64 protein-coding genes (2 of these 64 running past the window's edge) are annotated in these 55,609 nt (G+C 62.4%); 55 read left to right on the forward strand and 9 right to left on the reverse strand.

Annotated elements, in window-relative coordinates:
* The 31 genes from rplC to truA form a co-directional block, all read left to right on the forward strand.
* Nucleotides 1–590, forward strand: partial view of a 50S ribosomal protein L3 gene (gene rplC / locus RG2_RS04695; protein WP_033231381.1) — the 3' portion only. 67 nt of this gene lie to the left of the window's left edge; the window shows 590 of its 657 coding nt (coding positions 68–657); its start codon lies off the left edge, out of view; its stop codon occupies nt 588–590.
* Nucleotides 587–1,267, forward strand: a complete 681-nt coding sequence (gene rplD / locus RG2_RS04700) for a 50S ribosomal protein L4 (protein ID WP_033231380.1) — start codon at nt 587–589, stop codon at nt 1,265–1,267. Before rplC ends, rplD begins: the two co-directional genes overlap by 4 nt.
* On the forward strand, nt 1,264–1,569 hold the full coding sequence (gene rplW / locus RG2_RS04705) for a 50S ribosomal protein L23 (protein WP_033231379.1): 306 nt from the start codon (nt 1,264–1,266) through the stop codon (nt 1,567–1,569). The genes rplD and rplW overlap by 4 nt, the downstream gene beginning before the upstream one ends.
* Nucleotides 1,570–1,608: 39 nt before the next feature.
* Entirely contained in the window at nt 1,609–2,445 is an 837-nt protein-coding gene (rplB, locus tag RG2_RS04710) for a 50S ribosomal protein L2 (RefSeq protein WP_033231378.1), read from the forward strand.
* A gap of 13 nt (nt 2,446–2,458) precedes the next feature.
* Complete coding sequence (gene rpsS / locus RG2_RS04715; RefSeq protein WP_003940820.1) at nt 2,459–2,740, forward strand: 30S ribosomal protein S19; 282 nt, start codon at nt 2,459–2,461, stop codon at nt 2,738–2,740.
* Entirely contained in the window at nt 2,737–3,141 is a 405-nt protein-coding gene (rplV, locus tag RG2_RS04720) for a 50S ribosomal protein L22 (protein WP_033231377.1), read from the forward strand. Before rpsS ends, rplV begins: the two co-directional genes overlap by 4 nt.
* Nucleotides 3,141–3,947, forward strand: a complete 807-nt coding sequence (gene rpsC, locus RG2_RS04725) for a 30S ribosomal protein S3 (RefSeq protein ID WP_033231376.1) — start codon at nt 3,141–3,143, stop codon at nt 3,945–3,947. Before rplV ends, rpsC begins: the two co-directional genes overlap by 1 nt.
* Nucleotides 3,948–3,950: 3 nt before the next feature.
* The gene (gene rplP / locus RG2_RS04730; RefSeq protein WP_003940899.1) at nt 3,951–4,367 is read left to right on the forward strand and encodes a 50S ribosomal protein L16; all 417 of its coding nucleotides are present in this window, start codon (nt 3,951–3,953) and stop codon (nt 4,365–4,367) included.
* Entirely contained in the window at nt 4,367–4,603 is a 237-nt protein-coding gene (gene rpmC / locus RG2_RS04735; protein ID WP_033231375.1) for a 50S ribosomal protein L29, read from the forward strand. The genes rplP and rpmC overlap by 1 nt, the downstream gene beginning before the upstream one ends.
* Nucleotides 4,600–4,881, forward strand: a complete 282-nt coding sequence (gene rpsQ / locus RG2_RS04740) for a 30S ribosomal protein S17 (RefSeq protein ID WP_003941020.1) — start codon at nt 4,600–4,602, stop codon at nt 4,879–4,881. Before rpmC ends, rpsQ begins: the two co-directional genes overlap by 4 nt.
* Nucleotides 4,882–5,208: 327 nt before the next feature.
* Nucleotides 5,209–5,577, forward strand: coding sequence for a 50S ribosomal protein L14 (gene rplN, locus RG2_RS04745; RefSeq protein WP_003940951.1), 369 nt, complete (start codon nt 5,209–5,211; stop codon nt 5,575–5,577).
* Complete coding sequence (gene rplX / locus RG2_RS04750; protein WP_033231374.1) at nt 5,577–5,894, forward strand: 50S ribosomal protein L24; 318 nt, start codon at nt 5,577–5,579, stop codon at nt 5,892–5,894. The genes rplN and rplX overlap by 1 nt, the downstream gene beginning before the upstream one ends.
* A 1-nt stretch (nt 5,895) precedes the next feature.
* Nucleotides 5,896–6,462, forward strand: coding sequence for a 50S ribosomal protein L5 (gene rplE, locus RG2_RS04755; protein WP_033231373.1), 567 nt, complete (start codon nt 5,896–5,898; stop codon nt 6,460–6,462).
* A gap of 4 nt (nt 6,463–6,466) precedes the next feature.
* Nucleotides 6,467–6,652 (forward strand): type Z 30S ribosomal protein S14, encoded by a 186-nt coding sequence (locus tag RG2_RS04760; RefSeq protein WP_033231372.1) that lies wholly within the window; start codon nt 6,467–6,469, stop codon nt 6,650–6,652.
* Nucleotides 6,653–6,954: 302 nt separating this feature from the next.
* Nucleotides 6,955–7,353, forward strand: coding sequence for a 30S ribosomal protein S8 (rpsH, locus tag RG2_RS04765; protein ID WP_033231371.1), 399 nt, complete (start codon nt 6,955–6,957; stop codon nt 7,351–7,353).
* Nucleotides 7,354–7,368: 15 nt separating this feature from the next.
* A complete protein-coding gene (rplF, locus tag RG2_RS04770; protein WP_033231370.1) occupies nt 7,369–7,908 on the forward strand; it encodes a 50S ribosomal protein L6 in 540 nt (179 codons plus the stop codon).
* 1 nt (nt 7,909) lies between these two features.
* A complete protein-coding gene (gene rplR / locus RG2_RS04775) occupies nt 7,910–8,317 on the forward strand; it encodes a 50S ribosomal protein L18 (RefSeq protein ID WP_033231369.1) in 408 nt (135 codons plus the stop codon).
* 31 nt (nt 8,318–8,348) lie between these two features.
* Complete coding sequence (gene rpsE, locus RG2_RS04780) at nt 8,349–9,020, forward strand: 30S ribosomal protein S5 (RefSeq protein ID WP_033231368.1); 672 nt, start codon at nt 8,349–8,351, stop codon at nt 9,018–9,020.
* Complete coding sequence (gene rpmD, locus RG2_RS04785) at nt 9,020–9,199, forward strand: 50S ribosomal protein L30 (protein ID WP_003940751.1); 180 nt, start codon at nt 9,020–9,022, stop codon at nt 9,197–9,199. The genes rpsE and rpmD overlap by 1 nt, the downstream gene beginning before the upstream one ends.
* A 2-nt stretch (nt 9,200–9,201) precedes the next feature.
* Nucleotides 9,202–9,645 (forward strand): 50S ribosomal protein L15, encoded by a 444-nt coding sequence (gene rplO, locus RG2_RS04790; RefSeq protein WP_033231367.1) that lies wholly within the window; start codon nt 9,202–9,204, stop codon nt 9,643–9,645.
* A 239-nt stretch (nt 9,646–9,884) separates the two neighbouring features.
* Nucleotides 9,885–11,204, forward strand: a complete 1,320-nt coding sequence (secY, locus tag RG2_RS04795) for a preprotein translocase subunit SecY (protein WP_033231366.1) — start codon at nt 9,885–9,887, stop codon at nt 11,202–11,204.
* Nucleotides 11,201–11,746 (forward strand): adenylate kinase, encoded by a 546-nt coding sequence (locus RG2_RS04800; RefSeq protein WP_033231365.1) that lies wholly within the window; start codon nt 11,201–11,203, stop codon nt 11,744–11,746. Before secY ends, RG2_RS04800 begins: the two co-directional genes overlap by 4 nt.
* Entirely contained in the window at nt 11,746–12,543 is a 798-nt protein-coding gene (gene map / locus RG2_RS04805) for a type I methionyl aminopeptidase (protein WP_033231364.1), read from the forward strand. Before RG2_RS04800 ends, map begins: the two co-directional genes overlap by 1 nt.
* A gap of 355 nt (nt 12,544–12,898) precedes the next feature.
* A complete protein-coding gene (gene infA / locus RG2_RS04810) occupies nt 12,899–13,120 on the forward strand; it encodes a translation initiation factor IF-1 (protein WP_003418601.1) in 222 nt (73 codons plus the stop codon).
* A 90-nt stretch (nt 13,121–13,210) separates the two neighbouring features.
* Nucleotides 13,211–13,324, forward strand: coding sequence for a 50S ribosomal protein L36 (rpmJ, locus tag RG2_RS04815; RefSeq protein ID WP_003938068.1), 114 nt, complete (start codon nt 13,211–13,213; stop codon nt 13,322–13,324).
* A gap of 249 nt (nt 13,325–13,573) precedes the next feature.
* Nucleotides 13,574–13,948 (forward strand): 30S ribosomal protein S13, encoded by a 375-nt coding sequence (gene rpsM, locus RG2_RS04820; RefSeq protein WP_033231363.1) that lies wholly within the window; start codon nt 13,574–13,576, stop codon nt 13,946–13,948.
* A complete protein-coding gene (gene rpsK / locus RG2_RS04825; protein WP_003940683.1) occupies nt 13,948–14,361 on the forward strand; it encodes a 30S ribosomal protein S11 in 414 nt (137 codons plus the stop codon). The genes rpsM and rpsK overlap by 1 nt, the downstream gene beginning before the upstream one ends.
* 24 nt (nt 14,362–14,385) lie before the next feature.
* Nucleotides 14,386–14,991 carry a 30S ribosomal protein S4 gene (rpsD, locus tag RG2_RS04830; RefSeq protein ID WP_033231362.1) on the forward strand — a complete coding sequence of 202 codons (606 nt, stop codon included), beginning with the start codon at nt 14,386–14,388 and terminating at the stop codon, nt 14,989–14,991.
* 119 nt (nt 14,992–15,110) lie between these two features.
* Nucleotides 15,111–16,172: a DNA-directed RNA polymerase subunit alpha gene (locus RG2_RS04835; RefSeq protein ID WP_033231361.1), complete on the forward strand. Its 1,062-nt coding sequence runs from the start codon at nt 15,111–15,113 to the stop codon at nt 16,170–16,172.
* A gap of 29 nt (nt 16,173–16,201) precedes the next feature.
* The gene (gene rplQ, locus RG2_RS04840) at nt 16,202–16,750 is read left to right on the forward strand and encodes a 50S ribosomal protein L17 (RefSeq protein ID WP_033231360.1); all 549 of its coding nucleotides are present in this window, start codon (nt 16,202–16,204) and stop codon (nt 16,748–16,750) included.
* Nucleotides 16,751–16,755: 5 nt separating this feature from the next.
* A complete protein-coding gene (gene truA, locus RG2_RS04845) occupies nt 16,756–17,640 on the forward strand; it encodes a tRNA pseudouridine(38-40) synthase TruA (protein WP_033231359.1) in 885 nt (294 codons plus the stop codon).
* A gap of 70 nt (nt 17,641–17,710) precedes the next feature.
* Here the strand turns inward: truA and RG2_RS04850 are convergent, their stop codons facing one another.
* The gene (locus tag RG2_RS04850) at nt 17,711–18,853 is read right to left on the reverse strand and encodes an acyl-CoA dehydrogenase family protein (protein ID WP_033231358.1); all 1,143 of its coding nucleotides are present in this window, start codon (nt 18,851–18,853) and stop codon (nt 17,711–17,713) included.
* Between the two features lie 57 nt (nt 18,854–18,910).
* On the opposite strand from RG2_RS04850, the gene RG2_RS04855 reads away from it, so the two are divergent.
* The gene (locus RG2_RS04855; RefSeq protein WP_033231357.1) at nt 18,911–19,504 is read left to right on the forward strand and encodes a TetR/AcrR family transcriptional regulator; all 594 of its coding nucleotides are present in this window, start codon (nt 18,911–18,913) and stop codon (nt 19,502–19,504) included.
* The gene (locus RG2_RS04860; RefSeq protein ID WP_033231356.1) at nt 19,501–20,058 is read left to right on the forward strand and encodes an NADPH-dependent FMN reductase; all 558 of its coding nucleotides are present in this window, start codon (nt 19,501–19,503) and stop codon (nt 20,056–20,058) included. The genes RG2_RS04855 and RG2_RS04860 overlap by 4 nt, the downstream gene beginning before the upstream one ends.
* 5 nt (nt 20,059–20,063) lie before the next feature.
* On the opposite strand, the gene eccE is transcribed toward RG2_RS04860, so the two are convergent.
* Entirely contained in the window at nt 20,064–21,707 is a 1,644-nt protein-coding gene (eccE, locus tag RG2_RS04865) for a type VII secretion protein EccE (protein ID WP_033231355.1), read from the reverse strand.
* 62 nt (nt 21,708–21,769) lie between these two features.
* Here eccE and eccB point away from each other — a divergent pair, with 62 nt between their 5' ends.
* Complete coding sequence (gene eccB / locus RG2_RS04870) at nt 21,770–23,233, forward strand: type VII secretion protein EccB (protein WP_033231354.1); 1,464 nt, start codon at nt 21,770–21,772, stop codon at nt 23,231–23,233.
* Here eccB and RG2_RS04875 read toward each other — a convergent pair.
* Nucleotides 23,226–23,876, reverse strand: coding sequence for a TetR/AcrR family transcriptional regulator (locus RG2_RS04875; RefSeq protein WP_033231353.1), 651 nt, complete (start codon nt 23,874–23,876; stop codon nt 23,226–23,228). The two genes, eccB and RG2_RS04875, sit on opposite strands and share 8 nt — an antisense overlap.
* A gap of 153 nt (nt 23,877–24,029) precedes the next feature.
* Between RG2_RS04875 and RG2_RS04880 the strand changes: the two genes are divergently transcribed.
* The gene (locus RG2_RS04880; RefSeq protein WP_051730220.1) at nt 24,030–26,153 is read left to right on the forward strand and encodes an ABC transporter permease; all 2,124 of its coding nucleotides are present in this window, start codon (nt 24,030–24,032) and stop codon (nt 26,151–26,153) included.
* Here RG2_RS04880 and mycP read toward each other — a convergent pair.
* Both mycP and eccD read right to left on the reverse strand, forming a co-directional pair.
* Entirely contained in the window at nt 26,150–27,553 is a 1,404-nt protein-coding gene (gene mycP, locus RG2_RS04885) for a type VII secretion-associated serine protease mycosin (protein WP_051730219.1), read from the reverse strand. The genes RG2_RS04880 and mycP overlap by 4 nt on opposite strands.
* A 17-nt stretch (nt 27,554–27,570) precedes the next feature.
* Nucleotides 27,571–29,037, reverse strand: coding sequence for a type VII secretion integral membrane protein EccD (eccD, locus tag RG2_RS04890; RefSeq protein WP_033231352.1), 1,467 nt, complete (start codon nt 29,035–29,037; stop codon nt 27,571–27,573).
* Nucleotides 29,038–29,280: 243 nt separating this feature from the next.
* Between eccD and RG2_RS04895 the strand changes: the two genes are divergently transcribed.
* The 9 genes from RG2_RS04895 (at nt 29,281) to RG2_RS04935 (ending at nt 40,119) form a co-directional block, all read left to right on the forward strand.
* A complete protein-coding gene (locus RG2_RS04895; protein WP_033231351.1) occupies nt 29,281–33,291 on the forward strand; it encodes a type VII secretion protein EccC in 4,011 nt (1,336 codons plus the stop codon).
* The gene (locus RG2_RS04900; RefSeq protein ID WP_033231350.1) at nt 33,273–34,775 is read left to right on the forward strand and encodes a type VII secretion-associated protein; all 1,503 of its coding nucleotides are present in this window, start codon (nt 33,273–33,275) and stop codon (nt 34,773–34,775) included. The genes RG2_RS04895 and RG2_RS04900 overlap by 19 nt, the downstream gene beginning before the upstream one ends.
* 154 nt (nt 34,776–34,929) lie before the next feature.
* Entirely contained in the window at nt 34,930–35,235 is a 306-nt protein-coding gene (locus RG2_RS04905; RefSeq protein ID WP_033231349.1) for a WXG100 family type VII secretion target, read from the forward strand.
* Between the two features lie 117 nt (nt 35,236–35,352).
* Nucleotides 35,353–35,649, forward strand: a complete 297-nt coding sequence (locus tag RG2_RS04910; protein WP_033231348.1) for a WXG100 family type VII secretion target — start codon at nt 35,353–35,355, stop codon at nt 35,647–35,649.
* A gap of 322 nt (nt 35,650–35,971) precedes the next feature.
* Nucleotides 35,972–36,415, forward strand: coding sequence for a 50S ribosomal protein L13 (gene rplM / locus RG2_RS04915; RefSeq protein ID WP_033231347.1), 444 nt, complete (start codon nt 35,972–35,974; stop codon nt 36,413–36,415).
* Nucleotides 36,412–36,921: a 30S ribosomal protein S9 gene (gene rpsI, locus RG2_RS04920; protein ID WP_033231346.1), complete on the forward strand. Its 510-nt coding sequence runs from the start codon at nt 36,412–36,414 to the stop codon at nt 36,919–36,921. Before rplM ends, rpsI begins: the two co-directional genes overlap by 4 nt.
* A 144-nt stretch (nt 36,922–37,065) precedes the next feature.
* Nucleotides 37,066–38,412, forward strand: coding sequence for a phosphoglucosamine mutase (gene glmM, locus RG2_RS04925; RefSeq protein WP_033231345.1), 1,347 nt, complete (start codon nt 37,066–37,068; stop codon nt 38,410–38,412).
* A gap of 124 nt (nt 38,413–38,536) precedes the next feature.
* On the forward strand, nt 38,537–38,854 hold the full coding sequence (locus RG2_RS04930) for a hypothetical protein (protein ID WP_051730218.1): 318 nt from the start codon (nt 38,537–38,539) through the stop codon (nt 38,852–38,854).
* Nucleotides 38,854–40,119 carry a hypothetical protein gene (locus RG2_RS04935; RefSeq protein WP_037279945.1) on the forward strand — a complete coding sequence of 422 codons (1,266 nt, stop codon included), beginning with the start codon at nt 38,854–38,856 and terminating at the stop codon, nt 40,117–40,119. The genes RG2_RS04930 and RG2_RS04935 overlap by 1 nt, the downstream gene beginning before the upstream one ends.
* Nucleotides 40,120–40,363: 244 nt before the next feature.
* On the opposite strand, the gene RG2_RS04945 is transcribed toward RG2_RS04935, so the two are convergent.
* Entirely contained in the window at nt 40,364–41,221 is an 858-nt protein-coding gene (locus RG2_RS04945) for a poly(ethylene terephthalate) hydrolase family protein (RefSeq protein WP_051730217.1), read from the reverse strand.
* An 89-nt stretch (nt 41,222–41,310) separates the two neighbouring features.
* On the opposite strand from RG2_RS04945, the gene glmS reads away from it, so the two are divergent.
* The gene (gene glmS / locus RG2_RS04950; RefSeq protein ID WP_033231343.1) at nt 41,311–43,173 is read left to right on the forward strand and encodes a glutamine--fructose-6-phosphate transaminase (isomerizing); all 1,863 of its coding nucleotides are present in this window, start codon (nt 41,311–41,313) and stop codon (nt 43,171–43,173) included.
* A 61-nt stretch (nt 43,174–43,234) separates the two neighbouring features.
* On the opposite strand, the gene RG2_RS04955 is transcribed toward glmS, so the two are convergent.
* Entirely contained in the window at nt 43,235–43,600 is a 366-nt protein-coding gene (locus RG2_RS04955; protein WP_033231342.1) for a plastocyanin/azurin family copper-binding protein, read from the reverse strand.
* 39 nt (nt 43,601–43,639) lie between these two features.
* Here RG2_RS04955 and RG2_RS04960 point away from each other — a divergent pair, with 39 nt between their 5' ends.
* Genes RG2_RS04960 through tsaD form a run of 7 tightly spaced genes read left to right on the forward strand, consistent with a single transcriptional unit; the run spans nt 43,640 to nt 50,087 of the window.
* Nucleotides 43,640–45,079, forward strand: coding sequence for an NAD(P)H-hydrate dehydratase (locus RG2_RS04960; RefSeq protein WP_033231341.1), 1,440 nt, complete (start codon nt 43,640–43,642; stop codon nt 45,077–45,079).
* 55 nt (nt 45,080–45,134) lie between these two features.
* Nucleotides 45,135–46,340, forward strand: coding sequence for an alanine racemase (gene alr / locus RG2_RS04965; protein ID WP_033231340.1), 1,206 nt, complete (start codon nt 45,135–45,137; stop codon nt 46,338–46,340).
* Nucleotides 46,337–47,392: an alpha/beta fold hydrolase gene (locus RG2_RS04970; protein WP_080711578.1), complete on the forward strand. Its 1,056-nt coding sequence runs from the start codon at nt 46,337–46,339 to the stop codon at nt 47,390–47,392. The genes alr and RG2_RS04970 overlap by 4 nt, the downstream gene beginning before the upstream one ends.
* Nucleotides 47,382–47,864, forward strand: a complete 483-nt coding sequence (gene tsaE, locus RG2_RS04975) for a tRNA (adenosine(37)-N6)-threonylcarbamoyltransferase complex ATPase subunit type 1 TsaE (RefSeq protein ID WP_033231339.1) — start codon at nt 47,382–47,384, stop codon at nt 47,862–47,864. Before RG2_RS04970 ends, tsaE begins: the two co-directional genes overlap by 11 nt.
* 53 nt (nt 47,865–47,917) lie before the next feature.
* Entirely contained in the window at nt 47,918–48,565 is a 648-nt protein-coding gene (tsaB, locus tag RG2_RS04980; RefSeq protein WP_033231338.1) for a tRNA (adenosine(37)-N6)-threonylcarbamoyltransferase complex dimerization subunit type 1 TsaB, read from the forward strand.
* Nucleotides 48,562–49,053, forward strand: coding sequence for a ribosomal protein S18-alanine N-acetyltransferase (gene rimI, locus RG2_RS04985; RefSeq protein WP_033231337.1), 492 nt, complete (start codon nt 48,562–48,564; stop codon nt 49,051–49,053). The genes tsaB and rimI overlap by 4 nt, the downstream gene beginning before the upstream one ends.
* Entirely contained in the window at nt 49,050–50,087 is a 1,038-nt protein-coding gene (gene tsaD, locus RG2_RS04990) for a tRNA (adenosine(37)-N6)-threonylcarbamoyltransferase complex transferase subunit TsaD (protein ID WP_033231336.1), read from the forward strand. Before rimI ends, tsaD begins: the two co-directional genes overlap by 4 nt.
* A 1-nt stretch (nt 50,088) precedes the next feature.
* Here the strand turns inward: tsaD and RG2_RS04995 are convergent, their stop codons facing one another.
* On the reverse strand, nt 50,089–51,618 hold the full coding sequence (locus tag RG2_RS04995; protein WP_051730216.1) for an Hsp70 family protein: 1,530 nt from the start codon (nt 51,616–51,618) through the stop codon (nt 50,089–50,091).
* Nucleotides 51,619–51,777: 159 nt separating this feature from the next.
* On the opposite strand from RG2_RS04995, the gene RG2_RS05000 reads away from it, so the two are divergent.
* The gene (locus RG2_RS05000) at nt 51,778–52,344 is read left to right on the forward strand and encodes a potassium channel family protein (protein ID WP_033231335.1); all 567 of its coding nucleotides are present in this window, start codon (nt 51,778–51,780) and stop codon (nt 52,342–52,344) included.
* Here the strand turns inward: RG2_RS05000 and RG2_RS05005 are convergent.
* The gene (locus tag RG2_RS05005) at nt 52,334–54,052 is read right to left on the reverse strand and encodes a TIGR03767 family metallophosphoesterase (protein WP_033231538.1); all 1,719 of its coding nucleotides are present in this window, start codon (nt 54,050–54,052) and stop codon (nt 52,334–52,336) included. The genes RG2_RS05000 and RG2_RS05005 overlap by 11 nt on opposite strands.
* 227 nt (nt 54,053–54,279) lie before the next feature.
* Here RG2_RS05005 and groES point away from each other — a divergent pair, with 227 nt between their 5' ends.
* Both groES and groL read left to right on the forward strand, forming a co-directional pair.
* Nucleotides 54,280–54,579 (forward strand): co-chaperone GroES, encoded by a 300-nt coding sequence (groES, locus tag RG2_RS05010; RefSeq protein WP_003940763.1) that lies wholly within the window; start codon nt 54,280–54,282, stop codon nt 54,577–54,579.
* Nucleotides 54,580–54,665: 86 nt separating this feature from the next.
* On the forward strand, nt 54,666–55,609 hold the 5' portion of the coding sequence (gene groL, locus RG2_RS05015; protein WP_033231334.1) for a chaperonin GroEL. 667 nt of this gene lie beyond the right edge of the window; the window shows 944 of its 1,611 coding nt (coding positions 1–944); the start codon lies at nt 54,666–54,668; its stop codon lies off the right edge, out of view.

Below are 55,609 nucleotides of genomic sequence, written 5' to 3' on the forward strand. Positions count from 1 at the left end.
ACAACCGGGTTGTCCCGGTCACCGTCGTCAAGGCTGGGCCGAACGTCGTAACCCAGATTCGTACCGAAGAGCGTGACGGCTACACGGCTGTTCAGCTCGCGTTCGGCGCAATCGACCCGCGCAAGGTGAACAAGCCGGTTTCCGGTCAGTTCGCCAAGGCTGGTGTGACCCCGCGTCGCCACGTCGTCGAGTTCCGCGTTGCGGATGCCTCCGACTACGAGGTCGGCCAGGAACTCACCGCTGAGGTCTTCGAGGACGGCGCATTCGTCGACGTCACCGGAACCAGCAAGGGTAAGGGATTCGCCGGAACCATGAAGCGTCACGGCTTCAAGGGACAGGGTGCATCGCACGGTACCCAGGCCGTTCACCGTCGCCCCGGCTCCATCGGCGGCTGTGCAACTCCCGGCCGCGTGTTCAAGGGCATGCGCATGTCCGGACGCATGGGTAGCGACCGCATCACGACGCAGAACCTCTCGGTCCACAAGGTGGATGCCGAGAACGGCCTGCTGCTGATCAAGGGTGCGATCCCCGGCCGCAAGGGCGGCCTCGTGATCGTCAAGAGTGCAGTGAAGGGTGGTGCACGAGCATGACCAGCACCGAGACCAAGTTGACCCTGGACGTCAAGGTCGCCGGCGGCAAGACCAACGGCACCGTCGATCTCCCCGCTGAGATCTTCGACGCTCCGGCCAACATCGCGCTTCTGCATCAGGTTGTCGTCGCGCAGCTCGCCGCTGCTCGTCAGGGAACCCACTCCACCAAGACCCGCGGTGAAGTCCGCGGCGGTGGAAAGAAGCCGTACCGCCAGAAGGGCACCGGCCGCGCACGCCAGGGCTCGACTCGCGCACCTCAGTTCGTCGGTGGCGGAACCGTTCACGGCCCGCAGCCGCGTGACTACAGCCAGCGCACCCCCAAGAAGATGAAGGCAGCCGCTCTCCGCGGAGCCCTCTCTGACCGCGCACGCAACGAGCGCATCCACGTCATCACCGAACTGGTTGCAGGGCAGACGCCTTCGACCAAGAACGCAATCGCGTTCCTCGGCGAGATCTCGGATCGCAAGAAGCTGCTGCTCGTCGTGGGTCGCCAGGATGTAGCCGCTTGGAAGAGCGTGCAGAACCTGGAAGGCGTGCATCCCATTGCACCCGACCAGCTCAACACCTACGACGTGCTCAATGCGGATGACGTCGTGTTCAGCGTCGAGGCGCTCAACGCGTTCATCCACGGGCCCGCCGAGACCGCCCAGGAAGAGAACAAGGAGGAGGCCAAGTGACGACCATCGCTGACCCCCGCGACATCCTGCTGGCACCGGTCATCTCCGAGAAGTCCTACGGACTTATCGAGGAAGGCACCTACACCTTCCTGGTGCACCCGGACTCGAACAAGACGCAGATCAAGATTGCCGTCGAGAAGGTCTTCGGTGTCACTGTGACCAGCGTCAACACCGCCAACCGTCAGGGCAAGCGTAAGCGGACGAAGTTCGGTTACGGAAAGCGCAAGAACACCAAGCGCGCTCTCGTGACTCTCGCCGCCGACAGCAAGCCCATCGAGATCTTCGGAGGACCGGTCGCGTAAGCGCCGGGACTTGACGAGACATAGAGGACGAGAAGACTCATGGCAATCCGTAAGTACAAGCCGACAACACCGGGCCGTCGTGGCTCGAGCGTCTCGGACTTCGCCGAGATCACTCGGTCGACCCCCGAGAAGTCGCTGGTTCGCCCGCTGCACGGCCGTGGTGGCCGTAACGCACACGGTCGTATCACCACCCGTCACAAGGGCGGCGGGCACAAGCGCGCCTACCGACTGATCGATTTCCGTCGCAACGACAAGGACGGAATCCCGGCCAAGGTCGCTCACATCGAGTACGACCCCAACCGCACAGCAAACATCGCACTCCTGCATTACGCAGACGGTGAGAAGCGCTACATCATCGCCCCCAAGGGCCTGGTGCAGGGTTCACCGATCGAGTCCGGTGCAGGCGCCGACATCAAGCCGGGCAACAACCTGCCGCTGCGCAACATCCCGACAGGTACCACCATCCACGGTGTGGAACTGCGTCCCGGCGGCGGAGCCAAGATGGCCCGTTCCGCAGGTGCCAGCATCCAGCTCCTCGGTAAGGAAGGCTCCTACGCCACGCTGCGTATGCCGTCCGGTGAAATCCGTCGCGTCGACGTGCGCTGCCGCGCATCCGTCGGCGAGGTCGGCAACGCCGAGCAGTCGAACATCAACTGGGGCAAGGCCGGCCGTATGCGTTGGAAGGGCAAGCGCCCGACCGTTCGTGGTGTCGTGATGAACCCGGTCGACCACCCGCATGGTGGCGGCGAGGGCAAGACCTCCGGTGGTCGCCACCCGGTCAGCCCGTGGGGTAAGCCGGAAGGCCGTACCCGCAAGAACAAGGCAAGCGACAAGATGATTGTTCGTCGCCGCCGTACCGGCAAGAACAAGCGCTAGGAGGGAGTGAAGGATGCCACGCAGCCTTAAGAAGGGCCCGTTCGTCGATGACCACCTCCTCGCGAAGGTGGATGTACAGAACGAAAAGGGAACCAAGCAGGTCATCAAGACCTGGTCCCGTCGTTCGACCATCATCCCGGACTTCATCGGCCACACGTTTGCGGTTCACGACGGCCGTAAGCATGTCCCCGTGTTCGTTTCCGACTCCATGGTCGGACACAAGCTCGGAGAGTTTGCACCGACCCGTACGTTCAAGGGTCACATCAAGGATGATCGGAAGGCGAAGAGGCGATGAGCAACACCGAAACCGCCAACCCGACTGCCAAGGCAGTAGCGCGCCACGTGCGCGTTACACCGATGAAGGCACGTCGTGTTGTGGACCTGGTCCGCGGGCGCTCGGTTGAAGACGCCCTGAACATTCTGAAGTTCGCGCCGCAGGCAGCGAGCGAGCCGGTCGCCAAGGTGATCGCCTCCGCAGCAGCCAACGCCGAGAACAACCTCGACCTCGACCCGAGCACGCTTGTCGTTGCGACGGCGTTCGTGGACGAGGGCGCGACCCTCAAGCGGTTCCAGCCGCGTGCACAGGGACGTGCGTTCCGTATTCGCAAGCGCACCAGTCACATCACCGTGATCGTGGAGAGCCTGCCGAAGTCCGGAACATCGACCCGTAATCGCCGGAAGGGAAGTGCTCAGTAGTGGGCCAGAAAATCAACCCGCACGGCTTCCGTCTCGGCATCACCACCGACTGGAAGTCTCGCTGGTACGCAGACAAGCAGTACGCGGAGTACGTCAAGGAAGACGTCGCGATCCGTAAGCTCCTCGCCACCGGCATGGAGCGCGCGGGAATCGCGAAGGTCGAGATCGAGCGCACCCGTGACCGTGTTCGCGTGGACATCCACACGGCACGTCCGGGCATCGTCATCGGCCGCCGCGGCGCCGAAGCCGATCGCATCCGTTCCGAGCTCGAGAAGCTGACCGGCAAGCAGGTTCAGCTGAACATCCTCGAGGTCAAGAACGCAGAAGCTGAAGCACAGCTCGTCGCACAGGGTGTGGCCGAGCAGCTCTCGAACCGCGTTGCTTTCCGTCGTGCAATGCGCAAGGCCATTCAGTCGGCCATGCGTCAGCCGAACGTCAAGGGAATTCGCGTTCAGTGCTCCGGTCGTCTCGGCGGCGCCGAGATGTCCCGGTCGGAGTTCTACCGCGAAGGCCGTGTGCCGCTGCACACGCTTCGTGCGGACATCGACTACGGCCTCTACGAGGCCAAGACCACCTTCGGTCGCATCGGCGTCAAGGTCTGGATCTACAAGGGCGACATCGTTGGCGGCAAGCGTGAGCTCGCAGCCACCGCCGCCGCTCCGGCCGGGGATCGCCCGCGCCGCGAGCGTCCGAGCCGTCCCCGTCGTTCCGGCGCAACCGGCACCACCGCGACTAGCACCGAGGCCGGCCGCGCAGCGACCGCAACCGCCGATGCTCCCGCAACTGATCAGAATCAGGAGGGCTGACGCATGTTGATCCCTAGGCGGGTCAAGCACCGCAAGCAGCACCACCCGAGCCGTTCGGGTGCCGCCAAGGGCGGTACCCAGGTGACATTCGGTGACTACGGCATCCAGGCTCTCGAGCCTGCCTACATCACCAACCGGCAGATCGAGTCCGCTCGTATCGCCATGACTCGGCACATCAAGCGTGGCGGCAAGATCTGGATCAACATCTTCCCGGATCGCCCCCTCACGAAGAAGCCGGCCGAAACCCGAATGGGTTCCGGTAAGGGTTCGCCCGAGTGGTGGATTGCCAACGTCAAGCCCGGACGCGTTCTGTTCGAGATGACATACCCCAACGAGGAGATCGCTCGTGAGGCCCTGCGCCGCGCGATGCACAAGCTCCCGTGCAAGTGCCGGATCGTGACCAGAGAGGAGCAGTTCTGATGGCTACTGGAACCCCAGCAGCAGAGCTCCGCGAGCTCAGTGAAGACGAGCTGGTCACCCGGCTCCGCGAAGCGAAGGAAGAACTTTTCAACCTTCGTTTCCAGATGGCCACAGGCCAGATGGACAACAACCGACGACTGCGCACCGTTCGTCACGAGATCGCGCGCATCTACACCGTCCTGCGTGAGCGTGAGCTCGGACTCGCTGTGGGTCCGGATGCAGGTGACGCGGCATGAGTGAGGAAAAAGCAGTGAGCACAGAAGAGCGCGCGAGCCGTAAGGTCCGTGTCGGATACGTAGTTTCCGACAAGATGGAAAAGACGATCGTGGTCGAGCTCGAAGACCGCGTCAAGCACAAGCTCTACGGCAAGATCATCCGCCGTACGACCAAGGTGAAGGCGCATGACGAGAACGGCGTTGCCGGCGTCGGCGACCGCGTTCAGCTGATGGAAACCCGTCCGCTGTCCGCGACGAAGCACTGGCGTCTGGTCGAGGTCCTCGAAAAGGCCAAGTAAGCCTGATCGTGATCTCGAGCTGATCGAGCACAACCGAATGGCCCGCTTCCCGTTGGGGGAGTGGGCCATTCGGCTTTCGGTCAGGAATGCAGATGGTGGGCAAGGTGCGCTGATTTGGTAATCGGTGAACCCTTCCCTACAATAGAACGGTTGCCTGTGGCAGAGGTGTGTCTTCACGTGCGCAGCTCGACCGGTGCTTGCAGTGATCGCCTTCATCGATGAACTTCGGTGGGGCAGCAGCTCAGACACGACGCAGGTGGCAACAATGACCGCGCGCACCGGGTCGGTAATCCGTTGCGCACGAAATTCCAGGTCTAGGGAGATCAAGTGATTCAGCAGGAGTCGCGAGTTCGCGTCGCTGATAACACGGGTGCCAAGGAAATCCTTTGCATCCGCGTTCTCGGCGGTTCGTCACGTCGCTACGCCGGGATCGGTGACGTCATCGTCGCCACCGTCAAGGACGCAATCCCCGGTGGAAACATCAAGAAGGGTGAGGTCGTCAAGGCCGTCATCGTTCGCACGACCAAGGAGCGCCGTCGTCCGGACGGTTCCTACATCAAGTTCGACGAGAACGCAGCAGTGCTCATCAAGGCTGACAGCGATCCCCGTGGAACCCGCATCTTCGGACCCGTCGGCCGTGAGCTGCGCGAGAAGAAGTTCATGAAGATCGTTTCGCTCGCCCCGGAGGTGCTGTGATGAAGGTGCACAAGGGTGACACCGTTCTGGTCATCGCCGGTAAGGACAAGGGCGCGAAGGGCAAGGTCATTCAGGCTTTCCCCGCGACCGACAAGGTCCTCGTCGAAGGCGTGAACCGAATCAAGAAGCACACCGCGGTTTCCGCGAACGAGCGCGGAGCATCCTCCGGCGGCATCGTCACGCAGGAAGCTCCGATCCACGTATCCAACGTTGCAGTCGTCGACTCGGACGGAAACCCCACTCGCGTGGGCTACCGCACCGATGAAGAGACCGGCAAGCGCGTTCGGGTTTCCCGGAAGAACGGGAAGGACATCTGACATGACCTCCACCGAAAACAAGGTCCAGCCGCGCCTCAAGGCACGCTACCGCGCTGAGATCAAGGACGCGCTCAACAGCGAGTTCGACTACGCCAACGTCATGCAGATCCCCGGTGTTGTCAAGGTTGTCGTCAACATGGGCGTCGGCGACGCTGCCCGTGACGCCAAGCTGATCAACGGCGCTGTCCACGACTTGTCTCTCATCACGGGCCAGAAGCCCGAGATCCGTAAGGCACGTAAGTCCATCGCGCAGTTCAAGCTTCGCGAAGGCATGCCCATCGGCGCACGCGTCACCCTCCGTGGAGACCGTATGTGGGAGTTCCTGGACCGCCTCGTGTCTGTCGCGCTGCCCCGTATCCGCGACTTCCGCGGTCTCTCGGGCAACCAGTTCGACGGCAACGGCAACTACACGTTCGGCCTCAACGAGCAGTCGATGTTCCATGAGATCGACGTGGACAAGATCGATCGCCCCCGCGGTATGGACATCACCGTCGTGACCACCGCAACCAACAACGAAGAAGGCCGTGCACTGCTCAAGCACCTCGGCTTCCCGTTCAAGGAGAACTGAGCGCATGGCTAAGAAGGCATTGGTCAACAAGGCCAACAAGAAGCCCAAGTTCGCGGTTCGCGCCTACACCCGCTGCCAGCGCTGCGGTCGCCCGCACGCTGTGTTCCGCAAGTTCGGCCTGTGCCGAATCTGCTTGCGCGAGATGGCACACGCCGGCGAGCTTCCCGGAGTTCGCAAGAGCTCCTGGTGATCTGAGACCTTTTCGGTCTTGTCACTTCACGCTTGTGAATGGGCGTGGGTTCCTTCGGGAATCCACGTCCATTCGGCATTTATCGGGTATTTCCCAGATGTGGGGACGCGCTGTTTGGACAGGACGGCCAAAGTTCCCTACACTAGAGCGGTTGCCGTGGCTGACGCATGCGTTCAGCTCGGTGCGGTAACTTACGCCGTCTGACATAAGTCGGACGGCCCAGCCGAATTGCTGGAGGCCCACGACCGGACTCGTCCGGTGTTGCATGGGAACCACAGCGAGAAAGGTGTCGAGGTCGACCTATGACCATGACTGACCCCATCGCAGACTTCTTGACGCGTCTGCGCAACGCCAACACGGCGTACCACGATGAGGTGAAGCTTCCCCACTCGAAGATCAAGGCGAACATTGCCGAGATCCTCAAGCGCGAGGGCTACATCTCCGACTTCCGTACCGAAGACGCCGAGGTCGGCAAGACCCTCGTCGTCGATCTGAAGTACGGCCCCAGCCGCGAGCGTAGCCTCGCCGGCGTGCGTCGCGTTTCCAAGCCCGGTCTCCGGGTTTACGCGAAGTCCACCAACCTGCCCAAGGTCCTCGGAGGCCTCGGCGTGGCGATCATCTCCACGTCGTCCGGTCTGCTCACCGATCGCCAGGCGGCCAATCAAGGAGTAGGCGGGGAAGTCCTCGCCTACGTCTGGTAGAGGGAGGCCACCACAATGTCGCGTATTGGAAAGATTCCGGTCAACGTCCCCGCGGGCGTCGACGTTACGATCGCCGGCCAGGACGTCACGGTCAAGGGGCCCAAGGGCACCCTGGCACTGACCATCGCCGAGCCCATCGAGATCGCCAAGGCTGAGGACGGCTCCCTGAGCGTCACTCGCCCCGACGACGAGCGTCGCAGCCGTGCGCTGCACGGTCTGTCGCGGACCTTGGTTGCGAACATCATCACCGGTGTCACCGAGGGTTACACCAAGAAGATGGAAATCCACGGTGTCGGTTACCGCGTGGCGCTGAAGGGCAAGGACCTCGAGTTCGCGCTCGGCTTCAGCCACCCGGTCCCGATCGAGGCTCCCGAAGGCATCACCTTCGTCGTCGAGTCGCCCACCCGGTTCTCGGTGTCAGGCATCGACAAGCAGAAGGTCGGGCAGATCTCGGCCAACATCCGTCGTCTCCGTCGTCCGGACCCGTACAAGGGTAAGGGCGTGCGTTACGAGGGTGAGCAGATCCGCCGCAAGGTCGGAAAGACGGGTAAGTGATATGAGCCAGACTGCAAACCAGAAAGCCAAGCGGATTCCGCTCGGCAAGGATGCGTCCACGAAGCGTCGTCTCTCGAAGACACGTCGTCACTTCCGTCTCCGCAAGAAGGTCTCCGGCACGCCCGAGCGTCCCCGCTTGGTCGTCAACCGGTCCTCACGCCACATCCACGTCCAGCTCGTGGACGACCTGGCAGGCCACACTCTGGCTGCTGCGTCGACCATCGAAGCCGACGTGCGCGTGGCCGAAGGCGACAAGAAGGCTGCGAGCGCGAAGGTCGGTCAGCTGATCGCCGAGCGCGCAAAGGCTGCCGGCGTGGAAGCAGTGGTCTTCGACCACGGCGGACACGGCTACCACGGTCGCATCGCGGCCTTGGCAGACGCAGCTCGCGAAGGCGGGTTGAAGTTCTGATGACCAACATTTTCAACGGAAGGACAGCCTGATGCCGGGACGTCAAAGGCGTGACGGCGGAAGCGGACCCGCCGGACAGAATGGCCCCAACAGCGGCGACAACAGCAACGCTCGTGGGGACAACCGTGGTGGCGGCCGTGACCGTCGCGACGGTGGCCGTGGCGGAAACGCTGCGGAGAAGTCACAGTTCATCGAGCGCGTTGTCACGATCAACCGCGTCTCCAAGGTCGTCAAGGGTGGTCGTCGCTTCAGCTTCACCGCTCTCGTGATCGTCGGAGACGGCAACGGACTGGTCGGCGTCGGCTACGGCAAGGCCAAGGAAGTTCCCGCGGCCATCCAGAAGGGTGTCGAGGAGGCTCGCAAGAGCTTCTTCCGCGTCCCGATGATCGGCAACACCATCACTCACCCCGTTCAGGGTGAGGCTGCTGCCGGCATCGTCATGCTTCGCCCGGCAAGCCCCGGTACCGGTGTTATCGCCGGTGGCGCGGTGCGTGCCGTGCTGGAGTGCGCTGGTATCGCGGACATCCTGTCGAAGTCGCTCGGTAGCGACAACGCCATCAACGTCGTGCACGCGACCGTTGCCGCGCTCAAGGGTCTGCAGCGTCCCGAGGAAGTTGCGGCTCGCCGCGGCCTCACCCTCGAAGAGGTTGCACCCGCCGGTATGCTGCGCGCACGCGCACAGGCTGCTGGGAGTGTGAAGTAATGGCAGATCTCAAGGTCACTCAGATCAAGAGCATCATCGGGACCAAGCAGAACCAGAAGGATTCTCTGCGCACGCTCGGTCTCAAGGGCATCCGTCAGACCGTTGTTCGTGAGGACAACGCACAGAACCGCGGTCTGATCAACGTGGTGCGCCACCTCGTAACAGTTGAGGAGGTCTAACCATGACCATCAAACTGCACCACCTGCGCCCCGCTCCCGGATCCAAGTCCAACAAGATTCGTGTTGGACGCGGCGAGGGCGGCAAGCGTGGTAAGACCGCAGGTCGCGGTACCAAGGGCACCAAGGCACGTAACACCGTGCGCGTGGGCTTCGAGGGTGGACAGATGCCGCTTCACATGCGTCTGCCCAAGCTCAAGGGCTTCAAGAACCCCTTCCGCACCGAGTACCAGGTCGTCAATGTCGGCGACATCGCCCGTCTGTTCCCCGAAGGTGGAGCAATCTCGGTCGAGGATCTCGTTGCCAAGGGCGCAGTCCGCAAGAACCAGCTCGTCAAGGTTCTGGGCGACGGCGAACTGACTGTTGCCGTTCAGGTGACCGTCGACAAGTTCACCGGTTCCGCCAAGGAAAAGATTGCTGCTGCCGGTGGTTCCGCCACCGAGCTGTGAGTAATCACGCGTAGCTAGTCCGATGGCCGCAGCGCAGCATTTGCTGTGCTGCGGCCATCGGCGTCTGTGCTGTTCGTCCCGAAAGTGTGGCCCCGTCGACCGGGTCAGGCACACTGGTTGTATCTTCGGCTTACCCGAGTTTCGTGGTCGGCTCGTTTAGTTCCCATAAATTGACTGTTAGAGTTCTGAAGTTCGGCAGGTCAAAAGATCTGCCCCCAACCGTCGTGCCAGGAGGATCTTTGCTTTCCGCCTTCGTTTCGGCCCTCAGGACACCCGACCTGAGGCGGAAGATCCTATTCACTCTCGGCCTGGTAGCCCTCTACCGGGTCGGCGCAGTGCTTCCGTCACCTGGTGTCGACTACGCCAGAGTGCGTGAGTGCATCGACATAGCTAACTCTGGTGACTCGGCGGGCATCTACTCGCTGATCAACTTGTTCTCCGGTGGTGCGCTACTCCAGTTGTCGGTGTTTGCGATCGGCATCATGCCGTACATCACCGCCAGCATTATCGTTCAGCTTCTGACCGTGGTCATCCCGAAGTTCGAGGAACTTCGCAAGGAGGGCCAGTCGGGTCAGGCCAAGATGACGCAGTACACGCGCTATCTCTCCATCGCTTTGGCTGTGCTTCAGTCGACGGGCATCGTTGCGCTCGCAGCTAGGGGACAGCTACTGCAAGGCTGTGACGACATCATCGCCGACAAGTCGATCTTCGGCTTGATCATTCTTGTCCTGGTCATGACGGCCGGCGCCGCACTCGTCATGTGGTTCGGTGAGCTCATCACCGAACGGGGCGTCGGTAACGGCATGTCGCTCCTCATCTTCGCCGGTATCGCCTCGCGTATCCCGTCCGAAGGCAAGGCCATTCTGGACAGCCGTGGTGGCCTCGTCTTTGCACTCGTCTGCTTTGCAGCGCTCTTGATCATTGCCGGCGTCGTCTTCGTCGAGCAGGGCCAGCGTCGAATTCCCGTCCAGTACGCCAAGCGCATGGTGGGACGCAAGATGTACGGCGGCTCGTCGACGTACCTGCCGCTCAAGGTCAACCAGGCCGGTGTCATCCCGGTGATCTTCGCGTCGTCGCTGCTGTACCTGCCCAACCTGATTGCGCAGCTCACGTCGGCCAGCACTGCGGTCGACCCCAGTTGGTGGCAGCGAATCATCAACACCTACTTGGTCAATCCCGCCAACCCGGTGTACATCCTGATCTACTTCGGTCTTATCGTGTTCTTCACGTACTTCTACGTCGCGATCACCTTCAATCCAGAAGAGCGCGCCGACGAGATGAAGAAGTTCGGTGGATTCATTCCAGGTATCCGTCCCGGTCAGCCGACCGCGGACTATCTCAACTACGTGCTGAGTCGCATCACCCTTCCGGGTGCGATCTACCTTGGCACCATTGCTGTTCTGCCCAATCTGTTCCTCGACATCGGGAATGGCGGCGGCGCGCAGAACCTGCCGTTCGGTGGCACCGCGGTGCTGATCATGGTCAGCGTCGGTCTGGACACCGTGAAGCAGATCGAGAGTCAGCTAATGCAGCGCAACTATGAAGGGTTCCTCAAGTGAGACTTGTCCTCCTTGGTCCTCCCGGTGCCGGCAAGGGCACCCAGGCCGCGATCCTGTCCGAGAAGTTCGGTGTTCCCCATATCTCGACGGGTGACCTCTTCCGAGCCAACATCGGTCAGTCCACCCCGCTCGGCGTGGAAGCGAAGAAGTTCATCGACGCCGGTGAGCTTGTTCCCAGCTCGATCACCAATGACATGGTGAAGGCACGCGTTGCCGAGCCGGACGCCGCCAACGGATTCCTGCTCGACGGATTCCCGCGCTCGGTCGATCAGGCGGAAGCCCTCGAAGGCATCCTGAAGGATCTCGATACGAAGCTCGACGGTGTGCTTTCCTTCGTCGTCGACGAGGACATCGTGGTGGAGCGAATGCTCGCCCGTGGCCGTGCAGACGACACCGAGGACGTGATTCGCAACCGCCTCCGGGTCTACCGCGACGAGACGTCGCCGCTGTTCGACTACTACAAGGACAGCATCGTCTCCGTCGACGCGATCGGCGAGGTCGAAGAAGTCAACGCTCGCGCACTGGCAGCGCTGGGTAAGTAATGGTTTTCGGGCGTAAACGCAAGGTTGTTCCGTTCCGCTCCGCGGGCGAACTCGACGCAATGGCTGCGGCCGGCGCAATCGTGGGTTCGGCGTTGGTGGCGGTACGCGCTGCGGCAAAGCCCGGTGTCAGCACCCTGGAATTGGATGCGGTCGCCGAATCTGTCATCCGCGATGCGGGTGCGGTGCCGTCCTTCCTCGGCTACAACGGTTTCACCGGTTCGATCTGTTCTTCGGTCAACGACCGGGTTGTTCACGGAATCCCGTCGGCGCAGGACGTCCTCGCCGAGGGTGACCTGGTGTCCATCGACTGCGGCGCGATCCTCGAGGGTTGGCACGGAGACTCCGCGTGGACGTTCGGTGTCGGTGAGATAAGTGCAGCCGATCAGGATCTGAGCGAAGCAACTCGATTGTCCATGGAAGCCGGCATTGCGGCGATGATCGCAGGCAACCGTCTGACAGACGTTTCGCACGCCATCGAGCTCGGCACCCAGGCCGCCGAGAAGCTACACGGCCGTTCATACGGAATCGTCGACGGCTACGGCGGTCACGGTATCGGCCGTGAGATGCACATGGATCCGTTCCTGGCTAACGAAGGTGCCCCGGGCAAGGGGCCCGAGTTGGTGATCGGATCTTGCCTGGCAATCGAGCCGATGTTGACGCTCGGGACCACGGATACCGTGATTCTCGATGACGACTGGACTGTGGTGACCACCGACGGTTCGCGTGCTGCTCACTGGGAGCACACTGTTGCTGTCACGGCGGACGGCCCGCGAATTCTGACGCTGCGACCGGAGTAGTTTTCGGCTCCAACGCTCGACAAGTGTTGACAGCAAGAGTGATTCGCTCTTCGAGAAGTCCCGGTCCCGCAAGGGGTCGGGACTTTTTCGGTTGCTGGTTCGGTGGCCGCGGAGGCATGGATTGCCGCCCAGATGCGCTGCCGTAGGGGAGGCGCATTTGGCCTGGTCGTTCTCTTCGCGTAACATAGCTAGGCGGTGCGCCATGCGTGTCGACAGCTTGTGTGTGTAGGACTGCCGCTACGGGGAACAACGCACCGAGTCGATGTAAAAATCATGTCGATGAAGAAACCATTGCGTGCCAATGTAACGGAAGCCGATGCACGAAGCATGCCAAACCAAACGGATCGCGGAGGATATGGCTAAGAAAGACGGGGCCATCGAGGTCGAAGGACGAGTAGTCGAGCCGCTGCCCAATGCGATGTTCCGCATTGAGCTCGAGAATGGCCACAAGGTCCTCGCCCACATCAGCGGAAAGATGCGTCAGCACTACATTCGCATCCTCCCGGAAGATCGCGTTGTCGTAGAGCTCTCGCCCTACGATTTGTCGCGCGGACGCATCGTTTACCGCTACAAGTAACGAACTTCCCGGATCTGACCTGGGTCAGGGAGAAGTACGTCTGCCGGGGTTCGCTTTGGCAGGCTGCGACAAAACAGGAGATCAGAAGACGTGAAGGTTCAGCCGAGCGTCAAGAAGATCTGCGAAAAGTGCAAAGTGATCCGCCGTAACGGTCGGGTCATGGTGATCTGCGAGAACCTGCGTCACAAGCAGCGTCAGGGCTAGATCTAGCTTTTCGAAGATCTGCTTGGCAACAAGCAAAGAAGACCTTCCAGTACCAGCCATTGTTGACGAGACCCCACGCGATCGTTTACCGATCGACAGGGTCGGACAATGGTTCACCCCCGGCACGGAGGCCGGGGCCCCACTGAGTTAGTTGATGAGACCAGCCACGTTCTCGGACGTGGTTACTCGGCAAGAGGCACAGGGGATGGGCTGGGAGCAGACCTCCGCACACCGATAGGAAATGCCAACATGGCACGTCTCTCTGGTGTTGATCTTCCTCGCGAAAAGCGCATGGAGATCGCACTGACATACATCTACGGCATCGGCCGTACCCGCTCCAAGGAAATCCTTGACGCCACCGGCGTCAACCCGGATCTCCGGAGCAAGGACCTCTCGGACGAGGACCTGGCAAAGCTCCGCGAGTACATCGAGGAGTCGCTCAAGGTTGAGGGTGACCTTCGCCGCGAGGTTCAGGCCGACATCCGTCGCAAGATCGAGATCGGCTGCTACCAGGGCCTGCGCCACCGTCGTGGTCTGCCCGTGCGTGGTCAGCGCACCAAGACCAACGCCCGTACCCGTAAGGGTCCGAAGCGCACCATTGCCGGCAAGAAGAAGGCGAAGTAATGCCCCCGAAGTCACGTAGCACCGGTCCGAAGAAGACCCAGAAGACGCGTCGCAGGGATAAGAAGAACATCCCGCACGGCGCCGCTCACATCAAGAGCACCTTCAACAACACCATCGTGTCCATCACGGACCCCGCCGGAAATGTCATTTCCTGGGCGTCTTCGGGACACGTCGGCTTCAAGGGTTCGCGTAAGTCGACTCCCTTCGCCGCTCAGCTTGCTGCTGAGAGCGCTGCCCGCAAGGCGCAGGAGCATGGTGTCAAGAAGGTTGACGTCTTCGTCAAGGGACCGGGTTCGGGTCGCGAGACCGCGATTCGTTCGCTCCAGGCCGCAGGCCTCGAGGTCGGCACCATTTCCGATGTAACTCCCCAGCCGCACAACGGCTGCCGTCCGCCCAAGCGGCGTCGGGTATAAGCGGGAAGGAATAGGTAGAAAATCATGGCACGTTATACCGGACCCATCACCCGCAAGTCGCGTCGTCTGCGCGTCGACCTCGTTGGAGGCGACCAGGCATTCGAGCGTCGCCCGTACCCGCCCGGACAGCACGGCCGCGCGCGTATCAAGGAGAGCGAGTACCTGCTCCAGCTGCAGGAGAAGCAGAAGGCTCGCTTCACCTACGGCGTCATGGAGAAGCAGTTCCGTCTGTACTACAAGGAGGCGAACAACCGCCCCGGTAAGACCGGCGAGAACCTGCTCACCATCCTGGAGTCGCGTCTCGACAACGTCGTGTACCGCGCAGGCCTCGCTCGCACGCGCCGCCAGGCACGTCAGCTGGTCACGCACGGTCACCTTCTCGTGAACAACAAGAAGGTCGACATCCCGAGCTACCGCGTCTCGCAGTACGACATCATCGATGTCAAGGAGAAGTCGCTCGCAACGCTTCCGTTCCAGGTTGCCCGTGAGACCGTCGGCGATCGCCCGGTTCCCGCGTGGCTGCAGGTTGTCGGCTCGCGTCTGCGGATCCTGGTTCACCAGCTTCCCGAGCGTGCGCAGATCGACATTGCTCTGCAGGAACAGCTCATCGTCGAGTACTACTCGAAGTAAGGTGCTCCGCGCCCTGTGCGCCTTTCCGGTAGTTCCGACTACCGGAAAGGCGCACGGGGCCGCAGGCCCTTTCCCATCGTGGGCGTCAAATAGTGGACGTCCGTACAGGAGGAAATACCATGCTCATTTCTCAGCGACCCACGTTGACCGAAGAGGTCATCGCTGATAACCGCTCGAAGTTCGTCATCGAGCCCCTGGAGCCAGGTTTCGGGTACACGCTCGGCAATTCGCTGCGCCGCACGCTGCTCTCGTCGATCCCCGGCGCTGCTGTCACCAGCATCCGCATCGACGGCGTTCTCCACGAGTTCACCACGGTCCCCGGAGTGAAGGAAGACGTCACTGACATCATCCTGAACCTCAAGGGCCTCGTCGTGAGCTCCGAAGAGGACGAGCCGGTCACCATGTACGTCCGCAAGCAGGGCCCCGGCGCTGTTACCGCAGGCGACATCGTGCCCCCGGCCGGCGTCATCGTGAACAACCCTGATCTGCACATCGCCACCCTGAACGACAAGGGCAAGCTGGAGATCGAGCTCGTAGTCGAGCGCGGTCGTGGCTATGTCCCCGCCGTCCAGAACAAGGCGTCCGGCGCAGAGATCGGCCGCATTCCGGTCGACTCGATCTACTCGCCGGTGCTCAAGGTCACCTACAAGGTGGAGGCCACTCGCGTCGAACAGCGCACCGACTTCGATCGGCTCGTTCTCGACGTGGAAACGAAGAACTCCATCACCGCACGGGACGCGCTCGCTTCTGCGGGCAAGACCCTGGTTGAGCTCTTCGGCCTGGCCCGTGAGCTGAACGTCGAAGCAGAAGGCATCGAGATCGGACCCTCGCCCGCCGAGGCCGATCACATCGCTTCCTTCGGACTCCCCATCGAGGATCTGGACCTCACGGTCCGTTCCTACAACTGCCTCAAGCGCGAAGGTGTTCACACCGTCGGTGAGCTTGTCGGCCGTACCGAGTCCGATCTGCTCGACATCCGCAACTTCGGACAGAAGTCCATCGACGAGGTCAAGGTCAAGCTGCATTCGCTCGGCCTGTCCCTCAAGGACAGCCCCGCATCCTTCGATCCCACGACCGTTGCAGGCTACGACGCCGCCACCGGAACGTGGAGTGACACCGATGCCGGTTCCTTCGGCGATGCCGACGGTACCGAGGACTACGCCGAGACCGAACAGCTGTAGCAGCTCAGGTCCTTTACTAGGAGATCATCATGCCCAAGCCCAAGAAGGGTGCCCGCTTCGGCGGGTCGGCTTCCCACCAGAAGGCGATTTTCGCCAATCTGGCTACCGCGCTCTTCGAGCACGGTCGTATCACCACCACCGAGTCCAAGGCCAAGGCACTGCGCCCGTACGCCGAGAAGCTCGTCACGCACGCGAAGGCCGGCACGCTGGCTCACCGTCGTGAGGTGCTGAAGGTCATCCGTAACAAGGATGTCGTTCACACCCTGTTCGCCGAGATCGGCCCGTTCTACGCGGACCGTAACGGTGGATACACCCGCATCATCAAGACGATCCCCCGCAAGGGCGACAACGCGCCGATGGCAATCATCGAGCTCGTCAAGGAAAAGACCGTCACCTCCGAGGCTGACCGCGCACGTCGCGTCAAGGCTTCGCAGGATGCTCCCGCCGCAGAGAACGTCGTCGAGGCCGTAGAGGCCGACGCGACCGAGGCTGAGGTCGAGAACGCTGATGCAGTTGTCGAAGCTATCGAGGACGAGACCGCAACTGCGGCCGACGCCCCCGAGGCCAAGAAGGACTAGTTCCCTTGGTTTCAGCACACGCTGAATCGAACGAGCCCGCCGCCCCCCTCGGGGACGGCGGGCTCGTTCGATTGCGGCTCGATATCTCTTATGACGGCACCGACTTCTCTGGTTGGGCCAGGCAGACCGATCTACGCACGGTGTGCGGTGAGATCGAAGACAAACTGGGAACTGTTCTACGGCAACCCGTTCAGTTGACCGTCGCCGGTCGGACGGATGCCGGCGTCCATGCGAGTGGTCAGGTTGCGCACGTCGACGTGCCGGCTGATCTCCTGCCGGACGATCCGTCGCGATTGGTTCGGCGGCTCGCTCGGTTCCTGCCGAAAGATGTTCGAGTCAAGAGTATTTCCGTCGTCCCGGCTGATTTCGACGCGCGTTTCTCTGCGATGCGACGCTATTACGAGTACCGGGTGTCCAACGCGATGTTCGGTGTCGAACCGCTCCGTGTGCGTGACATGGTTTCCTACCCGAAGGCTCTTGATCTGGCCGCGATGCAGGAAGCGTCGCAGCGACTCTTGGGACTTCATGACTTTGCCGCGTTTTGCAAGCGCCGCGAAGGAGCGACGACCGTACGCGAACTTCAGCGGTTCGACTGGACACAAGAGGGCACAGTGTTCACGGCCTACGTGAATGCCGACGCGTTTTGTTGGTCGATGGTGCGGAGTCTTGTCGGCGCCGTGCTGTCCGTCGGTGAGGGGCGTCGTACGTCGGATTGGCTTGCCGGGTTGCTCGACGAATCCTCACGGTCGAGTTCCATCCTGGTGGCACCGGCCCATGGTTTGTCGTTGGTGCGAGTCGATTACCCGGATTATTCGGAGTTGGCGGCCCGCAACGCGATTACCCGTGAGACCCGCGAATTGCCGTCGGCCGGCGGTTGCTGCGGCGACTGAAGGCGCTCATGCGACATTGCCCTCCCACCATTGCCCTCCCACCACTGTGGGAGGGCAATGTCGTATCCGGCTATCCCGCCAATTGGCGCGCGATGACCAGACGCTGAATCTGGTTGGTGCCCTCGAAGATCTGAGTGATTTTGGCTTCACGCATGTACCGCTCGACCGGGAAGTCCTGGGTGTACCCGTAGCCGCCGAATACCTGCACGGCGTCGGTCGTGACCTTCATCGCGGCGTCTGTGGCAATGAGCTTGGCGACGCTGGCGTTGCGGGAGTACGGCACTCCGGCGTCGCGGCGACGGGCCGCATCGAGGTACGTGGCACGAGCGGAGTCGACGGCTGCGGCCATGTCGGCGAGCACAAAGCCGAGGCCCTGATGGTCGATGATCCGCTTGCCGAAAGCCTTGCGTTCCTTGGCGTAGGCAACCGCGTCGTCGAGTGCGCCCTGGGCGATGCCGACGGCAACGGCCGCAATTCCCAACCGACCGGAGTCGAGGGCGCTGAATGCGATGGGAAGTCCCTGACCGCGCTGGCCGATGAGGCGCTCGTCCGGGATGAAGGCGTCGTCGTAGTTCGCAGAGGCGGTGGGAACAGCGCGCAGTCCCATCTTTTCCTCGGGCTTACCGAAGCTGAGGCCCTCGGTGTCCTTGTCCACCAGGAGGCAGGAGATGCCGCGTGAGCCGTCGTCGCTGGTGCGGGCGAAGAGGTTGTAGAAGTCTGCCTTGCCGCCGTTCGTGATCCAGGCTTTGCTGCCGTTGATGCGGTATCCACCGTCGACGGGTGCAGCCTTGCAGGACAACGCTGCTGCGTCGGATCCCGCCTGGGATTCGGAGAGGCTGTAGGCGCCGATGGTGTTGCCGCCCAGCATGTCCGGCAGCCACTTGTTCTTCTGTTCGTCGGTGCCGAAGGTGAAGAGTGGGAAGCAGGAGAGGCTGTGAACGCTCACTGCGACGGCAACTGCAGCCCACCGTGAGGCGATCTCTTCGAGAACTTGCAAGTAGACCTCGTACGGCTGATCGCCGCCGCCGAACTCCTCGGGGTACGGCAAGCTCAGGAGCCCGGCTTGTCCGAGAGCGGGGAAGACTCCATCCGGGTACTTCTCGGCCTTCTCGTACTCGTTGACCTTGGGGGCGAGGACCTTGTCTGCCACGTCTCGGGTCAGTTCGATGAGATCGCGAGCTTCTTGGCTGGGCATCAGACGTTCGACCGGCACTGTCGACTCCTGTTTCTGTAGTAGTACTGACAACGATACTGCAGTACTGTTTTCAGTATGGCAAGAGTGACGGCACGCAGAGTGCAGCTATTCGATCAGTTGGTTGCGCTTTTTCTCGACGAAGGATTCGCGCATCTCACTCTCGACGAGATCGCCGCGCGCCTGCATTGCTCCAAGAGCACCCTGTACACCGTCGCAGCCGGCAAGGACGATCTCGTGCGCGCCGTCACGGTCCATTTCTTTCGTACCGCGACCGATGCCGTCGAAGACGCGGTTGCAGCTCACGCGGATCCGTTGCAGCAAGTGAGCGCGTACCTCGAGGCCGTCGGCGATCAGCTTTCCGCCGCATCGCACCAGTTCATGGAGGACCTCGCGGCGTCCACGTCGGCGCGTCAGGTGTACGAGAAGAACACGTCGATCGCTGCGAGTCGGGTACGCGAGATGATTGTTCGAGGCGTGGACGCCGGCGCGTTTCGCGAAGTACACGCGTCGTTTGTCGCTGACGCAGCCTCGAACACGATGGTGCGCATACAGCAACGTGACGTCTACAAGGCGACCGGACTGGACGACGCACAGGCGTACCGCGAACTTGCCGCCCTCATCACCACCGGGATTGCTGCGACGGGCGCGCCGTTACCATCAACGACATGACCGATCTGTTCGTCGAGGTAATTGTCGGTTCCGTGCGCGAGGGACGAATCGGCTTGGCTGTCGCCGATTGGTTTGTTGCGCGCGCCGTGAAACAACCGAATTGGTCTGTCTCGGTCATCGACCTCGCCGAATTGATGCTTCCAACCGATTTCTCGCCGTCGGAGGCCGCCGAGGAATTGCGTCGACGCATCGAGCGCGCCGACGCCGTTGTTGCGGTCACACCCGAATACAACCATGGATATTCTGCTGCTCTGAAGACGGCACTCGATTCGGTGAAACACGAATGGCGCGCGAAACCGATCGGTTTCGTGTCGTACGGAGGAGTGTCGGGAGGTTTGCGAGCGACGGAACAATTGCGGCAGGTTGTTGCCGAACTGCACATGGTCTCCGTGCGTCAAAGCGTGAGTATTCACCAGGCCCGCAAGCAATTCCGGTCGCCAAATCCTACTGTGGACGCTATCGCAACCGATGCCGCCGACCGGATGATCGGTCAATTGGACTGGTGGGGAAGAGGACTGCGCGAGCATCGCGGCCGGAAGTCGTATCCCGGGTGAATCCGCTACGGTGACACCGGGAACTCGGCCCCTGCCCGCGGTCGTCCGATGAAGGATGTTTCGGCGGCGATGGTCACCAGCGTGAGCTCGACGCTCGACTTGTCGGTCGCGACGACAATCCGATCGCCGAGGGCATTCGGCTGGACGATCGTGAGATCGGGTTCGATCTCAGGCCACTGCGCCGGATCGCCGTACACGTAGACCGCGGTGACACCGGCGCGCGGGGGAAGAGCTCGAACACCGTCGAAGACAACGGCATTGAAGGTTCCTTCCGGTCCTTGCCCGTGGCCGGAAACTCGGAGGCGATCGGGGACACCCATCGAGTCGATCAAGGGTGTCCAGGTCTCGGGCCGATCCGTGTGGATCAGAACCCGGGTTCCGGTGGCGACGGCACGGAAGATCAATTGTTGGGCGAGATAGAGTTCCCCGGCCACGAAGACGGTATTCACGCCGGTCCCCGCAACGAGGGCAGCAACGCCTTGGCCTCGATCGTCGGATCCGAGGAGTTGTCCGCATCCCGCCAGTGGGAGCTCGAGCGCGGTCAGGTCGGCAGCGTCCATCGTTCGGGTAGGCGAGATGGCGTCGAGCGAGGTGAGCGCGGTCGGCACGTTGGTCAGCAGGGCATCGCGTTGACGGCCACGCATGGATACCAGCCCGGCGACCGGGGCAGCTTTCGGGAGATGCCGAGTCGTAAATCGACAGGTAGCGCTCACTGCCGTCAGTCCGGTTTCGGGACGTGGCCGGAGCCGAACGGTGACCGAGGTGCCCAGTGTCGCGGCCGCCCACACCTGCGCGAGACTGCTTTTGGTAATTGCCTTCGGCTCGATTCCGTAACCGAGATTCGATACACCGGGAAGTGGTGTGGAACGCCATGTTTCGGCCACGTCTGCGACTTCCACACCGCGACTGACCTGTGCGATCGACGAGGAGATCTCGGGTGCTGTCAAGATGCGGGCCCGTGCGCCGGCAGCTTCGAGAACCCGCACCACTCGGCTTGTTGCGACGGAGATGCTCCGCGCCGCTCCGTCGCCGCCACCACCGCGGCGGTCGACGGCATCGGAGCCTTCGATTCGGTCGAATCGTAGTGCAAGCCAGACGATTCTGGTGGCCGTAGCGGGTAGCGGGCCGATCAGACGGTCGTACACCTCGGTTGCCGGTGTTCCGGACGCCACCCGAAAACCGTGGCTGACGATGTCGATCCCGGTGAGCGAAATGTCGTGTTGGTGAAGGCAATCTGCGAGTGCGGCAGTGGGAAGGGTATGCGACGCGTCGAATGACGTTCGGCCGATTCGGGTCAGGTAGTCGTGCGGCGCCATGATCTCGACGACGCTCACCAGCGTCGAACCGTCGACGCGTAGGCCGATGGATTGCTCGCTGGGCGTCTGGAAGCTCACGATGGTACCGCTGGAGGTCTGGCACCGTCGCATGTATCGAACGGCGGTCCGAATCCACGTCGTGATCGATCGACCGCCGATATGCAGCAGCAGGATCACCGCGACGGCGGCTGCGATCGCGATTGCCCACCGCAATTCGAGTCCGGCAAACAGGGCGAGACACGCTGCGCTGATACCCACGGCCTGTGCACTGACGACCTCGCGCGCCGAGATCCTGTGCGACGACGGCCAGTACTTCAAACGTGATCTGTCCACGGTTCCACCCCCGGGGGAACTGTACTGTGTCATCTCAGGGGATGACAGGTACGGGGGGAAATATGGCTGCTACACCTACAACTCGGTGGCAGGTCAACGGATACCGCTTCCTGGTTCGGCGCATGGAACATGCACTGGTCAGGCGGGATGTGCGGATGCTGCACGACCCGATGCGATCGCAATCGCGGGCCTTGATCGTCGGTATCGTGCTGGCGTCGTTGGGTCTTGCGGGGTGTGGTGTGCTTGCGCTTTTTCGGCCTCAGGACAAGATTGCCGATGCAGCCATCGTGGTCGGAAAAGACTCGGGTGCAATGTTTGTCGCAATGGAGGGCACATTTCACCCGGTTCTGAACCTTGCATCTGCGAGGTTGATCATCGGTTCGCCTGACAAGCCTTCGATCGTGAAGGAATCCGAAATCGATGGCAAGCCTAGGGGAGCGCTGGTGGGGATACCAGGTGGGCCGTCGGCACTACCGGAGGCGGCAGATCCGACAAATGCGCCTTGGGCGGTGTGTGACACCGTAGGTGCCGACGGCAATCGGTCCGTGGCCTCGACGGTGCTGGTCGGCGAGCCGAAGTTGCGGGAAGTCGCGTCGTACTTGCCTTCTGATCACGCGCTTCTCGTGCGTTCGGGTGCTGATCATTTTCTCGTCTACGACGGGAAACGGGCTGCTGTCGACATCGGTGATCCGGCGATCACGCGGGCATTGGGACTTGAAGGAATCGAGCCGCGGCCGATCAGCGTCGGCATGCTCAATGCGATCCCGGAGGTTCCGCGGCTACAGGCTCCGGCCATTCGTGGTCTTGGCACAGTGCCGCAGTATCCGTTGGCGGACAAAACAGTCGGATCCGTTGTTCAAGTCTCCACGGGCTCCGAGATGATGTACTACGTCGTTCTCGAGGACGGTATGCAGAAGGTCAGTTCAGCTGTGGCGCAACTGATCTACTTCTCCGACTCTCAAGGTGACTCGGGAATGGCCACTGTGACGCCGGATGCGATCAATCGCATTCCCTCGGTGAACGAACTTGCCACGGCCGCACTCCCGGCGCTGGCTCCGACCGTGGTGAACGAAGACGTAGCTCCGGTCAGTTGTCTTGTCTGGAAACCGGATCCGGTTTCGGTTGCAGCGCAGCGTAGCTCTGCGAGCGTGAGTGTGGTCGTGGGTAGCGACCTGCCGATTGCCGCCGACGCCAGGGTGGTTGCGCTGGCGCAGGCGGACGGGTCGGGGGATCGGTTGGATTTTGCCTACGTCGCGCCGGGTAAGGGGGGATTTGTTCAGGCGACCGGGATCGAGACGGAGAGTACTCGGCGCGACAGCGTGTTCTATGTTGCCGATACCGGCGTGAAATACGGAGTGCCGAACGAAGATTCGGCGAAGGCGCTCGGACTCTCGAGACCTCCGGATCGCGCGCCTTGGCAAATGTTGGAGTTGTTGGCTTCGGGACCGTCACTCGACAAATCGAATGCCCTTGTTGCACATGACGGAATGACGCCAGACCCGTTTCCGGCGGCGCCGGTCAATTAGCGCTCGTGCGTGCGCTGAGAAAGTCCCCGACGCTGGTGACGGGGGCCGAAAGTATGCCAACGGCCGCGTCGATGATGAAGTAGGCCAAGCCCGTCCAGTCGGGGTCGATCGAGTCTTGCTGAACCAGTGACTCGTACCGGGCGCAGACGTCCGTGACCATGCGACCCATGATCCAGGCCCTGCCGGCCAGTACGGGTGGTGGCACGTCCGCGAGGAAGGCCCTCGTTTGCTGGATGAGGTCGTCTTCCAGCGGGTCCGACATCATGGAGATGAGTTCCATTCCGGATGGCACTGACCTCAATTGTTGGAGCAGGCGTGCCCGCCAGCTGGGCCGCGGCATCGATGCGAGCTGATCGGTCCACGGAAGGATGAGGCAGCTCAACAAGTCTCGGAGATCGGGGTTCTCGCCCAAGACGGCGACGAGTTGTGTGCGGCGCAGCTTGGTCTCGGTCGCGTGACGCTCCAACAAAGCGCGGATAAGTTCGTCGCGTCCGCCGAAGTGATAGGCCACGGCGGAGTGATTGGCGTTGCCTGAGTGTTCGGCGATGTGACGGTTCGACACCGCGTCGATGCCGTGGGTGGCAAAGAGTTCCTCTGCCGAGTCCAGCAATGACTGCCGCACCCGATCTCCGTGTTGTCCCATGCTTCCTCCGTTTGCTGGTTCCCTGACTGGTCTTCCGGCGCGACGCCGCGGAAGTGGGATCAACGTCACGACTCTACCGATTGCCATTTTAAGTCATGCGGCGTAATTTTTTTAAGACGCGCAGCGTAATTTTTGATATTTAGGAGTTCGACTATGACCACCACCGCATCGCCGGAAACCGAGCATCCGCCAGGCGAGCCCACGGAAGTCGAGGCTGCTGCTGCTCGAGCCCGAAAAGAGCAGATCGGCCGATATGTCGCGATGATCCTGCTGCCCTTCCTGATGGTCGGCATGATGATCACGGGGTATCTGGCCGCGATGCACGCGCCTTCCCCGAACAACATGCCGATTGCGGTGGCCGGGCCGATCCAGCAGGCCGATCAGTTTGCTGCTGCGCTCGAGGCGTCCGATCCGTCGGCCGTCGATGTGCGAGTAGTCAGTAGCGAGGACGAGGCACGTCAACTCCTCCTGGGCCGTGAGGTATCCGGCGTCGTGTCGTTGCCCGCTACGGGAGGCGACACAGCAACGGTCTACACCGCGAGTGCGGCCGGTGCTGCTCAAGTCTCGACGGTCACCGGACTTGTCGCCCCACAGGTGCTGGAGCAGGGGCTCAACGTGACGGTCGAGGATCTGGCTCCATTGCCTGCCCACGACACCGCTGGTCTGGCGGCGATGTTCATGGCCACGGCGCTCATGCTTGCGGGCTACATGCCGCTGAGTATCACGCTGTCCAACTCGCCGGAGCTGCTGCGATTCCGCCGAGTCGTACCACTTCTTGCCGGATGGTCTGCGCTGATCGCAGCGCTCGTGTGGTTGGTCACCGGCCCGATTCTCGGTGCAGTCGAGGGCCATACGGCGGCAGTTCTCGGAATCTCCTGGCTCGCTGTCTTTTCCGTCGGTTCCGTGCAGTTGTTCCTTACCCGGATATTCGGGCCGATGGCGGTTCTGGTCGGCATGCTGTTCATCATGGTGCTCGGCGTCCCGGCCTCGAACATGGGAATGTCGGTCTACACCCTGCCGTCGATCTATGCGACGCTGCACGGGTTCCTGCCCACTGCGGCAACGGGTGAGGCGCTTCGATCAGTGCTGTACTTCGGCGGCGACGGTCTCGGCTCGCACCTGATCGTTTTGGCGCTCGGAGCAGCGCTTGCGCTTCTCGCGACCTTGGGCGTCGACGCGCTCAAGCGTCGTCGCAGTCCTGACGGTGGAGCGCCTGAGGTTTCCATGGCGTCGCTGACTGCTGGGCCACGTCCGACCAGCAACAAGGTTCGGTACGCGACTCTCGCGTTCTTCCCGTTTGCCATGGTTGTGCTGATGCTTTCGGTCATGCTCGGAGCGATGTATCAGCCGGCGCCCCGTGACATGCCGGTCGCTGTGGTTGCCGCTTCGAGCGAGCAAGCTGAGCAGGCCGTTGTGGGACTGGAACAGAACTTGGGCGGATTGTTCGATCTGCGTGCAGTCGATTCGGTGGACGAAGGCCGCCAGCTCGTTCAGGACCGCACGGTTGTCGCAGCATACGTACTGCCCTCCGCCGATTCGCCGACCGCGACTCTGATCACCAGCCAAGCTGCCGGCATGAGCCAGCAGCAAGCCGTGGCAGCTGTTTTCACGCAGGTTGCCCAGGGCCAGCAGGTGCCGCTGACCACGCAGGATCTTGCGCCGCTTGCCGATTCCGATTCCAGCGGCACGGTCAGTATGTACATTGCGATGGGCTGGATCATGTCCGGCTTCATGATCATCGTCGTCGCGAGCAGTGCTGCGCCCACGGTGATGAAGTTGCGGACTCTGCTCCCGGTGCTAGCCGGGTGGTCGGTCTTCATGTCCGCCGTGATCTGGACAATTGCCGGACCTGTAGTCGGAGCGATCGACGGCCACTTCTGGCAGCTCTTCGGAACCGGAATCGTCGCGATCTTCTGTACCGCGCTGTTCACGACGGTGTTCGCACGGCTACTCGGGCTCCTCGCAGTCATCCCGGCGGTCGCAATCTTGATGTTCCTCGGGGTTCCGGCGTCTGGTGGTGCGATGTCGGTCTACATGGAACCAGAGATATTCCGAGTGCTCCACGGCATCCTGCCGATGCCTGCTGCCGTGGAATCGGTACGGTCGATTCTGTACTTCGGCGCGGACACAGTCGGGTCGCATCTGATCACGTTTGTGATCTGGGGCGTTGTCTCCTTGCTGTGCGTCATGGTCATCGACAAGGTTCGTTCCGCTCGGGCCGAAGATCTGCCCCCGGAGCACGCGGATCTGCCCCAGGCTCAGCTGTCTGCTGTTTAGCGACGACGTGAACGGTGTCCTCGCTCTGCAAACACACGACGTATCGGAAACGATGACAGCAGGGCGAGGACACCGAGCGAACCTACGGCCGCGACGCCCAGGAGAGCCGCGTCGCGCGCGCGGTTGTCCGGCGGCGGCGGTACGGGCAGCGCAGCCAGAGTCGAGGTGTGGTGACCGAGCGGATAGGTTTCGACATCGCTCGGCAGCGCGGTGACGGCTGCCAACGGATCGACCACCCCATGCCCGACGTAGGGGTTCCAGCCCTCGGCCGGGGCGTGTGCCGTCGACTCGATGCGCTGAACTACCTGTGCAGCGGTGAGATCCGGGTATCGGGATCGAACCAGCGCCGCGGTTGCCGCGACGTACGGCGCCGCAAAACTTGTCCCGTTGATTGCTTGAACGGAGCCGTCCGGGCCGTACGTTCCGTTGGTCAACCCAGGTTCGGTGGGATGGAGTGACACTACTGCGGTACCGGGAGCGGCCACATCGACCCAGGGACCACCGAGGCTGAACGAGCTTGCCGCCCCGTTGGGATCGACGGATCCGACGGTCAGTACGAAGTCGTCGTACCAGGCGGGGCTGGCGAGCGTGTTGACCGAATTCCACAGGTCAGCATCGAGTGTCAGCGGGCTAGGAGTGGGATTCTGGGTCTTGCAGCCGCCGGATCCGACATTTCCTGCCGCGGCCACGACAACGATGTCCTTGACGAGCGCGGCGTATTGGATTGCGGCACCGAGGCGTTGATCGTCGATACCCTCGGCTGCCGACTTGCACGCAACTTCGGAGATGTTGATGACGGTGGCTCCCATGTCGGAGGCGTGACGGACAGCCATGGCCATCGTGTCGACATTTCCGTACCCCGCCGAGTTCTCGGCGATTTTCGGGTCGCCTTGGCTGCCGGCAAGGGAGTACGCCGAACTGGACTGTCGGATCGTAATGATTGTCGCGCCGGGTGCGGCGCCGGAGAAGCCTGACCCAGTCACAGGTTGAGCGCCGATCAACCCAGCGACGACGGTACCGTGGGCGTCGCAATCCTCCGTTCCGTCGGCAGCTCCCACGTAGTCGCCACCGGGTTCCAGATTGGGAAGTCGGGGATGACGGCTGACTCCGGTATCGATCACCGCGACACGCTGCCCTGCACCGGTCGTGATCGGCCAGACCGTATCGAATGCCAAGTCCAGCTGGGCAGGAGGGACATTGGCACCGTCGCCGCCCGACACTGCCGGGACGCACAGAGTGCGCTGTTGCGTGGCTTGCGGTGGCGCCGCGGGGCCGTCTTCGGGAAGCATCAACGGATCGACGGGTGGCGGCATCGCGCCGACAGCTACGCCTTGCCCCGCACATAGTGCGAGTGCGGCGATGGCGAGGAGTGTCGCAGTCCAGGATATTCCACGGTTCATGCGTGTATGTCCGACGCTCAGAGTCCGCGCATGACCGAAAATAGATCGGTCACCCAACAGATCAGAGGCACGATCAGCGCGATTGCAGCCAAGTCGACCAACTCTGCAACCCGTCGCATCACCGGGCTGAACACCCGGTTCGGTGCGAGGATGCCGAGCACGAGTGCCAGGATGAGAACGGCCATGGCGAGGGCAAATACGACGACGGCGTCGTCTTTGTGTAACCAGATCTGGGCGCCCAGAACAACTAGCACGATGGCAGCCCCACACGCGATGAGGGGAACCGCCTGGGCGGTACCGGCAAATGTGCGTCCGCGGAGCATCAGAACGCCTGCGGTGACTCCGGCAAGGGCAAGGCCGGACCAGACGATTCCGTCGTCGGTATGGACCGCGGCCACGCTCAGCGCACCGGTCATGGCCGTCACGGATGTCGCGACCACCAAACCGGTCAGGTAACTGCGGGCGCGTCCGGTTCGCTCGGTCAGTTCGTCGAAATTCGGCATGTCGGGTTCGGCGGCAAGATCACGAGCTTCGTCCAAGGGATTTGCCGGTACCGGCACTGGCGGCAACGGAAGCTTGGCAAGAATCATCGATAGCCGGGCCGAGTAGGCGAGGGTGATCAGCGCGAGTGCGATGGCGACTGCGCTTATAGTTTCCAGCGAAACGCGCGGTAGCAGCGTTGCTGCCGCAGCAGCTGCGGTTGCGGCCAACGAGATGCCGAAAAGTGCTGTGAATGTGGCTAACCCGACGCCGCAGAGGCGCAGGCATAGTAAAGCGACCGATGCGACGAGCACGGAACCCATGAGAAGGTGTGGCGCCTCTAGGTCGTCGGGCACGGCAAGGAGACCAGCCGTGAATGCAAGTGGAATGCCGGCGCAACCGAGGACCAGGGCGCTTCCACTGTCGTGGTAGACGCGGGCTGTCACGATCGACGCAATGGTCAGTAGAAGGGACGTGATGAAAGCGCAAGTGGCACCCGATATTCCGGTTGCGCCGACAATCAGCGCGGCGGAGCCGAGCATCGATGCGAGGACAGCGATCACAGAGCCGGTGATCCGTGCGGCCAGTGGTGTCCACCGCCGGTAGGTCTGCGCGTCGGTGGCGGCGACGGTGTACATGATGTCGTCGAACAACGGCGGTGGAGCGGCAGCGTCCGCGGCTTCGAGAACGAGTAGTTCTCCGTCACGGATTCCATGCTCGTGAAGGGAGAGCGTGCCCGACAGCGGTGCGCGGCCAACCTTGGCCAGTGTCCAGTCCGTCGGTTCGAATTGTTCGGATACGGTGTCGAAATCGTTGGAGCCGCTGTGGCTTCGAATAGTGTCGACTATGCCGGGAATGACCAGTACGAGCGGAATGCGCAGCGGCACTGCGAGATCGACCTGCGAATGTGCCGAGAGAACTGTCAGTCGACACAGCTCTGCCGACGGTGCGCTACGACGATCACCTGGCGCCGCCGGCGCCGTGTCGGTTGTCGACATGCTCATGAATCAACCCCACTGTTCACTGTCGAACCCCACCCTTCGACGCGATTCCCCGTTCGCGTCCCCCTTCTTTATCGGAACCATACGACACCGGACTGGGAATTGCTGCCGCCACTGCTCCAGTGGAACGGTTGCGCTCGAAGGTCTTGTCGGCCCGATGGGTTAGTGTCTTCTCGTTGCGTGGACTTTGTGCCGTGGGGGCGGTTCGGTTGATGTCGGACACATCGCAGCGCTGTAGGGGGCGAAGTGAGTACAGTCAGATTTTTGCGTCGGGCTCGGCGTGAGGCGCCACGGGCGCCAGGCGGCGAGGTGACGTTGCAGGCGCCGCCCGAGATCCCTCGTGCGACTCCTGGCAATCTGCTGACCAAATTGCTCCCGGTGGTGATGGTGGTGGCAATGATCGGCATGGTCGCGTTGATGTTCACGTCGGGAATGGCGCGAAATCCCATGTCCCTGTTGTTTCCGATCATGATGATGGTCTCGATGCTCGGGATGCTGGCCGGTGGGGGTCGTAGTGGTGGCGCGCGGACCGCCGAGGTCAACGAGGACCGTAAGGACTATCTTCGTTATCTCGATCAGTTGCGTCGTGATGTCGACGAGACCGGGCAGGCGCAACGTCGGGCACTCGAATGGAGTAGTCCGCAGCCGTCGTTGCTGTGGACCCTGGCGGGCACGTCACGCATGTGGGAGCGTCAGATAACGGACCCCGATTATTGTCACGTGCGTGTCGGTCTCGGCAGTCAGAGACTGGCGACTCGTCTGATCTCGCCGGAGACCGGACCGGTTGAAGACCTCGAACCGGTTGCATCCGTGTCGCTTCGACGATTTGTCCGTTCCCATTCGGTGGTCGAGGATCTTCCGACTGCGGTATCGCTGCGGGGGTTCGCCTCGATAGCGCTCGAAGGTCAGCGGGACGCGGCGCGGTCGTTGGTCAGGGCGATGTTGATGCAGTTGTGTACTTTTCACGGTCCTGACATATTGCAGATCGCTGTGGTGCGTGGCCCCGATACTCAGGTCGAATGGGAATGGGTCAAGTGGTTGCCGCACACGCAGCACCCGGAGGCATATGACGGGGCGGGCGCGGCGCGGATGGTGTACGGCTCCTATCTCGAGTTGGAAGGTGCTCTGGGTGAGCAACTTTCGATGCGAGGCCGCTTCTCGCGAAACGCGCCCGCATCGTCAGGTGTGCCGCATGTCGTCGTTGTCGTCGACGGCGGATTGCTGGAAGGCGATTCGGGTCTGTTGACGGGAGCGGGTCTGGATTCGGTGACGATCCTGGACCTGTGTGGTTTCTCGTCGTCGTTGTCGGCCAGTCGTGGTTTGCGTCTGGTGGTCGCTCCCGATCAAGTGGGCGCGGTCAGTAGTGCCGGCGTCGAGAAGTTTGCGCGCCCTGATTCCGTCTCCACGACTACCGCCCAGACCTTCGGCCGACGGATGGCACCGTACCGTGCTGCTTCACAGAACGCTGTCGATTCGGGGGACGACGACACGGCGTCGCGCTCGTGGAGTCAGATGCTTGGCATCGGAAACGCTGCGCGGTTCAACCCGGAGCATGCGTGGTTGCCTCGCCAGGGACGTGATCGACTGCGGGTGCCGATCGGTGTCGGTGCCGACGGTCAACCTGTCGAACTCGACCTCAAGGAATCGGCTGAGAACGGAATGGGGCCGCACGGTTTGTGCATCGGGGCAACAGGTTCGGGAAAATCGGAGTTTCTTCGGACGCTTGTGCTCGGTTTGATCGCGACACACTCGCCGAACGCCCTCAATCTTGTCCTCGTGGATTTCAAGGGTGGGGCAACCTTCCTCGGTCTCGAAGAGGCACCGCACGTTGCGGCCGTCATCACCAACCTTGCCGAAGAACTGGCCATGGTGGACCGAATGCGCGACGCACTTGCCGGTGAAATGAACCGTCGTCAAGAACTCCTCCGGGCAGCGGGAAACTTCGCAAATGTGTCGGACTACGAAAAAGCGCGGATGGCGGGTGCCGCACTCGACCCGCTGCCTGCCCTGTTCGTCGTAGTGGACGAGTTCTCCGAATTGCTCAGTCAACAACCGGAATTCGCTGACCTCTTCGTGGCAATAGGCCGACTCGGCAGATCGCTGCACATCCACCTGCTGCTTGCCAGCCAACGTCTGGACGAAGGGAAACTGCGTGGGCTCGACAGTCATCTGTCGTACCGAATCGGCTTGAAGACATTCTCCGCCAACGAGTCTCGAACCGTGTTGGGGGTCCCCGACGCATACTATCTACCCGGAAATCCAGGCGCCGGATATGTGAAAGCGGATTCTGCCGAGATCGTGCGCTTTCAAGGCGCGTACGTCTCCGGACCCTATGAGGGTGCGAGGATTGCGCCGACGCGACTTGCGACGGAACAATCCGTCGGTCTCGCTCCGGTGTTGTTCACCGCTGCGACGGTGATCAGTGATCACCTCCCGGAGGATGTGGTGGAGCCGGACTTCGTAGATATGGGGGAGGCAGGTGACGAATCACGAACGCTCATGGGAGTTCTCGTCGACAGGATCAAGGAGTACGGTCCGCGCGCGCACGAAGTGTGGCTTCCTCCGCTCTCCGAGTCTCCGACGCTCGATCAGCTTCTTCCGCGCGCCGTGTCGCGTGATCCGAATCTGCCCCGTGGGAATTTGAGTGCAGCGTTCGGAATTGTCGACAGGCCGTTCGACCAGCGGCGCGACCCACTTGTTGTCGACCTCAACGGGTCGACCGGAAATGTAGCGATCGTCGGCGGCCCGCAGTCGGGGAAATCGACGGCACTGCGGTCCCTGATCATGGCGTTTGCTCTGACGCATACCGCGGAGCAGGTGCAGTTCTATTGCCTCGATTTCGGCGGCGGAACCTTGCTGGGACTGCGGGACCTTCCGCACGTCGGTTCGGTGGCAAATCGTCTCGACCAGGACAGGGTCCGGCGAACAGTGGCGGAGGTTTCGACGGTAGTGCAGCAACGGGAGCGACTCTTCCGTGAACTCGGTATCGACTCGATGGTCGAATTCCGGCGACTGCGCACTGCCGATCCCCGCGGAGTTGGTGTCGCCGCCGGGCTCGAACGCGACAGGTTCGGCGATATCTTCCTGGTGATCGACGGGTGGCCAAGCGTTCGTTCCGACTTCGAATCTCTGGAAGGGCCGATCAGTATCCTTGCGGCGCAGGGATTGTCATTCGGGGTTCACGTCATGGTCACCGCGCCGAGGTGGGCAGATATTCGGCCGGCATTGAAGGATCAGCTCGGCACGCGGATTGAACTTCGCCTGGGTGACCCAGGAGACTCCGACGCGGGGCGCCAGAAAGCGAATCTGGTTCCGGAACGTCATGCGGGGCGCGGTATCACTCGTGAAGGCCTGCACTTGTTGATCGGGCTTCCGCGTATGGATGGTATCTCCAGCAGCGTAGAACTGAGCGCCGCGGTATCTGATTCGGTGATGCGCATCGCGGCTATGTCGACGTCTCGACCCGCTCCGCCAGTTCGGATGCTCCCTGAATCATATACGCGTGCAGAGCTTCTCGCGTCCGTTGGAGACAGGTGGCCGCAGGCAAGCGCGGGTGACGGTCGGTGTCTGCGGGTACCTGTCGGGCTGGGTGAAACCGACCTCGAACCTGTCTACATGGACTTCGCGGAGCATCCGCACCTCCTGATATTCGGCGATACCGCCTGCGGGAAAACGTCGCTGCTCCGCGGCATAGCCGAAGGGATCATGGCGTCGAACACACCGGCGCAGGCGAAATTGATCATCGGTGACTATCGCCATTCGATGTTGGGTGTGGTCGACGGCAATCACCTCGGTGGATACTCGGCCTCAGCGGCGACATTCGGTGAACTGATGGCGGACCTTGCTCGGATCGTCGGCGGAAGAATGCCGAATTCGGATACGACGCAACAACAACTGCGAGAACGCTCGTGGTGGTCGGGACCGGAAATCTACGTGATCATCGACGACTACGACCTGGTGGCAACATCCACCGGCAACCCGGTGGCGGCATTGCTCGAGTTCATTCCCCACTCGAAGGACGTGGGGCTGCATCTGGTGATCGCCCGACGATCCGGCGGGGCAGGGCGTGCACTGTTCGAACCGGTGATTGCCCGGATCCGCGACATGGCACCTGCCGGCGTCGTGATGAGTGGCAGCCGCGACGAGGGGAATCTGGTTGGCGCCGTGCGTGGTTCCGAGATGCCGCAGGGGCGGGGTACGTACGTGTCTCGGTCGCAGACCCAGCTGGTGCAGCTACCGTGGATGCCACCGCTGTGACATCGGGTCACACGTTGTCGGTGTCTGTTCATATAGGTTCGTCCAACGCGTGGTCGGCAACCGGGCAACGCGAATTCTGTTGCAGAGTCGACACCGAGCAGCATTCGTCGCCGGCCGCCGCGTTGCCTGCAGTCAATCCGCTCGATTTCATCGACGACAACTACATGGAGATCGGTGGACGAATCGCGCCTACCGATCTCGAACTGGTGCACTTGATTTTGCACACCGTGCAAGGTTGCGGTCTGGCAGATGCGGATGTGCTGTACCTGAGCTATCCGACCGAGTGGGGAAATACCCGAAAGGGACGGTTGCTCGACGCTGCGCGCCAGGTCGGGTACGACGTTGTCCTTGTCCCGACCGCGATTGCGATTGCGCGCGCCACCCGGGGGAGCTGGCGAGCGAGGTGCATCGTGGTCGAGATCCGCGGTGGTGACGTTGTCGTTTCGTGTGTGCGCGATTTCGACGGAGACGTCACGCTCATGAACACCCAGCGCAGAGCACTGTCGGAATTGCCGCAACTATTCGGTGAATTCGAGGAACTGACAGTTCGGGACTCTGTAGTAGTTGTCGGGCGACATTCGCATTCGATTGCGTCGTCCTTGGAGCGCGGGTCGCGAAGCATTCACGGCTATGCGAGCGTGCGTGTTCTCGACGAGAGTCGGATCGTGCGAGCGATCGTTGATCCGCGGGTGCGTCTGGAGTCGGTCACAGCAGAAAATTCGGCGGGTCGGGCTGTGGACAACTCGGCATTCGGAGACCGGTGGGTGCCGCCGTCAAGGCTGGTCACGCCAGCCGATTCGGGTGTCCGCCAGCGCCGCTGGTTGCCGGTGCTGGCGGTGTCAGTCGTTGTTGTCGGACTGCTCGGGGTGGGCGTGGCGGTCGCGACCGGGCGAGGCGGCGTCGAAAGCACTGCGGTCGAAGGTACTGCGGTCGAAGCCCGAACTACTGACGGTGAGTCTGCCGATGTGGTGCCGCCGACCGCACAACCGACCACACTGGGGAGTGCCCAGCCGAGCACGCTGGTGCCTTCCACTACGTCGGCCGTGGCAACGACAACAATCCCGCTCGCCGGTGGCAACGTGAGCGTTGTCGTGCCGGCGGGGTGGGCGGCTGATCGCGGCGGATCGGCCGCAGGACGGATGGACTTGATTCCGGCGTCTGGGAATGATCGCAAAATCGTCATCGTCGAGAAGGAGCTCCGTGCAGGCGTCGAGTTCGACGCGGTCGAGATCGATCTGCGTGAGCAGCTTTCGGCGATAGAGGATCCACTCCGCTTCGGAAACCTCGAGTCCACTGTTGCCGTGGACGGACGAAAGGTTCTGTTGTACAGGGAATTTCCGGATGGATATTCCGAAGTTCGGTGGCAGGTATTTGTCGAACGTGGCAGGCAGGTGAGTATCGGATGCCAGTACCTCGTCGGTGAATGGGACGCGTTCGAGCCGGAGTGCGCTCAGATCGTCGAATCACTGTCGTCCGTGAATTGACCGCGCGAAATTTCTTTTCGAACCGCCGGAACCGTCGGCGAGTGCGCGGCGTCCAAGTATGTGTAGCGCACATCAGGTACTTGTTGCCGGCGAAGGTCCGCCGGATGTGAGCCACCGCCGACACCGCGCATGCACATCACAACCAGGGGGAAACATGGGCTTTACCGCAACTACCGCTGAATTGATCAGTTCGGCGAATGTCATCAACGGCCATTTGGGCGACATCAGAGGTCTGGTGAATGCTGTTCGATCCGAGGCGGAAGCGTCGAGCGGTTCGTGGAAGGGCAGTGCGCACACCGAATATGCCGACATCATGGTGCGCTACAACAACGCTGCCATGAAGCTCGATACGGCGCTGGGCGATATCTGTGAGCAGATCAAGCAGTCGGCCGGAACGTTCGACAGCGCAGAATCCGACAACGTGAGTTCGTTGCGCGGCGCGACCGTCAACATGTCCTGAGTGCTCTGAATCAGGCTCCGCGCAAGAACATTCGGTGAGTCGACTGAGATCGTCCCGGATGCGACAGACATACAGAGATCAGATTCGATACGGACATAAAGTGGAACGGGAGTGGTTATGAGCGAGAACATGATCAGGTACGACTTCGGCGGACTTGCCATGTTGTCTGACGAAATGAAGCGTCAGGCGCAGGCGATCAACGACAAGCAGGGCGAGATCAAGGTTGTTGTCGACAACCTGCAGGCGGGATGGGAAGGTGCGGGTTCTGAAGCCTGGAACGACGCTCAGCGTCGGTGGGGGCAGGCGTCGGAAGAGCTGAACATCGTGCTGGCTCAGATCGCCAACGCAACCGCGAGTGGTTCCGATTCGATGCGCGACGCCGATCGCGCCGCCGCGAACGGCTTCGGGCGCTGACTTCACGTCGCATGTGGCTTTCCGTTTTCTACCCCGACGAGCATCGGTCGTCGGGGTAGAAAGCTCTTGTATGAATGCTGCCAACGGTAGTCCGGACTCTCTTTGACCGGAGACGGTTGATACCGGTATCGTCTATCGGTGGCGTGCCGTAGGCCTCCGCATGTTGATGTCCGGATGTTTGATCGTGTGTTCGACTGCACGTTCGATTCCCGGAACTCGATGCGCAGGGTCCAGCGGTTCTCGGGTCTCAACTGGCCGCCGAGAATTGTCTATGCGATACGCACATGGTCAGCAGTGGAATGAATTAAGACGAGGAAGTTCTGTGTCTACGTACACCCCGAAGGCCGGAGATGTGACCCACACGTGGCACGTCATCGACGCCACCGACGTGGTGCTGGGCCGTCTTGCCGTTCAGGCAGCGACCCTGCTGCGCGGTAAGCACAAGCCCACCTACGCTCCGCACATCGATGGTGGCGACTTCGTCGTCGTCATCAACGCCGAGAAGGTTGCCATCAGCGGCAACAAGCTCGTTGGCAAGAAGGTCTACCACCACTCCGGATTCCCGGGTGGCCTGAAGTCCCGCACCGTCGGAGAGGTCCTCGACCGGACCCCCGATCGCCTCGTGGAGAAGGCCATCGTCGGCATGCTCCCGAAGACCAAGCTTGGTCGCGCGATGAGCAGCAAGCTCAAGGTCTACGCGGGCCCGAATCACCCCCACACCGCGCAGCAGCCGGTGCCGTTCGAGATCAAGCAGGTCGCACAGTGACATCGCCGGAAGAGCAGAACGTGACCGAAGAAAACATCGAGGCAGTGGAAGAATTCGCCGCCGAAGCAGTCGAGGTCGTCGAAGAGGTTGCAGCGGCTACGCTGGCACCGATCGTCATCGATCGCCCGATCCAGACCGTTGGTCGTCGTAAGGAAGCGGTCGTCCGCGTCCGCATGATCCCCGGCACCGGCCAGTTCAAGCTCAACGGCCGCACCATCGAGGATTACTTCCCGAACAAGGTGCACCAGCAGCTGATCAAGGCTCCGCTGGTTACGGTTGAGCGTCCCGAGTCTTTCGACATCGTTGCACTGCTGCACGGTGGCGGACCGTCCGGTCAGGCAGGCGCGTTGCGTCTGGCTATCGCTCGTGCGCTCATCGAGGTCACCCCCGATGATCGTCCGGCACTCAAGAAGGCCGGCTTCCTGACCCGTGACGCTCGCGCAGTCGAGCGTAAGAAGTACGGACTGAAGAAGGCTCGTAAGGCATCGCAGTACTCGAAGCGTTGATGCTTCGCCGAGGTTGACCGGCTGGTCTGCTTCGGCACCTGTTCGACTCGAGAGCAGGCGTCCATCGTTACCGGACGCCTGCTCTTGTGTTTTTCGGGAAAGATATTTCACAGAACTCGCACAAGATATTCAGGGAGTTGTTCGATGGGGCGGTTGTTCGGAACTGACGGTGTGCGCGGCTTGGCCAATGGTGATCTGACGGCGGATCTTGCGCTGCGATTGTCGATAGCGGCTGCGCATGTTCTGGCAGCTGAATCAACCGGTGGTGGCACCCGCCGCCCGACCGCGGTCGTCGGACGCGATCCTCGTGCGAGCGGTGAAATGCTCCAGGCAGCTGTCACGGCGGGGCTGACTTCGGCCGGCATCGACGTCTTGGATGTCGGCGTTCTGCCGACACCAGCGGTTGCCTATCTGACTGGTTTGTTCGATGCGAGTCTCGGCGTGATGATCTCCGCCTCTCACAATCCGATGCCGGACAACGGCATCAAGATCTTTGCCGCGGGTGGACACAAACTCGACGACGATGTCGAGGCCGCAATCGAGGCCGCCATCGACGGTGGTGTGGCGCCGAAGTTGCCGACCGGCGCGGGTATCGGGCGAGTACGCCCGGTCGGTGATGCCGCTGCGCTCTACTTGCAGCATCTCGGCACCGCTCTGACTCAGCCGCTCGACGGCCTGACCGTTGTTGTGGACTGCGCAAATGGGGCAGCCTCCGAGGTCGGCCCGGCGGCCTATCGGGCTGCGGGTGCGACGGTGATCGCGATCAGCGCCGAACCGGACGGCCTCAACATCAACGACGGTTGTGGATCCACTCACCTGGAGAATCTGCAGAAAGCAGTGGTTGAGCACGGCGCCGATCTTGGTCTTGCCCACGACGGTGACGCCGACCGTTGCCTCGCCGTCGACGAGACCGGGGCAGTGATCGACGGCGACGTGATCATGGCGGTGCTGGCGGTGGCGATGCACGAATCCGGAGAATTGGTCGACAACACACTTGTGGCGACCGTAATGAGCAACCTGGGTTTGCACCTTGCGATGCGGGCAGCGGGTATCGACGTGGTCACAGCGGCGGTCGGTGACCGCTATGTGTTGGAAGAACTTCGTACCGGCGGATACAGCTTGGGCGGCGAACAGTCCGGACACGTGGTGTTCCCCGGATTCGGAACAACCGGAGACGGCGTGCTCACCGGACTTCGATTGCTGGCCAGGATGGCGCAGACGGGTAAGTCGTCCTCGCAGCTCGCCGCAACGATGACGTCGCTTCCGCAGGTCTTGGTGAATGTGAGGGTGGAAGACAAAGCAGCAGTTGCCGCAGCGACCTCGGTAATGGCAGCGGTCGCCGATGCCGAGCGTGTGCTCGGTGACGCCGGCCGTGTTCTGCTTCGACCTTCCGGTACCGAACAATTGGTGCGAGTCATGGTCGAAGCTGCGGATCTCGGTGTGGCACGCAAGCTTGCCGACGAGCTGGCAGAAACCGTCGCAGCGGTGTAACCGCATGTAGCGTGATCGTCCGGTGGGGAACTGAATTCTCGTGGGAACGACCCACGGGGTTCGTGCGTCCAAGTAGTCATGGACCGCCGGATCTTTCGTGCGGCCGGGCGAAACGGAGTTCCGCATGGATATCGACCACACTGCTACCGATGAGCTCGAGCGTCGGACAGCGGCGCTTGCGCAACAGATGGGTGTGACTGCACGAACGTTGGAATTTCCCGAGTTCTCGGGCGCGTGTGCAGGCCGGGATTACGTCGAGTGTGGCAACACGCTAGCTGCTGCGCTGGGTGGGCTCCGGATACGGATGGTGGAACGTGCCCAGTTCGTCGAGGCTCTCGGCGCGCGTATCGGTACTTCCGCCCAAGCGATTGCGGATGTCGATCTGGGATTGGCAGACCAATTGCGAATGCACAGCCGCGAGTATACGAAATCAGGTTTCTGATGCCGATTCGCAATGCGGCCACGTCGACAGCTTCGGCAGATGCTGCGGAATCTATTATTGCGCAACGTAATTCGTTGTCGGTTCCGGACGAAATTCTCGACTCCGGTAGCGTCGGATTGGATTTCTTCGAGCGTTTTCACGACGCGGCCACTCGTCTCGGTATCGAAATGCGACCGCTGGGTAGCTACGACGAGATGTATCGTGCCGAATCGGGAATCGATCTGCAGGCTCTGCACGCTGACGTGTCGACGATGTCCCTTGCGGCGGAAGCGTCGTCGCGCGATTCGCAGGACTTCGCGGTCCTGTCCGAGTCGCTCGCGGAGATCTGGAATGTCGAGGCTGTGGACGACGTTGCCGGACGAGTGCGCGACGAGCAGCGAAGAGCGGAAGTCGACGTGGAGGCCATGCCGTTGCTGATTTCCGTCGCCGACGAGCTGGCAGGAATCGTTCGAACTGCTGTGGTGGACAAGGCTTTCAAGGTTGCGTCGCTGAATCGAGAAACGATCGGCGGTATCGATGCGCAGCGCATCGATCAGCTGGTGGACGTGAGCACGCAGCAAGGGGGCGTGGACGCAGTTGCCAAGGCTGCCACGTGGTTTGCGCCGTTGTCGGATGAGCAATTCAGAGCGGTGCGATATGCCGCGCCGGTCGATCAGATCGAAACTTGTAGAGCAGCAGCAGATCTCGTCAGACCTTGGATCGATCAGATCTTCAGGCCTGTGTACGTGGATACCCGCGACGAGTTCGACCGCGCCTGCGAGCAGGCCCGGGTGGCTCTGACCGACGCTTTCGGGGTTGCCGCCGGTATCGTCTCCGAACTGTTTCCGGTCGAGAGTGAATCTACCGAAACGCGGCATTCTTCAGTTCCGGCCGACGCAGCGCAGACATCCGTGCCGCAAGCAGTCGAACCGTCGGGGGACAGGGTTGCACCTGCACTCGAGTTGGCGGTCGGTGCAAATACCTGGGGGTTCTCGCTCGCGCCGGACGGACGTGGGGTCAGTCTTGAAGTTCGTGACCTGTCAGGGGAGTCCGTCACTGTCACTGTGGAATTGGACGAGCACGGCTGGCCGAGAATCGCGGTGGAGACGGATGCCGCTCCCGTAATGTCCGAGGCGCCGGAGCCCGCGCCGCAGCAGTACCAACCCCCGAATCCAACTCCAGTAGACACTGCGCCGTCAGAAGACCCTGCACCGCCAGAACACCGTGAGTCGCTGAACGAACCGATTGTGACCGGAGCCGAATTAGCCGGGGCGGGGCCGATATGAGTTTGTCGCAGTTCGACGCCATCAATGCGGCCATGGATTCGCAACTCGCCGAATTTCGCATGCGACGATCTGCTGCCGAACGTGACCACCAACAGCGGTGTGCACAATTCGGCGAATTGTCTACCGGTGTGAAGGAGTTCGGGCGTTTACCCTTCGAACAGGGCGCGTTTCTGCGATCAGCGTCCGCGTCGATGCCTGGCGACACTGCGAAGTCCGGCCAGCCGGTACGAGATTCGAGTGCTGATTACCGGGAAACTGCCTGGCTCCGGCGAGCGTCGGACTGAGAGTGGGTGTCGGACTGAGTATCCGCGTCGAACATGGGCGAGGTGTGCGGGAATTCGGTGTCCTGATCGGCAAATGCTTCGTAGCGCTTGTCGCCGGTCAGGTGGAATAGAAGGAATCCCGTCAGCAGGCAACGCGTCGTGGCCTGTGTTTTGCGTTCGGAGCCGCCGAGGCCCAATGCTCCCAGAAGGCGACGCCCTTCGATGAGACCAGCGTCCTGGGCGTCGTCGACGGTTCGTCCGATTACGGGTCCGCCCCATTCGCGGGTGAGCGGGCGGGCGTTGCTGGTGAGTGAGTCGACGTCATCCTCGCCGGCGAGGATCAGCCCGGGGGCTGTGATCTTGGACGCGTAGTTCTCGGCTTTGGGGGCGGTGGGTGCGGGGAAGAGTGCGGCGACGGCGGCGACGTTTCCACGTTGTGCGGCTGCGAGGACCGCGGCACCGGCACCCATCCCGTGTCCGGCAAATGCGACGTGGTCAGGATGAACGCTGATCTGCCCGGGACCGAGTCGGACGCCGACGCAGATGTCGAGGGTCGAGCGCAGGTCTGCGGCCAATCCGAGGTGCGAGGGGACGGGGCCACGCTCACTTTCGGGTGCTGCGGCGACAATTCCCCAGGAAGCGAGATGCTGAAGTGTTTGTTCGTATTTGTGCGCACCGACCATCCAGCCGTGCCCGAAGGCGACGGCGGGGAGATTGAAGCCCGTTTCCGGGGTGTAGACGACTCCTGGTTGACCGGCCAGAGCGAGGTTGCCGCGCAGAACGCGGTGCGGTCCGCGCTTGGACAGCTCACGGGTCAGTGCCTTCAGTTTCGGTGCCACGGATCAAGACGTTATCCGATGTGGCCGTCGGCGTGCCCTGGCAACCGCAGAATGCGCGTGCGACGGGTGTCCAAGTACCCTGATTCACCATGTGCGGAATCGTGGGATACGTCGGCCACCGCCCAGCTCTGGGTGTCGTGGTGGAAGCTTTGCGGCGAATGGAGTATCGCGGCTACGACTCCTCGGGAATCGCGATTCTCGACGGAGTGGGTGGCGTTGAGATCGAGCGTAAGGCCGGGAAGCTGGCCAACCTCGAAGCTGAGTTGGAAGAGATCGGTGCGGACAGCTTTGTCGGCTCAACGGGCATGGGTCATACCCGGTGGGCTACACATGGTCGACCGACCGATCGGAATGCCCACCCGCATCGCGACGCGAGTGGGAAGCTTGCGGTGGTCCACAACGGCATCATCGAGAACTTCGCTCCGCTGCGTGCTGAGCTCGAGGCTGCCGGCATCGAACTGCTCAGTGACACCGATACCGAGGTAACGGTCCATCTGGTGGCGCGTGCGTACGCGGAGGGCCCGACTGCGGGTGATTTCGTCGAGAGCGCGTTGTCGGTTGTCCGTCGTCTCGAAGGCGCGTTCACGTTGCTGTTCACGCACGCCGATCATGCGGACACGATTGTCGCTGCGCGTCGTTCGACGCCGTTGGTGGTGGGTGTCGGTGAGGGCGAGATGTTCCTCGGTTCCGATGTGGCGGCGTTCATCGAGCACACACGCGACGCGGTGGAACTCGGTCAGGATCAGGCGGTGGTGATCACCGCGAACAGCTACCGGATCTCCGATTTCTCCGGCAACGAAGCGCAGGGGCGCCCGTTCCAAATCGACTGGGATCTTGCGGCTGCCGAAAAGGGCGGTCACGACTACTTCATGCTCAAGGAGATCGAGGAGCAGCCGACCGCAGTTGCGGATACGCTTCTCGGGCACTTCGAGAACGGCAAGATCGTTCTCGACGAGCAGCGGTTGTCCGACCAGGAACTGCGCGACGTCGACAAGGTTTTTGTCGTGGCCTGTGGCAGCGCGTATCACTCCGGTTTGTTGGCGAAGTATGCGATCGAACATTGGACTCGGCTTCCGGTCGAGGTGGAGCTGGCGAGCGAATTCCGTTACCGGGACCCGGTTCTGGACCGTTCGACGCTGGTTGTTGCCATCTCGCAGTCCGGCGAGACCGCCGATACGCTCGAAGCCGTCAAGCATGCCAAGGATCAGAAGGCTCGGGTTCTCGCGATCTGCAACACCAACGGCGCGCAGATCCCCCGTGAGGCGGACGCTGTTCTCTACACGCGGGCGGGACCGGAAATCGCCGTCGCGTCCACCAAGGCATTCCTGGCGCAGGTGACGGCAAATTACCTTGTCGGGTTGGCCTTGGCGCAGGCGCGCGGCACCAAGTACCCGGACGAAGTTGCCCGTGAGTACGCGGACCTCGAGGCGATGCCGGCTCTGGTGAGCAAGGTCATCGAGAACGCGGAACCGATCCGTGAGCTGGCTCGCACGTTTGCGCATGCGTCGACGGTTCTGTTCCTGGGGCGTCACGTTGGGTACCCGGTTGCGCTCGAGGGTGCGCTCAAGCTCAAGGAGCTTGCGTACATGCATGCCGAGGGCTTTGCGGCGGGCGAGCTCAAGCACGGGCCGATCGCGTTGATCGAGGAGGGCCTGCCGGTCATCATCGTCATGCCGTCGCCGAAGGGCCGTGCGGTGTTGCACTCGAAGTTGGTGTCCAACATTCAGGAGATCAAGGCGCGTGGTGCAACGACGATCGTGATCGCCGAGGAAGGTGACGACGCAGTACGTGCGCACGCGGATCACCTGATCGAGATCCCGGCGTCGCCGACCCTCTTGCAGCCGTTGCTGTCCACGGTACCGCTGCAGATCTTTGCCGCGGAGGTGGCCGCGGCACGTGGCTACGACGTCGACAAGCCGCGTAACCTGGCGAAATCGGTTACCGTCGAATAGCTTTCGGTGAAATCAGTGAGGCCCGCAACCTTCCGGTTGCGGGCCTCATTGCTGCCGAAAGTTATTGAACGATCACAGTGCCTCGCATGTCGGGGTGCGGTGTGCAGGTGTAGTCGTAGGTTCCGGGTTCGTCGAAGGTGGCCGTGTAGGTGCCCGACTTCTTGAGCGGGCTACGTAGCAGGCTTCGGGCACTGCCGATGCCTTTGACGTCGTGGGCCATGCCCCCGTCGTCGAACACCCAGGTGACCGTGTCACCCACGTTCACGGTGATGGATGCGGGGGAGTAGGCCATCCCGGTGACGGTGACGACGGGGCCACTCAGCGTGGTTTCGGGCGCACTAGGGGTGGAATCCGTGCTGGAACTGCACCCGACGAGGCCGGCGGTGAGCACGAGGCCCGCGAACATCGGGACGAGACGTGATTTCATGGTTCCGAGGGTAGCGACTTGCAAACGAAGGGTTCCGGCATGCGCGGGTACTACACGGCAGATCAGGTTCGCGAAGCGGAGGCGCCGCTGCTGGCGTCGTTGCCCGACGGAGTGTTGATGCGCCGGGCCGCGTACGGACTGGCGCGGGTTGTTGCCGACGAATTGCGTTTGTACACAGGATTACTCGCTTCGAGGTCGGTGACTCTGCTGGTCGGCAGTGGCGACAACGGCGGTGACGCGCTCTGGGCCGGAGCGTTCCTGCGTAAGCGCGGAGTTGCTGTGCGTGCGGTCCTACTCGACCCGGAGCGCGCGCACCGGCGGGGCCTCGAGGCTTTCCGCCGAGCGGGTGGGCGTATCGAGTCCGACCTCGGTACACCGGATCTGGTGGTCGACGGCATTGTCGGAATTTCGGGCCGCGGTTCGTTGCGCCGCGCGGCAGCCGCTCTTGTGGAGCAGGTCCGCTGCCCGATCGTGGCGGTGGATCTTCCCAGCGGTGTGGACGCGAACACCGGGGGCGTCGACGGGCCTGCGGTGACAGCTGCGGTGACGGTGGCATTCGGTGCGCTCAAACCTGTGCATGTGTTGGCACCGCAGCGGTGCGGTCGGGTGGAGCTGATCGACATCGGTCTGGATCTCGGTGAGCCGGATTTCCGCTCCCTCGATCCGGCGGAAGTGGGTGCGCGCTGGCCGGTTCCGGGCCCGAGTGACGACAAGTATTCGCAGGGCGTTGTTGGGGTGATTGCGGGGAGTGCGCAGTATCCGGGGGCTGGTGTGTTGTGCACGGGGGCAGCGGTCACGGCGACGTCGGGGCTGGTGCGTTACGCGGGGCACGGCGCGGCGGAGGTGCTTTCACGCTTCCCCGAGGTGATCGCAAGCGCGGCCTTCGAAGACGCCGGGCGCGTGCAGGCGTGGGTGGTCGGTCCTGGAATGGGAACCGATGCCGACGCGGCGGCGCTGCTTGCATCTGTTCTCGCGACGGATGTCCCGGTCCTGGTCGATGCGGACGGGTTGAGCTTGCTGGCCGAGAATCTTGATCTGGCACGTCGACGCACCGCACCGACGCTTCTGACTCCGCACGCGGGTGAGTTCGCACGATTGGCGGGCACCGAGCTGGGTGTTGATCGGGTCGGTGCCGCACGCGCCTTGGCGTCGGATCTCGGTGTGACGGTGCTCCTCAAGGGTCATACGACAGTGATCGCTGATCGAGGCGGACAGGTGTTGGTCAATGATGCGGGTGGCTCGTGGGCGTCGACCGCCGGATCGGGTGACGTTTTGTCCGGTGTGATCGGGGCGCTGCTCGCTGCCGGGCTTGCACCACTCGACGCTGCGGCGGTGGGAGCCAGAACACACTCTCTTGCCGCGAACTTGGCGGCCGCAGGCGGCCATGCCGACGTTGCAGGTGCACCGATCTCGGCATCGCCGCTGCTCGGAAGTGTGCGTGACGCAGTAAGAGTGTTGCGCAGCGTCGCGCGGAATTGAGTGATGTCAAACCCGAATTGATGTCGGAATTCGCGAGAGTGGCAGGATTGACGCCATGAAGCTTGCCGAAGGAAGAGCCCCGAAAGACCCAGAAGAAGGGGAGTCGGCAAGCGTCGCGGCAACAGGAGGTCCGCAGACCGAGGCGGTCGTGGACCTCGATGCCATCGCCCACAACGTGCGGGTTCTTCGTGAGTTCGCCGGTGACGCGGCACTGATGGCAGTCATCAAAGCTGACGGGTACAACCACGGTGCCGTTGCTGTTGCGCGCACTGCACTCTCCGCCGGTGCCCGCGAACTCGGTGTCACCACGATCGGCGAGGCCTTGGTCCTGCGGGCAGCGGGGATCACCGCTCCGGTACTGGCGTGGCTGCATGGCGTCGATGCCGATTTTGCCGCCGCCATTTCCGCCGACGTGGAAATCGGGGTGTCGTCTCCGCGGCACCTGGCCGCGGTGGTGACCGCCGCGCGGGATCTCGGACGAACTGCCACGGTGACGCTGAAGGTCGACACCGGACTCAATCGCAACGGCGTCTCGCAGGCCGATTGGCCGCAGATGCTGGCAGACCTCGTCGCGGCTCGAAACGAGGGCACGATCCGGTTGCGCGGAGTGTTCTCGCACCTGGCGCATTCGGACGAACCGCACCACGACGTCATCGACCACCAGAAGCAACGTCTGATCGATGCAGTTGCCGACGTCCGGGCTCACGGATTCGAACCCGAGGTTGTGCACCTTTCCAACTCGGCGGCGACGGTAACCCGTCCTGACCTGCGATTTGACATGGTTCGGCCGGGAATTGCGATATACGGGTTGTCGCCCGTACCAGAGATGGGCGATTTCGGTCTCCGACCGGCAATGACGTTGCGAGCGAAGGTGATTCTGGTGAAGAAGGTGGCTGCCGGTGAGGGGGTTTCCTACGGACACCTCTGGACCGCGCCGCGCGACACCACCCTGGCATTGCTCCCCGTCGGCTATGCCGACGGGCTTCCGCGCTCGTTGAGCGGGCGTTTCGAGGTCCAACTCGGCGGTAAGCGTCGTCAAGCCGTCGGACGGATCTGCATGGACCAGGTGATGGTCGATCTCGGACCAGATGGTGACGGTGTGCGCGAGGGCGACACCGCCATCTTCTTCGGCAACGGAGATCAGGGCGAACCCAACGCGCAAGCCTGGGCGGAAGTGCTGGACACCATTCACTACGAGATCGTGACCGGCCTGCGCGGGCGAACCGAACGTACGTACATCGGCGGGGAGGGTATCTCGTGAAGACTGCAGGACGAATGAGCATCCTCGGTGGGCTCCTCAGTGCGATTGCACTCGGTTCCATGGCCGGCGTCAACGCGTTGAAGACGGCCACTCGGCCAGGTCGAGAGATCTACGCAGACGAAGACTTCGACCTGATGACGCGGGACCGCGCGAGCGTTGTACGCACCGACGACGGGGTTGATCTGGCAGTCCGCGAAGTCGGGCCGGACGACGCTCCACTGACGGTTGTCTTTGTGCACGGATATTGTCTGAGCGCGTTTTCCTGGCATTTTCAGCGTCGTCAGCTTGCCGAGCGGTGGGGTGACGACGTTCGGATGGTGTTCTACGACCAGCGCGGGCACGGTGATTCGGGCATGCCCCGCGCGAAGAGTTGTACGGTCTCGCAACTCGGCCGTGATCTGGCGTCGGTCATCGAAGCCAAGGTGCCGATCGGTCCGGTTGTGCTTGTCGGTCATTCGATGGGCGGCATGACAGTGCTCGCGCTTGCCGGTCAGCGACCGGAATGGTTCGCCGGTGGCCGAGTTGTCGGTGTCGGGTTGGTATCGACCACCGCAGCGGGTCTCGCCGAAACCGGACTCACTCGCAATCTGCAGAATCCGATCATCGACGGTTTCCGTCTGGCTGTGCGGACGTCCCCGGGCGTCGTACAGCATGCCCGTGGCGCTGCGCGTGTGCTCATCACACCGATCCTGCGGGCAGCGTCGTACGGCACGGACGTGAGCCCTCGACTGCACGAGCTGTCGGACGGGATGCTCGATCGCACGTCGGTTGTCACCATCGTCAATTTTCTGCGGACCCTCGAATTGCATGACGAGAGTGGGTCTCTGCCCGTCCTCGCGCACACTCCGGCTGTGGTGATCTGCGGCGATCAGGACATGATGATTCCGTTTGCCAGCTCGCAACTGCTGGCGGATGCGTTGCCGGAGTCCGACCTGGTGCGAATTCGCGGCGGCGGTCACCTGATCCAGCTGGAGTTCCCGGCTATCGTCACGGATGCGATCGAGAGTCTTGTCTCACGTACACATAGTCAAGTGAGGTCCGATGTCGGCTGAAACCCTCCCTGAATCAGGAACCGTCACTCTGGAGACGACGGAAGACACGGAGGCATTCGGTCGCAGGCTGGCGGCCGGACTTGTCGCCGGTGACCTCGTGGTTCTCGACGGTCCACTCGGCGCCGGAAAAACGGCACTGACCCGCGGTATCGGTGCGGGCCTCGGCGTGCAGGGACGCGTGACGTCACCGACATTTGTCATCGCGCGCGAGCATCGCCCCGGCATTCGCGCCGACGGCGGAACACCCGTCGGGATGATTCACGTCGACGCGTATCGCCTCGGCGACAGCGGGCCGCACGCTCTTGACGAGCTCGACGCCCTGGACCTCGATACCGACCTCACCGATGCGGTGGTCGTGGTGGAGTGGGGCGGCGACGTCGTGGAACGCCTTGTCGAGCGTCACTTGCGGGTGCAGCTTCACCGTGAACCCGAGTCGGATGTCCGGACGGCCAGTTGGGCATGGACGTCGTGACACTGCTCCCACCGTTGAAAGTAGTTCTTCACGTGCGAGTACCCTGAGTTATCGTGCTTGTTCTCGCGATTGATACCTCCACGCCGGCCGTCACTGCCGGAGTTGTCTCACTCTCGCCTCTCGGTGAGGTTTCGACGCTCGCCGTTCGGGTGACAGTGAACCCCCGCGCACATGCCGAGGTGCTCACCCCGCATGTTCTCGAATGCCTCGCCGAGGCGTCGATCACGCCGGCAGACCTGGGCGCCGTGGTGGTGGGCGTGGGACCCGGTCCGTACACCGGCCTGCGGGTGGGGATGGCGACCGGCGCCGCGTTCGGTGACGCGCTCAGTGTCCCGGTCTACGGTGTGTGCAGCCTCGACGCCATTGCCGCGGCAGTGCAGACGCCAGGCAACCTGCTTGTCGTGACCGATGCACGTCGACGTGAAATCTATTGGGCTCGTTACGATGAGGGCGTTCGAGTGGAAGGCCCCGCAGTGAATTCGCCGGGCGACGTTGACGCGTCGCCGTCGACGATTGTTGCCGGATCTGCTTCGCACGTAGACCTTTTCGATCTCCGGGTCGAGCCTGCGGAGACGCCGTCTCCGGCCGGTTTGGTCACTGTTGCAGCGCAAGACATTCTGGCCGGTTCGATTCCGGAACCGCTCGAGCCGCTGTATCTACGCCGCCCGGACGCCAAGACCTTGGCGGAACGCGGCAAATGAGTTACACCATCACGTCGATGACGGTCGACGACGCCGAGCGGTGTGCCGAGTTGGAACGTGCCCTCTTTGCGGGGGACGGGCCGTGGACCGCTCAGGCTTTTGTCTCCGAGTTGGCCGGCTCGCACAATCACTACTTCGTGGCTCGTGAGCCCGACGGTCGTGTTCTGGGGTACGCCGGAGTTGCATTGTTGGGCGCGCCGCCCAACATCGAAGCCGAAGTGCACACCATCGGAACGGATCCGGGTGCGCAGCGCCGCGGTATCGGCGGGGCTTTGCTCGATGCGCTCTTGGCTCTCGCGGACGACCGGGGAGCAGACGTGTTCCTGGAAGTGCGCACCGACAACGAACCGGCAATCGCTCTGTATCGGCGTGAGGGATTCGAGATCGTCGGAACCCGAAAGAAGTACTACCAGCCCAGCGGGGCAGATGCGTTCACGATGCGGCGGCCCGCCGTGGGTGTTCGCAAGAATGAGGAGCAGCAAGCATGATCGTCATGGGTGTCGAAAGCTCGTGCGACGAAACAGGAGTCGGCATCGTACGTTGGAACGGTGACGGAACCTGCGATTTGTTGGCGGACGAAGTGGCGTCGAGTGTGGATCAGCACGCCCGGTACGGCGGAGTGGTGCCTGAGGTTGCGTCGCGCGCTCATCTCGAGGCAATCGTCCCGACCATGCGGCGTGCTCTCGCGGCGGCCGGTATCGAGAAGCCCGACGCTCTGGCCGTCACGATCGGACCCGGCCTGGCGGGCGCCCTGTTGGTGGGTGTGGCGGCAGCCAAAGCCTATGCGGCAGCGTGGAACATCCCGTTCTATGCGGTCAATCACCTCGGCGGCCACGTATCGGTCGACACCCTCGAGCACGGACCGTTGCCGTCGTGCGTGGCCCTTCTGGTCTCCGGTGGGCACACGCATTTGCTGCACGTCGAGGATCTCGGAAAGCCGATCGTCGAACTCGGAACTACCGTCGACGACGCTGCCGGTGAAGCATTCGACAAGGTTGCGAGGCTTCTCGGTCTCGGGTTCCCCGGTGGACCGGCCTTGGATGCGGCTGCGCAGGAAGGTGATCCGAACGCGATCCCGTTCCCGCGTGGCATGACGGGCCCGCGCGACTCGCGTCACGACTTCTCCTTCTCCGGACTCAAGACGTCCGTTGCTCGCTATGTGGAGTCGAAACAGCGTGCAGAAGAAGCTTTTTCGATTCCGGATATCGCAGCGTCGTTCCAAGAGGCGGTGGCCGACGTCCTGACGATGAAGGCGGTTCGTGCCGCCAAGGATGTCGGCGTCGACACCGTGGTGCTCGGCGGAGGAGCAACCGCGAACTCTCGCATTCGTAGCCTCGCCGAGCAGCGGTGCGCCGAATCCGGTCTCACGCTGCGTATTCCGAAGCCGAGGTTGTGTACCGACAACGGAGTGATGATCGCTTCGCTGGCCGCGCACCTGATCGGTGCCGGAGCCGGGCCGTCGGAATTGAGTGTTGCAACCGATCCGGGATTGTCCGTCTCGATCAGCCAAGTTCTGCGCTAGGTCAGCCGACCGGTACAGGCAGGTGAGCGGTGGGGGTCGGCGCCGCGTTCTCCGTCGTCGGCTCGGGTGATGCGGACTCTGTGGGAGTCTCGGCGGTGGTTTCGGTGGAACCGGAACCACCGTTTCCGCCTTCGCCCGGAGCCAGTTCCGAAGGCCCACTCGGAATCTGTGGCAGGTTCTCCGGCCACCACGACGGTGTATCCGGCAGCGTGATGCCGGGAAGTGTCGGCCGGGCCGGGATGGTGGTCGTGGTTGTCGGCGGAAGAGTTGTCGGCGGAACGGTTGTCGTCGGTGTGGACGTGTCCGACGGCGGCGCAGGCGACAACGTGAACTGATGTGTCTCGTACGGCTGTGTTCCGTACGGCTGTGTTCCGTACGGCTGTGCCCGGTACGGGACTGTTGTGTGGACAACCGTGGGCACGGGGTCATGTGACGGGATGACTGTGGAACCGGTGCTCGGAACGACGTCGGTTGTGGTGTGCGTTGTGGTCGATCCGGTGCCGGCCGGCGAAATCGGCGTGTTGTCGGTCGGGACGACTTCCTTGGCGGCATAACCCAATACGAGTCCACCGACGACTAGCGCGCCGATCAGCGCGCCCGACGCTTTGGCGGCCGGACGGATGCGCTCGGAAGTTTCCGAGCCTGCCAACGGGTAACGCAACGACGTCGCGGAATCTGCAAGTAGTGCAGCACCTTTGGCTGCGGCTGCTTCGGGCTCGTCGAATTCGACTGTCGGGACTCGTGCGGCGTCTGCGATTGCCGTACGCACAGTGGGGATATGGGCGCCGCCGCCGATGAGGACAATGGCCTCGACGGTGTGTGGTGCCGCGCTCAGGACGCTGCGGATCAGCGTGAGCGCGCGCTCGACATCCGCGGCGATGATGTCCTCGAACTCGACCCGGGTGATCGTGATGGGCCCACGTGGCAGGTCGATCGTGACGCTGCGAGTGGTGGAGAGTTGTTCCTTCGCGACGTGGCAGCGCGACATCAGTAGTTCGGTGTCGGTGTGTCGGCCGAGTGGATGAGGGTACTTGTCGGTGACAAACGCGACGAGGGCTGCGTCGATGCCGGCGCCGGCAAGAGCGTCGGTGCGTTCGGAGATGAGGATCTCGCCGCTGTGATCGACCACGGACACGCTCAGGCCGCTATCACCGAGGTCTATCTGCGCGGTGGCGCCGTAGCGTGCAGTCTTGCCTGTTTCTGCGAGATAGGCGTGCACTGCGGCCGGTTCGGGAATGAGCCGAACGCGGTTCGGCGACTTCGCGAGCGAGGATCGGATGCTCGCGAGCTGTTGGTCGGTCGAGTATGTGACCCCGATGGATCGAGGGGCAGCGGCGCGATCGGACACCTGCGTGGTCATCAGCTTGATCGACGCGCGCACCAAGTCTCCGACGTTGGTGTTGACCTGATCGGCGGAGACGAATCGTGTTTCGGCAGGCAAACTACCGGGTGTGGCTTCTGCGGAATCGGTATCGACGAGCGCGGAGTAGACGCCCGACGAACCCGTCGACATTCCCAGTGATGAACCCATCTTGCACCCCCTCGCAGGTGTTTCTGTGACCGCATATCGGTCGCCGTTACATGAACGTTACAGAACGATCGGCACGATTGCTCGGCAGTTTTCTGTGAGGAGGAGAACTTTTCGTACCGAAACGGTGGTTTTACCAGCGGGATTGCCGAATATTGAATTATGCGGAAAAAAGTCGAATCCCGGCAGATGGATACGCGTCAACGCCGTCGATTGATCGCGGGGGCGATACTTCGGCCGGTGCTGACCGTCGTCGCGTTGGGTTGTGCGTATTTCCTGTTGCCGTGGACCGACGCGCATACCGTCAGCGCATTTGCTCTGTTGGTCGCAGGCGGTGTCGCGGTACTGGGTGTCGCTGCCTGGCAGATCAAGCGAATCCTGAATTCGGATGTGCCGGCGTTGCAGGCCGTCGAGGCGGCATCTGTCGTGGTGCCGACGTATCTTCTGATCGTCTCGATGACCTATTTTGCTGTCGCAGGGGCCGACCCGACAAGTTTCACCGAACCGTTGTCGAGGATGGGTGCGCTCTATTTCTCGCTGTCCGTGTTCTCGACCGTCGGGTTCGGGGACATCGCCGCAAAAACTGATCTGGCCAGGGCATTGGTGTCGCTTCAGATCGTCTGCAACCTGGTGCTGATCGGCTTTGGCGTCCGCTTTGTTATTGCTGCCGTGTCCTGGTCCAAGGAACACAGGACACGGCAGACGAAGCCAGGTGACGCTAGCGAATGACGGGAACTAGCAGCTCGACGTTCTGATCGACACCGGCGCCGGTCAGCTTGGGATCGCGGTGAATGTCGTTGAAGGACAGTTCGCGGTACAGCGATGCCAGGCCCTCTGGCGATTTGTCACTGTGATCGACCGAGTACGGACTCTCGGCTTCGAAGAGCGTCGCGAGCAGCGAGACGGTGCCGTCGCCGTTGTCCGCGATTTCGATGATCCGGCCGAGCTGCGGGAAGTCGATGTGCGAAGCGGTGTTGATCTCCCAGAACCCCTGTTCCGGCGTGACACCGGGCCACGGGGTGATCTTGTTCTCGTGTGTGTGGCCGTTGACCCAGGCAAGAACGTTGGGGAAGCGGTGCAACAGTTCGAGAAGCTGCGAACCACGGAAGCGTGGCTCGAGAATGTTCTCGGGGTCGGGGATGAGATTGTCCATCGTGTCGCTCGTGTGGTGGCTGAACAGCACGAAGTAGGTGTCGTCGCGGGACTGTGTGATCTTGGACCCGGCAGCGTCGAAGAACGTGCTGCTGCCGGCCCGAAGGGTGTCTTCGATCCAGCGGAACTGCGCTGCGCCCAGGGAGCCGTCGACAAAGCCGGCACGGTTGGTGGAGTCCATGCTGATTCCGACGACGCCGGGAGCGATCTCGAAGGAGTAGTAACCGATGCCGGTGTGATCGGCGTCCGGTGCAAATCCGTGACCGACCGGACCCGGACCGGTATGCGCCGGATCGAGGTGCGCGGCGATGAACTGCTTCGGCGTGAAGGGAGCACGGGCCGGGTCGGGGGTGACCTGGCGCGGGGGCGTCGTGAAGGCGGACAGAATTCCCGGAATGGCGCTCGGATCGAACTTGGTGGCGATGTCGATCTGCTTGGCCTGTTCCGGTGAGCCGGGAACCTCGAACTTGAGCGATCCGGTGTACATGGCCTCTAGCGGCGGGATGCCACTGGGAACGGTGCCGGACACCGAATCGTCGTGGTTGCCGAACACGCAGTACCAGGGAGTGTTCAGGCCAGGGCTCGAAACAGGGGTGAATGCGGCTCCGAAGAAATTGGGAATCTCGGGGAAGCCCGCCTTCTTGTACATGTCGAGCATCGGCGATTCCGGGTTCCAGTACAGATCGGCCCCGGAGTTCTGGACACCTTCGTAGCGATCCTTCGCGCCGGTGTTCGCAACGATCGTGCCGCCGTTGAGTGCGGTCAGGAACCAGTCGAGTTCGGCATGTTCCTTGTTGTCCGTGTTGTCGCCGGTGGTGACAACTGCGTCGAACGGTCGTGCCGTGTGCGGACCGCATCCGATGGAATTGACGCTTCGGACAAGCGAGATCAGGCCGTGCGCAGTCAGCGTTTCCTGCGGACGGAAAGCGGAACCGGTGATCTGGTGGACGTATTCGAAGCGCATCGGCGACTGCGCGTCGAGGATGTGGACGTCGGTCAACTGCACGATCGATGCCAATGCGGTGCGTCGGTCTTCGCGGCCGGACTTGGGTTCCGCGAGTTCGCCGCGCACGATGTTTGCCCAGCCAGGACCGGCTCCGAGTTTGCGGTAGCCGCTGCTGCCGATCGGCGTCGCGACTGCGTCGAGTGTGGTGCCCGCGCCCGACGTGGGCAGGGGAGCGGCGCCGGCATATTGCAGTCCCCACGGCTTGGCGCTCAGACCTACGGCGCCCACGGCGCCGAGTCCGGCAAAGGTCAGGAAACTACGGCGGTTGATGTTCGTCACGAATGAACAATAGGTGAACAAATTGGACGTGGGTCTGATTTCGCTGAGGACGAAGAGAAAAAACCCGCCCAGTCCTTGAGGGTTGGCACTCTCACGTATAGAGTGCCAATTGGCGCTGATCGAGTTCCGGCACCCGCGACGACGGGACTGCAGTGACGCGCCGTAAACGTCAAACCCAATCGCGTCTCGAGCAACCCTCGGGCGCACATACCCATGGAGGGCTCATCGTGGCGAGCGTCAACATCAAGCCGCTCGAGGACAAGATCCTCGTCCAGGCCAACGAGGCTGAAACGACGACGGCTTCCGGCCTGGTCATTCCTGACACAGCCAAGGAAAAGCCCCAGGAGGGCACCGTCGTTGCAGTCGGCGAAGGCCGCGTCAACGAGCAGGGCAACCGCATCCCGGTCGACGTCAAGGAGGGTGACACGGTCATCTACTCCAAGTACGGCGGAACCGAGATCAAGTACGCCGGCCAGGAGTACCTGATTCTGTCGGCACGCGACGTGCTGGCTGTCGTCTCCAAGTAAGACACACGTGATCCGCCCCGGAGTCCACACAGGATCCCGGGGCGGAATGCGTTCACGCCCCGAAGATTCAGGAGCTGACAGAACAGATGTCCAAGCAAATTGCGTTCAACGAGACCGCGCGGCGTGCTCTCGAAGCAGGCGTCGACAAGCTCGCCGACGCCGTCAAGGTGACCTTGGGCCCGCGTGGACGCCACGTCGTGCTCGCCAAGGCATTCGGCGGCCCCACCGTCACTAACGACGGTGTGAGCATCGCCCGTGAGATCGATCTCGAAGATCCCTTCGAGAACCTCGGCGCACAGCTCGTCAAGAGTGTCGCCACCAAGACCAACGATGTTGCCGGCGACGGCACCACCACCGCTACGGTTCTCGCTCAGGCGATCGTGCGCGGCGGACTCAAGAACATTGCCGCGGGCGCAAACCCGATGGCACTCGGCGTCGGAATCAACGCTGCCGCAGACAAGGTCGTCGAGGCGCTCATCGCCGCAGCAACTCCGGTCGAGGGCAAGAAGTCCATCGCTCAGGTTGCCACCGTCTCCTCGCGTGACGAGGAAATCGGCGAAATGGTCGGCGAAGCACTCACCCGTGTCGGCACCGACGGCGTTGTCACGGTCGAGGAATCCTCCACCGTTGCAACCGAACTCGTTGTCACCGAAGGTGTTCAGTTCGACAAGGGCTACCTCTCGCCCTACTTCGTCACCGACATCGATTCGCAGAAGGCCGTCTACGAAGACGCGCTGATCCTGCTCTTCCGCGAGAAGATCAGCTCACTGCCCGACTTCCTGCCGCTGCTCGAGAAGGTTGCCGAATCCGGCAAGCCGCTCTTGATCATCGCCGAGGACGTCGAGGGTGAAGTTCTCTCCACTCTGGTGGTCAACTCGATCCGCAAGACGATCAAGGCTGTCGCCGTGAAGGCACCGTTCTTCGGTGACCGTCGCAAGGCGTTCCTCGACGATCTTGCCGTTGTCACCGCAGGCACCGTCATCAACACCGACGTCGGACTCTCCCTCAAGGAAGCCGGACTCGACCTGCT

Origin of the sequence: Rhodococcus globerulus NBRC 14531 (assembly GCF_001894805.1) — a bacterium.
GTDB classification, from domain to species: Bacteria; Actinomycetota; Actinomycetes; order Mycobacteriales; family Mycobacteriaceae; genus Rhodococcus_F; species Rhodococcus_F globerula.

Bases quoted from the DNA above. Each gene is read 5' to 3' on its own strand.
- rplD (WP_033231380.1), top strand. From the start codon at position 587: ATGACCAGCACCGAGACCAAGTTGACCCTGGACGTCAAGGTCGCCGGC.
- rplB (WP_033231378.1), top strand. From the start codon at position 1,609: ATGGCAATCCGTAAGTACAAGCCGACAACACCGGGCCGTCGTGGCTCG.
- rpsS (WP_003940820.1), top strand. From the start codon at position 2,459: ATGCCACGCAGCCTTAAGAAGGGCCCGTTCGTCGATGACCACCTCCTC.
- rplV (WP_033231377.1), top strand. From the start codon at position 2,737: ATGAGCAACACCGAAACCGCCAACCCGACTGCCAAGGCAGTAGCGCGC.
- rplP (WP_003940899.1), top strand. From the start codon at position 3,951: ATGTTGATCCCTAGGCGGGTCAAGCACCGCAAGCAGCACCACCCGAGC.
- rpmC (WP_033231375.1), top strand. From the start codon at position 4,367: ATGGCTACTGGAACCCCAGCAGCAGAGCTCCGCGAGCTCAGTGAAGAC.
- rpsQ (WP_003941020.1), top strand. From the start codon at position 4,600: ATGAGTGAGGAAAAAGCAGTGAGCACAGAAGAGCGCGCGAGCCGTAAG.
- rplX (WP_033231374.1), top strand. From the start codon at position 5,577: ATGAAGGTGCACAAGGGTGACACCGTTCTGGTCATCGCCGGTAAGGAC.
- rplE (WP_033231373.1), top strand. From the start codon at position 5,896: ATGACCTCCACCGAAAACAAGGTCCAGCCGCGCCTCAAGGCACGCTAC.
- RG2_RS04760 (WP_033231372.1), top strand. From the start codon at position 6,467: ATGGCTAAGAAGGCATTGGTCAACAAGGCCAACAAGAAGCCCAAGTTC.
- rpsH (WP_033231371.1), top strand. From the start codon at position 6,955: ATGACCATGACTGACCCCATCGCAGACTTCTTGACGCGTCTGCGCAAC.
- rplF (WP_033231370.1), top strand. From the start codon at position 7,369: ATGTCGCGTATTGGAAAGATTCCGGTCAACGTCCCCGCGGGCGTCGAC.
- rplR (WP_033231369.1), top strand. From the start codon at position 7,910: ATGAGCCAGACTGCAAACCAGAAAGCCAAGCGGATTCCGCTCGGCAAG.
- rpsE (WP_033231368.1), top strand. From the start codon at position 8,349: ATGCCGGGACGTCAAAGGCGTGACGGCGGAAGCGGACCCGCCGGACAG.
- rpmD (WP_003940751.1), top strand. From the start codon at position 9,020: ATGGCAGATCTCAAGGTCACTCAGATCAAGAGCATCATCGGGACCAAG.
- rplO (WP_033231367.1), top strand. From the start codon at position 9,202: ATGACCATCAAACTGCACCACCTGCGCCCCGCTCCCGGATCCAAGTCC.
- map (WP_033231364.1), top strand. From the start codon at position 11,746: ATGGTTTTCGGGCGTAAACGCAAGGTTGTTCCGTTCCGCTCCGCGGGC.
- infA (WP_003418601.1), top strand. From the start codon at position 12,899: ATGGCTAAGAAAGACGGGGCCATCGAGGTCGAAGGACGAGTAGTCGAG.
- rpsM (WP_033231363.1), top strand. From the start codon at position 13,574: ATGGCACGTCTCTCTGGTGTTGATCTTCCTCGCGAAAAGCGCATGGAG.
- rpsK (WP_003940683.1), top strand. From the start codon at position 13,948: ATGCCCCCGAAGTCACGTAGCACCGGTCCGAAGAAGACCCAGAAGACG.
- rpsD (WP_033231362.1), top strand. From the start codon at position 14,386: ATGGCACGTTATACCGGACCCATCACCCGCAAGTCGCGTCGTCTGCGC.
- RG2_RS04835 (WP_033231361.1), top strand. From the start codon at position 15,111: ATGCTCATTTCTCAGCGACCCACGTTGACCGAAGAGGTCATCGCTGAT.
- rplQ (WP_033231360.1), top strand. From the start codon at position 16,202: ATGCCCAAGCCCAAGAAGGGTGCCCGCTTCGGCGGGTCGGCTTCCCAC.
- RG2_RS04855 (WP_033231357.1), top strand. From the start codon at position 18,911: ATGGCAAGAGTGACGGCACGCAGAGTGCAGCTATTCGATCAGTTGGTT.
- RG2_RS04860 (WP_033231356.1), top strand. From the start codon at position 19,501: ATGACCGATCTGTTCGTCGAGGTAATTGTCGGTTCCGTGCGCGAGGGA.
- eccB (WP_033231354.1), top strand. From the start codon at position 21,770: ATGGCTGCTACACCTACAACTCGGTGGCAGGTCAACGGATACCGCTTC.
- RG2_RS04875 (WP_033231353.1), bottom strand. From the start codon at position 23,876: ATGGGACAACACGGAGATCGGGTGCGGCAGTCATTGCTGGACTCGGCA.
- RG2_RS04880 (WP_051730220.1), top strand. From the start codon at position 24,030: ATGACCACCACCGCATCGCCGGAAACCGAGCATCCGCCAGGCGAGCCC.
- mycP (WP_051730219.1), bottom strand. From the start codon at position 27,553: ATGAACCGTGGAATATCCTGGACTGCGACACTCCTCGCCATCGCCGCA.
- eccD (WP_033231352.1), bottom strand. From the start codon at position 29,037: ATGAGCATGTCGACAACCGACACGGCGCCGGCGGCGCCAGGTGATCGT.
- RG2_RS04905 (WP_033231349.1), top strand. From the start codon at position 34,930: ATGGGCTTTACCGCAACTACCGCTGAATTGATCAGTTCGGCGAATGTC.
- RG2_RS04910 (WP_033231348.1), top strand. From the start codon at position 35,353: ATGAGCGAGAACATGATCAGGTACGACTTCGGCGGACTTGCCATGTTG.
- glmM (WP_033231345.1), top strand. From the start codon at position 37,066: ATGGGGCGGTTGTTCGGAACTGACGGTGTGCGCGGCTTGGCCAATGGT.
- RG2_RS04930 (WP_051730218.1), top strand. From the start codon at position 38,537: ATGGATATCGACCACACTGCTACCGATGAGCTCGAGCGTCGGACAGCG.
- RG2_RS04935 (WP_037279945.1), top strand. From the start codon at position 38,854: ATGCCGATTCGCAATGCGGCCACGTCGACAGCTTCGGCAGATGCTGCG.
- glmS (WP_033231343.1), top strand. From the start codon at position 41,311: ATGTGCGGAATCGTGGGATACGTCGGCCACCGCCCAGCTCTGGGTGTC.
- RG2_RS04955 (WP_033231342.1), bottom strand. From the start codon at position 43,600: ATGAAATCACGTCTCGTCCCGATGTTCGCGGGCCTCGTGCTCACCGCC.
- RG2_RS04960 (WP_033231341.1), top strand. From the start codon at position 43,640: ATGCGCGGGTACTACACGGCAGATCAGGTTCGCGAAGCGGAGGCGCCG.
- alr (WP_033231340.1), top strand. From the start codon at position 45,135: ATGAAGCTTGCCGAAGGAAGAGCCCCGAAAGACCCAGAAGAAGGGGAG.
- tsaE (WP_033231339.1), top strand. From the start codon at position 47,382: ATGTCGGCTGAAACCCTCCCTGAATCAGGAACCGTCACTCTGGAGACG.
- rimI (WP_033231337.1), top strand. From the start codon at position 48,562: ATGAGTTACACCATCACGTCGATGACGGTCGACGACGCCGAGCGGTGT.
- tsaD (WP_033231336.1), top strand. From the start codon at position 49,050: ATGATCGTCATGGGTGTCGAAAGCTCGTGCGACGAAACAGGAGTCGGC.
- RG2_RS04995 (WP_051730216.1), bottom strand. From the start codon at position 51,618: ATGGGTTCATCACTGGGAATGTCGACGGGTTCGTCGGGCGTCTACTCC.
- RG2_RS05000 (WP_033231335.1), top strand. From the start codon at position 51,778: ATGCGGAAAAAAGTCGAATCCCGGCAGATGGATACGCGTCAACGCCGT.